38 protein-coding genes and 1 pseudogene are annotated in these 43,478 nt (G+C 71.8%); 21 read left to right on the top strand and 18 right to left on the bottom strand.

The genetic code is table 11. From position 1 onward, the window contains the following. The first annotated feature begins 397 nt into the window (after window positions 1–397). From B9S58_RS31400 to B9S58_RS31390, 3 genes are all read left to right on the top strand, one after another. Complete coding sequence (locus B9S58_RS31400; protein WP_103535315.1) at window positions 398–1,192, top strand: VOC family protein; 795 nt, start codon at window positions 398–400, stop codon at window positions 1,190–1,192. 128 nt (window positions 1,193–1,320) lie between these two features. After that, window positions 1,321–1,575 (top strand): WhiB family transcriptional regulator, encoded by a 255-nt coding sequence (locus B9S58_RS31395; protein ID WP_103535319.1) that lies wholly within the window; start codon window positions 1,321–1,323, stop codon window positions 1,573–1,575. Window positions 1,576–1,721: 146 nt separating this feature from the next. Next, window positions 1,722–2,009 carry a hypothetical protein gene (locus B9S58_RS31390; RefSeq protein ID WP_181009521.1) on the top strand — a complete coding sequence of 96 codons (288 nt, stop codon included), beginning with the start codon at window positions 1,722–1,724 and terminating at the stop codon, window positions 2,007–2,009. Window positions 2,010–2,115: 106 nt separating this feature from the next. Here the strand turns inward: B9S58_RS31390 and B9S58_RS31385 are convergent, their stop codons facing one another. Both B9S58_RS31385 and B9S58_RS31380 read right to left on the bottom strand, forming a co-directional pair. Further along, window positions 2,116–3,090 (bottom strand): acyl-ACP desaturase, encoded by a 975-nt coding sequence (locus tag B9S58_RS31385; RefSeq protein ID WP_103535314.1) that lies wholly within the window; start codon window positions 3,088–3,090, stop codon window positions 2,116–2,118. A gap of 58 nt (window positions 3,091–3,148) precedes the next feature. After that, a pseudogene (locus B9S58_RS31380) lies at window positions 3,149–4,972 on the bottom strand (ATP-binding cassette domain-containing protein); the annotation flags it as partial. A 100-nt stretch (window positions 4,973–5,072) separates the two neighbouring features. On the opposite strand from B9S58_RS31380, the gene B9S58_RS31375 reads away from it, so the two are divergent. After that, window positions 5,073–6,146, top strand: coding sequence for a polyprenyl synthetase family protein (locus B9S58_RS31375; protein WP_103535313.1), 1,074 nt, complete (start codon window positions 5,073–5,075; stop codon window positions 6,144–6,146). A 132-nt stretch (window positions 6,147–6,278) separates the two neighbouring features. Here B9S58_RS31375 and B9S58_RS31370 read toward each other — a convergent pair whose 3' ends face one another. From B9S58_RS31370 to B9S58_RS31360, 3 genes are all read right to left on the bottom strand, one after another. Next, window positions 6,279–6,860, bottom strand: a complete 582-nt coding sequence (locus tag B9S58_RS31370) for a hypothetical protein (RefSeq protein WP_258045155.1) — start codon at window positions 6,858–6,860, stop codon at window positions 6,279–6,281. Window positions 6,861–7,202: 342 nt separating this feature from the next. Continuing rightward, window positions 7,203–8,834, bottom strand: a complete 1,632-nt coding sequence (locus B9S58_RS31365) for an ABC-F family ATP-binding cassette domain-containing protein (protein WP_103535312.1) — start codon at window positions 8,832–8,834, stop codon at window positions 7,203–7,205. Window positions 8,835–9,031: 197 nt separating this feature from the next. Further along, window positions 9,032–9,451 (bottom strand): SsgA family sporulation/cell division regulator, encoded by a 420-nt coding sequence (locus B9S58_RS31360; RefSeq protein WP_103535311.1) that lies wholly within the window; start codon window positions 9,449–9,451, stop codon window positions 9,032–9,034. A 206-nt stretch (window positions 9,452–9,657) separates the two neighbouring features. On the opposite strand from B9S58_RS31360, the gene B9S58_RS31355 reads away from it, so the two are divergent. Further along, on the top strand, window positions 9,658–10,803 hold the full coding sequence (locus B9S58_RS31355) for an oxidoreductase (RefSeq protein WP_181009520.1): 1,146 nt from the start codon (window positions 9,658–9,660) through the stop codon (window positions 10,801–10,803). 52 nt (window positions 10,804–10,855) lie between these two features. Here the strand turns inward: B9S58_RS31355 and B9S58_RS31350 are convergent, their stop codons facing one another. Together B9S58_RS31350 and B9S58_RS31345 are read right to left on the bottom strand one after the other, a co-directional pair. Further along, window positions 10,856–11,725, bottom strand: a complete 870-nt coding sequence (locus tag B9S58_RS31350; RefSeq protein WP_103535310.1) for an alpha/beta fold hydrolase — start codon at window positions 11,723–11,725, stop codon at window positions 10,856–10,858. A gap of 55 nt (window positions 11,726–11,780) precedes the next feature. Then, on the bottom strand, window positions 11,781–12,077 hold the full coding sequence (locus B9S58_RS31345) for a YciI family protein (RefSeq protein WP_103535309.1): 297 nt from the start codon (window positions 12,075–12,077) through the stop codon (window positions 11,781–11,783). 106 nt (window positions 12,078–12,183) lie between these two features. Here B9S58_RS31345 and B9S58_RS31340 point away from each other — a divergent pair, with 106 nt between their 5' ends. The 3 genes from B9S58_RS31340 (at window position 12,184) to mmpA (ending at window position 13,610) form a co-directional block, all read left to right on the top strand. Then, a complete protein-coding gene (locus B9S58_RS31340) occupies window positions 12,184–12,876 on the top strand; it encodes an endonuclease V (protein WP_103535308.1) in 693 nt (230 codons plus the stop codon). Between the two features lie 71 nt (window positions 12,877–12,947). Next, on the top strand, window positions 12,948–13,385 hold the full coding sequence (locus tag B9S58_RS31335; RefSeq protein ID WP_103535307.1) for a glutaredoxin domain-containing protein: 438 nt from the start codon (window positions 12,948–12,950) through the stop codon (window positions 13,383–13,385). Between the two features lie 81 nt (window positions 13,386–13,466). Then, the gene (mmpA, locus tag B9S58_RS38305) at window positions 13,467–13,610 is read left to right on the top strand and encodes a morphogenic membrane protein MmpA (RefSeq protein WP_374935724.1); all 144 of its coding nucleotides are present in this window, start codon (window positions 13,467–13,469) and stop codon (window positions 13,608–13,610) included. 28 nt (window positions 13,611–13,638) lie between these two features. Here the strand turns inward: mmpA and B9S58_RS31330 are convergent, their stop codons facing one another. Beyond that, a complete protein-coding gene (locus tag B9S58_RS31330) occupies window positions 13,639–14,829 on the bottom strand; it encodes a trans-acting enoyl reductase family protein (protein WP_103535306.1) in 1,191 nt (396 codons plus the stop codon). A gap of 208 nt (window positions 14,830–15,037) precedes the next feature. Between B9S58_RS31330 and B9S58_RS31325 the strand changes: the two genes are divergently transcribed. From B9S58_RS31325 to B9S58_RS31310, 4 genes are all read left to right on the top strand, one after another. Beyond that, window positions 15,038–16,183, top strand: coding sequence for a CaiB/BaiF CoA-transferase family protein (locus B9S58_RS31325; protein ID WP_103535305.1), 1,146 nt, complete (start codon window positions 15,038–15,040; stop codon window positions 16,181–16,183). Window positions 16,184–16,192: 9 nt separating this feature from the next. Further along, window positions 16,193–17,335, top strand: a complete 1,143-nt coding sequence (locus tag B9S58_RS31320; RefSeq protein ID WP_103535304.1) for an acyl-CoA dehydrogenase family protein — start codon at window positions 16,193–16,195, stop codon at window positions 17,333–17,335. A gap of 65 nt (window positions 17,336–17,400) precedes the next feature. Next, complete coding sequence (locus B9S58_RS31315; protein WP_103535303.1) at window positions 17,401–18,615, top strand: acetyl-CoA C-acetyltransferase; 1,215 nt, start codon at window positions 17,401–17,403, stop codon at window positions 18,613–18,615. 40 nt (window positions 18,616–18,655) lie between these two features. After that, on the top strand, window positions 18,656–20,827 hold the full coding sequence (locus tag B9S58_RS31310) for a 3-hydroxyacyl-CoA dehydrogenase NAD-binding domain-containing protein (protein ID WP_103535302.1): 2,172 nt from the start codon (window positions 18,656–18,658) through the stop codon (window positions 20,825–20,827). A 36-nt stretch (window positions 20,828–20,863) separates the two neighbouring features. Here B9S58_RS31310 and B9S58_RS31305 read toward each other — a convergent pair whose 3' ends face one another. Then, the gene (locus B9S58_RS31305) at window positions 20,864–21,595 is read right to left on the bottom strand and encodes a MerR family transcriptional regulator (protein ID WP_103535301.1); all 732 of its coding nucleotides are present in this window, start codon (window positions 21,593–21,595) and stop codon (window positions 20,864–20,866) included. Between the two features lie 130 nt (window positions 21,596–21,725). Here B9S58_RS31305 and B9S58_RS31300 point away from each other — a divergent pair, with 130 nt between their 5' ends. The 4 genes from B9S58_RS31300 (at window position 21,726) to B9S58_RS31285 (ending at window position 27,110) form a co-directional block, all read left to right on the top strand. Next, window positions 21,726–22,202: a macro domain-containing protein gene (locus B9S58_RS31300; protein ID WP_103535300.1), complete on the top strand. Its 477-nt coding sequence runs from the start codon at window positions 21,726–21,728 to the stop codon at window positions 22,200–22,202. Window positions 22,203–22,318: 116 nt separating this feature from the next. Then, a complete protein-coding gene (locus tag B9S58_RS31295) occupies window positions 22,319–23,263 on the top strand; it encodes an oxygenase MpaB family protein (protein ID WP_258045154.1) in 945 nt (314 codons plus the stop codon). A gap of 622 nt (window positions 23,264–23,885) precedes the next feature. Then, complete coding sequence (locus B9S58_RS31290) at window positions 23,886–25,271, top strand: M14 family metallocarboxypeptidase (protein ID WP_103535299.1); 1,386 nt, start codon at window positions 23,886–23,888, stop codon at window positions 25,269–25,271. Window positions 25,272–25,343: 72 nt separating this feature from the next. Next, complete coding sequence (locus B9S58_RS31285) at window positions 25,344–27,110, top strand: BCCT family transporter (RefSeq protein WP_103535298.1); 1,767 nt, start codon at window positions 25,344–25,346, stop codon at window positions 27,108–27,110. 129 nt (window positions 27,111–27,239) lie between these two features. Here the strand turns inward: B9S58_RS31285 and B9S58_RS31280 are convergent, their stop codons facing one another. Beyond that, window positions 27,240–28,172 (bottom strand): FAD-dependent oxidoreductase, encoded by a 933-nt coding sequence (locus B9S58_RS31280; RefSeq protein ID WP_103535297.1) that lies wholly within the window; start codon window positions 28,170–28,172, stop codon window positions 27,240–27,242. 108 nt (window positions 28,173–28,280) lie between these two features. Between B9S58_RS31280 and B9S58_RS31275 the strand changes: the two genes are divergently transcribed. Continuing rightward, window positions 28,281–29,918, top strand: coding sequence for an ABC-F family ATP-binding cassette domain-containing protein (locus B9S58_RS31275; RefSeq protein ID WP_103535296.1), 1,638 nt, complete (start codon window positions 28,281–28,283; stop codon window positions 29,916–29,918). Window positions 29,919–29,978: 60 nt separating this feature from the next. On the opposite strand, the gene B9S58_RS31270 is transcribed toward B9S58_RS31275, so the two are convergent. Together B9S58_RS31270 and B9S58_RS31265 are read right to left on the bottom strand one after the other, a co-directional pair. Then, complete coding sequence (locus B9S58_RS31270) at window positions 29,979–32,417, bottom strand: Tex family protein (protein ID WP_103535295.1); 2,439 nt, start codon at window positions 32,415–32,417, stop codon at window positions 29,979–29,981. Between the two features lie 202 nt (window positions 32,418–32,619). Then, a complete protein-coding gene (locus B9S58_RS31265) occupies window positions 32,620–33,489 on the bottom strand; it encodes a hypothetical protein (RefSeq protein ID WP_103535294.1) in 870 nt (289 codons plus the stop codon). Between the two features lie 150 nt (window positions 33,490–33,639). Here B9S58_RS31265 and B9S58_RS31260 point away from each other — a divergent pair, with 150 nt between their 5' ends. Beyond that, the gene (locus tag B9S58_RS31260) at window positions 33,640–34,611 is read left to right on the top strand and encodes a GlxA family transcriptional regulator (protein ID WP_181009519.1); all 972 of its coding nucleotides are present in this window, start codon (window positions 33,640–33,642) and stop codon (window positions 34,609–34,611) included. Between the two features lie 39 nt (window positions 34,612–34,650). Beyond that, on the top strand, window positions 34,651–35,286 hold the full coding sequence (locus B9S58_RS31255; protein WP_103535292.1) for a DJ-1/PfpI family protein: 636 nt from the start codon (window positions 34,651–34,653) through the stop codon (window positions 35,284–35,286). A 42-nt stretch (window positions 35,287–35,328) separates the two neighbouring features. On the opposite strand, the gene B9S58_RS31250 is transcribed toward B9S58_RS31255, so the two are convergent. Then, window positions 35,329–36,093, bottom strand: a complete 765-nt coding sequence (locus B9S58_RS31250; RefSeq protein ID WP_103535291.1) for an enoyl-CoA hydratase/isomerase family protein — start codon at window positions 36,091–36,093, stop codon at window positions 35,329–35,331. A gap of 80 nt (window positions 36,094–36,173) precedes the next feature. Here B9S58_RS31250 and B9S58_RS31245 point away from each other — a divergent pair, with 80 nt between their 5' ends. Both B9S58_RS31245 and B9S58_RS31240 read left to right on the top strand, forming a co-directional pair. Beyond that, window positions 36,174–36,797: an HdeD family acid-resistance protein gene (locus B9S58_RS31245; protein WP_103535290.1), complete on the top strand. Its 624-nt coding sequence runs from the start codon at window positions 36,174–36,176 to the stop codon at window positions 36,795–36,797. A 146-nt stretch (window positions 36,798–36,943) separates the two neighbouring features. Then, window positions 36,944–37,399: an ATP-binding protein gene (locus B9S58_RS31240; protein WP_103535289.1), complete on the top strand. Its 456-nt coding sequence runs from the start codon at window positions 36,944–36,946 to the stop codon at window positions 37,397–37,399. 27 nt (window positions 37,400–37,426) lie between these two features. On the opposite strand, the gene idi is transcribed toward B9S58_RS31240, so the two are convergent. From idi to B9S58_RS31215, 5 genes are all read right to left on the bottom strand, one after another. After that, window positions 37,427–38,020: an isopentenyl-diphosphate Delta-isomerase gene (gene idi, locus B9S58_RS31235; protein WP_103535288.1), complete on the bottom strand. Its 594-nt coding sequence runs from the start codon at window positions 38,018–38,020 to the stop codon at window positions 37,427–37,429. 147 nt (window positions 38,021–38,167) lie between these two features. Further along, window positions 38,168–39,436, bottom strand: coding sequence for a bifunctional class I SAM-dependent methyltransferase/N-acetyltransferase (locus B9S58_RS31230; protein ID WP_103535287.1), 1,269 nt, complete (start codon window positions 39,434–39,436; stop codon window positions 38,168–38,170). A gap of 249 nt (window positions 39,437–39,685) precedes the next feature. After that, window positions 39,686–40,627 carry a cation diffusion facilitator family transporter gene (locus B9S58_RS31225; protein ID WP_103535286.1) on the bottom strand — a complete coding sequence of 314 codons (942 nt, stop codon included), beginning with the start codon at window positions 40,625–40,627 and terminating at the stop codon, window positions 39,686–39,688. A gap of 180 nt (window positions 40,628–40,807) precedes the next feature. After that, window positions 40,808–41,785, bottom strand: coding sequence for a UDP-glucose 4-epimerase GalE (gene galE / locus B9S58_RS31220; protein ID WP_103535285.1), 978 nt, complete (start codon window positions 41,783–41,785; stop codon window positions 40,808–40,810). A gap of 179 nt (window positions 41,786–41,964) precedes the next feature. Beyond that, on the bottom strand, window positions 41,965–43,356 hold the full coding sequence (locus B9S58_RS31215; RefSeq protein ID WP_103531556.1) for an IS1380 family transposase: 1,392 nt from the start codon (window positions 43,354–43,356) through the stop codon (window positions 41,965–41,967). Between the last annotated feature and the right edge of the window lie 122 nt (window positions 43,357–43,478).

The following is a 43,478-nucleotide window of genomic DNA, read 5'->3' as shown; positions in this document are numbered from 1 at the left end:
CCCGCGGGCCGTGCCGCCCGCTGCCCCGCTCTGCGTCATGTGCGTCCCTCTTTTCCTGAGAGGGCGCCTCGCAGCCCCGGACCCCCATCTTCCGGCCTCCCGCCATCGTGCCACGCCCCGCCGACACTCCCGGCTCCGTCGTGGGCTCGTGACAGCAGGGCCCTTGAGGGCAGGGCTCTTCACGGCCGGGCGACGCGCCGGTTCAACGCTTCGCCCCGGCGGGCACGCGATGCCTACCCTGGGCCGCACGGCGAACGCGATCACCGCCGGTGGACCACGCCCCGGCTGGCCCCGCGCGGACTGCGGTTGTCCGTGCCCGGTGCAAGACTCGGAACGAGAGGAATCACCCCGGCAGTACCGACGAGCAACACCACCCGGACCGACTGAGGAGTGCGCCATGATCAGCCCCACCTTCCTTGACGGAGCGCCCAGCTGGGTCGATCTCGGCACTCCCGACCTCGAAGGGGCCACCGCCTTCTACGGGGAGCTGTTCGGATGGGACCTGATCCCCGGCGGCCCCGAGGTCGGCGGTTACGGCATGCTCACCCTCAACGGCCGGTACGTCGGCGGTGTGATGACGGTGTCCGATGAGGAGTCGCCGAGCGCTTGGTCGGTCTCCTTCCAGTCACCCGACGTCGCCGCCACCGCCGCGGCGGTGGAGCGGGCGGGCGGCAGCGCCGCGTTCGAGCCGATGGACGTCCTGGACTTCGGCAGCATGGGCGGATTCACCGACCCGGCCGGAGCGTATTTCGGTGTCTGGCAGCCGAAGGAGCACCCCGGCTTCGGCGTCGTCCAGGAGCCCGGCTCGTTTCTCTGGGCCGAGCTGTACACCCCCGACGTCCCGGCGGCGGCCGCGTTCTTCGGGAGCGTCCTGGGCTGGGGGACCGACGAGCTGAAGGTGGAGGGCACCGACTACACCTACACCACGGTCCACCCGGCCGGCGCCGGCCCGGACGCGTCGTTCGGCGGCCTGGTCCGGATGGGCGACGTCCCGTCCGAGGCCGCCCGCGGCCCCCACTGGCTGCCGTACTTCGACGTGGCCGACGTCGACGCCACGGTGGCCGGGGCGAAGCGGCTCGGCGGCACCGAGACGCTGGTCGCCATGGAGGTGCCCGGCGTCGGCAGGATGGCCAACGTCGCCGATCCGTACGGGGCGGTCTTCGCGGTCATGAGGCCCGAGCCGAGGCAGTAGACGCGAGGCCGGAGACTCCGACGCGGGGCGGCGACCGCGGAGGCTCCGGCGAAGACTCCGGTGCCGCCCCGGCGCGGATTGATGAATCGTTGAGCAGTCGTTTATCGCCACCGGGCACCGTGGGCTCCATGCTGATCAACACCGTGACCGACGACGCGCCCGCCTGGCAGGAGACCGCGTTGTGCGCGCAGGCCGGGCCCGAGTTCTTCTTCCCGGCCCCGGGCAGCTCGACCCGCGAGGCCAAGCAACTGTGCAACGCCTGCGAAGGGCGTCTGGCCTGCCTGGAGTACGCACTCGCCAACGACGAGCGGTTCGGCGTCTGGGGCGGGCTGTCCGAGAAGGAGCGCGGGCGGCTGCGCAGAGACGGGCGCGACCTGGTCTGAAACACCCCCGGTCGCACCCACGCACCGTAAACCCGTGGGGTGTTCGGTCGGGGCCCGGCACAATCGGGCCCAGGGCCCAGGCTCCGCCGCTGTCCTCGTCGCCGGCCTCCTCGACGCGCTCGAACCGCTGCCCCACCCCGGGGCGCATGAGTGAACTGGCGGTGCGGGCAGGCCGGCCGGCTGCCCAGGGATCGCTGCGCGCCGTCCTCGACGAACTGGAGGACGGCGACCCGGAAACCCTGCTGCTCGTCGTCGCACGGCCGGCGGGGACGGGGGACCCGGCCGAGGGCCTGCTCGCCGCCGAACTGACCGTGGCGTACGGGCCGCGCACCGGGTGGGCCGGCCCGTGGCGCACCCAGCCGCGGATGCTGCGCCAGCACTCCTCGGACGATGTACGTGACGTGGTGTGCGCCGAGGCCACCGCCGAGGAGTGATGCCCGGGCGCGTCGGGCCCGGGGGCGGTTCAGGGCGCCGACCGGGGATCAGGGCATGTCGTCCGCGTCATGCCGGGCTCGCGGGGTCCGGGGGCGCCGGGTGGGATCAGGCGCGGCCGCGCGCCGCCATCCGGACCTTGCGGGCGGCGAGCTTCTCGTCGAACTTCGACGCCTCGCTGTCCAGCCCGCCCATGTACAGACCGAGCTCCTCCTGGGCCTTCGCACCCTCCGGGCCGAGCCCGTCGATGTCCATCACCTTCAGGAAGCGCAGCACGGGCTGGATCACGTCGTCGTGGTGGATGCGCATGTTGTAGATCTCGCCGATCGCCATCTGGGCGGCGGCCCGCTCGAAGCCGGGCATGCCGTGTCCGGGCATCCGGAAGTCGACGACGACGTCCCGCACGGCCTGCATGGTCAGGTCCGGGGCCAGCTCGAAGGCGGCGCCCAGGAGGTTGCGGTAGAAGACCATGTGGAGGTTCTCGTCGGTTGCGATCCGGGCCAGCATCCGGTCACAGACCGGGTCGCCGGACTGGTGGCCGGTGTTGCGGTGCGAGACGCGGGTGGCCAGCTCCTGGAAAGCGACGTACGCGACGGAGTGCAGCATCGAGTGCCGGTTGTCCGACTCGAAGCCCTCCGCCATGTGCGCCATGCGGAACTGCTCCAGCTTGTCCGGGTCCACGGCGCGCGAGGTGAGCAGATAGTCGCGCATCACGATGCCGTGGCGGCCCTCCTCGGCGGTCCAGCGGTGCACCCAGGTGCCCCACGCTCCGTCGCGGCCGAACAGCGAGGCGATCTCGTGGTGGTAGCTGGGGAGGTTGTCCTCGGTCAGCAGGTTCACCACGAGGGCGATCTTGCCGATGTCGGTGACCTTGGACTGGTCTGCCGCCCACGCCTCGCCGTCGTCGAAGACGCCGGGGAAGTTGCGCCCGTCGGAGAACGGAACGTACTCGTGCGGCATCCAGTCCTTGGCGACCTTGAGATGGCGGTTGAGTTCCTTCTCCACCACCTCTTCCAGCGCGTACAGCAGCTGGGCGTCGGTCCACGCCTTCGAACTGCCGAGGTGGGGAGAGGTGATCGTCACGGGGAGCTCCTGGGGACGGGAGAATTACCTACGGCTTCGTAGGTTACGTGACCGTAGGTTAAAGCGGCGTTAAGGACAAAGCCAAGCCCGCTCCCGGCAGTGGTCGGTTACACAGGGTCATGTGTCCAGGTGGTGAGGTGTGTGAGGGGCCCTCTCGGGCCTTCCCGGAGCCCCTTTTCGCTACGCTGGAGTCAGTGATTCCCCCCGGATCCCGGCGCAGATACCGCCCGGTGACGGATGTCGGATGCGCGAGCAGACCGGCGGGCGTCCCCTCGAAGACCAGCGCCCCGCCGCCCTTGCCGCCGTCCGGGCCGAGGTCGATCACCCAGTCCGCCCGCTTGACCACATCCAGGTTGTGCTCCACGCAGATCACCGTGCTCCCCGCGTCGACCAGCCGGTCCAGCAGATCCACCAGCGCGCCCGTGTCCGCCAGGTGCAGTCCGGTCGTCGGCTCGTCCAGCACGTACACGCTGGAGGTGCGGTGCAACTGGGTGGCGAGCTTGATCCGCTGACGCTCGCCGCCCGACAGCGAGGAGAGCGGCTGCCCCAGCGTGAGGTAGGTGAGCCCGACCGCGTCAAGGGTGCGCAGCTTCCGCAGCAGCACCGGATCCTCGAACAGCCCGGCCGCCCGCACCGCCGTCATGCCCAGGACGTCCACGATCGACCGGCCCCCGACCCGGTGCTTCAGTACGTCGTCGTGGAAGCGGCGGCCCTCGCACTCCGGGCAGGTCGTGGTGACCGGATCCATGAACGCCAGATCCGTCGAGATCTCCCCGCGCCCCGAGCAACCCGCTCAGGCCCCGGCGGAGTTGAAGCTGAACAGCCCCGCCTCCACGCCGTTCTCCCGGGCGAACACCTTGCGGATGGCGTCCAGCGCGCCGATGTACGAGGCGGGGGTGGAGCGCGACGAGGCCGTGATCGCGCTCTGGTCGATCACCACCGCCTGCGGGTAGGCCGCTGTGAACAACCGCGACACCAGGGTCGACTTCCCGGAACCCGCCACCCCCGTCACCGCGGTCAGCACCCCGGTGGGGAACGACACGTCCAGATCCTTGAGGTTGTGCAGATCGGCTCCGTACACCGGAAGCCGGCCGGTGGGGGAGCGGACGGTCTCCTTGAGCGGGGTGCGGCGGCGCAGCGACCGGCCGGTGAGCGTGTCGGCCTCGCGCAGCCGCTCGAAAGGCCCCTCGAAGACGACGTGACCGCCGTCCGCCCCGGCCCGCGGCCCCATGTCGACGACATGGTCGGCGACGGCCATCACATCCGGATCGTGCTCGACGACCAGCACCGTGTTGCCCTTGTCGCGCAGCCGCACCAGCAGATCGCCCAGCCGTCCGACGTCGCGCGGATGCAGGCCGACGCTGGGCTCGTCGAAGACGAACGTCAGCCCGGTGAGCGAACTGCCCAGATGCCGCACCTTCTTGAGCCGCTGGCCCTCGCCCCCCGACAGGGTCGTGGTCTCCCGGTCCAGGCTCAGATACCCGAGCCCGATGCCGGCCAGCCGCTCCAGCCGTTCCCGGGCGGCGGTGGCGACGGGCCCGCCCACCGGATCGTCGATCCGCTCCAGTACGCCGACGAGTTCGGCGACCTCCATCCGCCCGTAGTCGGCGGGCGAGAGCCCGTCGATCCGGGTGGCGAGCGCCGCCGCGTTGAGCCGTGCCCCGCCGCAGGCCCCGGACATCCGCTCCACGGTGAACCGGGCGGCGGCCTCGCGCCGCTTCTCGGACAGCGAGGCGGTGTCGCGTTTGAGGTGCAGCCGGTCGAAGCGCGTCACGACCCCCTCGAACCGCATGTCGGCCGAGGCGGTCCGCATGTCGACGCGGACCGTGAACCCCGAACCGTGCAGCAGGAGCCGTCGCTCCTCCTCGCCGAACTCGGCCACCCGGTGCACCTCCTGACCCCGACCGCGGACCTCGGGCACCGGCCGTTATCGTCGCACGTCTACCCGGTGTCACCCGATTCCCCAGCAGGAAGCATGTGTCATGACCCAGCGGCAGTTCCTTGAGCGCGTCAGCGGATACGAGCGTTGGTTCAACAGGTTGTTCGAGGAGTACTTCGCCACGCTGGGCACCGCGCTCGACGTGCCGTCGTTCAGCCGGTTCACCCCCGAGTGCCTCGGCCTGCTGCGGGAGTTGTCCTTGCGGGGCGGGAAGCGGATGCGGGTCGTGCTGCTGCACGAAGCGACGCGTCTGGTGACGGACCAGCCCGTCGAGGGTCTGGACGCCGCCGCGCTGAGTATCGAGCTGCTGCAGACCCACGGACTGGTGCACGACGACCTCATCGACGACAGCCCCGTCCGCCGTGGGGGCCCGTCGACCTACTACGCCTACCGCGGGCGGTTCCCCGACCACCCGCAGGCGGCCCTGGGGCTGACGGTGCTCGCGGGTGACCTGGCGCTGGCGCTGTCGCTGCGGGTGCTGTTGGACGCGAAGGTGCCGACCGGTGTGCGGCAGTCCATGGTCGAGGTGCAGACGCGGGCGGCGGCCGACACGTTCGTGGGCCAGATCATCGACCTGGAACGCGACTTCGCCACCGCTCCGGACGAGGAGGTCCTGCACAGCGTGGCCGACCACAAGTCCGCCCGCTACTCGATCCTCGCCCCCCTCCAGCTCGGCCTGCTGGCCGCGGGCGAACAGCCGCAGCTCTTCGAGAAGGAGCTGCGGGAGTACGCGCGGTTGGTGGGGATCTGCGGGCAGATGCGCGATGACTACCTGGACCTGTTCGGGGACGCGGACACCATGGGCAAGCCGACCGGAACCGACCTCCGCGGCGGCAGGCACAGCTACACCGTCCGTGCCCTCCTCGCGGCCGTCGACGACGTCGAGCGGCGCGTGGTGGACACCGCGCTCGGTGACGCGTCCTGCACATCGGAGACGGTTGCCGCCGTCCGTGAGATCGGCGAGCGCCGCGGCGTGGCGGACCGCATGCGGGCGGACATGCGGCGCTACGCGCGGCAGGCGTCCGAGGTGGCCGCCGGCTGGCGTCCGCGGTGGCGGGAGGAGGCGGTGGGCTTCTTCGAACAGCTGCCGCTGTGGAGCGTTGAGCGATCACGGTGACCGGCGACCCCCTGTCAGCGCCGGGGAGGGCGGTGTCGATGCGGAAGCACACGTGGTCGTGCCGCCGAAGACCGTCGTCACGACAGCGAGGGGCTACCAGCGGGACCGGGAGGCGTGAACCACGTCGTCGTCTCACCCCAGGAGCGCGTACACGGGTGCGCCGACCGCCGCGCCGATCAGCATTCCGACGGTGACCTGGCTGATGGTGTGGCAGCGCAGCCGGACACGGGACCAGCCGATCAGCGCCACGGAGGGAGCCAGCACGAGCGTCCAGGGACCGAAGACCGCCATGAGAGCGGCGAGGGCGCCGGAGGCGACAGCCGAGTGCACCGACACCTTCCAGAAGAAGGTGATCGCCAGCAGGGCGAGCAGGACGGAGGCCATCGTCACCACCAGCGCCCTCACCGCTGCGGGAGCGTTCCCCACGTACAGCAGCGTGGTGCCGGCGAGGACCGACGCCATCTCCTCGGGGGCCGCCACGAGTCGGTCCTGCCTGCGCCGCACGTGCCGGTCGCCCCAGTAACGGCGCCGCTCACCGAGGCGAAGGATCAGCGTGGGCAGCACCGCGGTGAACAACGCGGCGAACGCCCCCCAGCCGAGACCGGCCCAGCCGTCGGCGTGCAGGCCCAGCAGCGGGGCCAGGACGAGCATCCAGTTCCGGGGCTCGCCGACGTCGCTGAGCAGCCACGCCCGGCGCGCCTCATCGTGCGGCACCAGCTCCTTGGAGGCCGGCTCGGCTGGTCCGCCGCCGGCAGGGACCGGAACCACCGGTGGAGCGGCCGACGCCTGGTCGGATCGCGACATTCGGTCCCGCCCTCCGAATGGGGTTGTCGCCGAGTGCGGCGTCCAGCAGGCGAACGACGCGCTCACCGGGCCGGTCACGGCACCGGCGGCGGACAGGCCGCGGCCAACGGCGTCCGCACCGCCGCGGGCCGGGAGGGAGTGTACGCGCCGGGTGCCCGCGTACGGGCTGACCAGCGGGTTCCGCGGCACCGGACCGACAGGTCCGAACATGGCGTCGGGGAACCTGCCGACGGGGACAGCCGGTGCGCGGTCTCAGCGGCCCTCGCGCACCGCCTCCGCCGTCGTGTCCCGCAACCCGCCGTCGAGCCGGAGCCAGCGGGTGATCCCGATCGACTCAAGGAACGGCACGTCGTGGCTCGCCACGATCAGCGCCCCCTCGTACGCCTCCAGTGCCTCGGTCAGCTGCCGTACGCTCGCCAGATCGAGGCTGTTCGTCGGCTCGTCGAGCAGCAGCAGCCGGGGCGCCGGGTCGGCCAGCAACAGCGTCGCCAGCGTCGCCCGGAACCTCTCCCCGCCCGACAGGGTCCCCGCCGGGCGGTCCGCCGCGGCCCCCTTGAACAGGAAGTGGGCCAGCCGCGCCCGGACGGCGTTGTCCGTGCTGCCGGGGGCCGACCGCGCCACGTTCCGTGCCACCGACGCCGCGTCGTCCAGCACGTCCAGCCGCTGCGGCAGGAACCCCGTCGCGACCAAGGGACTCACCTCGCCCGAGAGCGGCGTCAGCTGCCCCGCGACCGTCCGGAGCAGCGCCGTCTTGCCTGCCCCGTTCCGCCCGGTCAGCGCGATCCGCTCGGGGCCCCGAACCATCAACTCGCCCCGCAGCGGCGGGCCGTAGGGCGGCACCGGGTCGCGCAGCAGCAGCACCTCGCTGCCCGGGTGGACCAGGGGCACCGGCAGCTCGACCCGGATCTCCTCGTCCTCCCGCACCGCCAGCTCCGCCTCGTCGAGACGCTCCCTGGCCGCGGCCAGCCGCTCCGTGTGCAGGATGCGGTGCTTGCCGGCCGACTCCTGTGCGGAGCGCTTGCGCTGGCCCATCACGACCTTGGGCTCGCGCTTGGTGTCCCACATCTTCTGCCCATAGCGTCTGCGCCGGGCCAACTTCACGTGGGCATCGGCCAGTTCGCGCTTCTGCCGCTGTACGTCCGACTCGGAGGCCCGCACCGTGCGCCGCGCCGCCTCCTGTTCGACGGCGAGCGCCTCCTCGTACGCCGAGAGATTCCCGCCGTACCAGGTGACCGTGCCCTCGCGCAGATCCGCGATCCGGTCCACCCGCTCCAGCAGCTCCCGGTCGTGGCTGACGACGAGCAGCACCCCCGTCCAGGCGTCGACCGCGTCGTACAGCCGCCGACGGGCGTACGCGTCCAGGTTGTTCGTCGGCTCGTCCAGCAGCAGCACCCCGGGCCGGTCCAGCAGCAGCGCGGCCAGCCGCAGCAGGACGCACTCGCCGCCGGACATCTCCCCGATGGTGCGGTCGAGCCCGATGTGCCCGAGGCCGAGCCCGTCCAGGGTGGCGAGGGACCGTTCCTCGATGTCCCAGTCGTCGCCGATCACCGCGAAGTGCTCGGGCCGCACGTCGCCCGACTCGACCGCGTCGAGCGCCGCGCGCCGGTCCGCGATGCCGAGCACCTCGTCGACCCGCAGCGCGGTGTCCAGGACCAGGGTCTGGGGCAGATGGCCGATTTCGCCGCGCATCCTGATCACACCGGACTGCGGGGCGAGTTCACCGGCGATCAAGCGCAACAGGGTTGACTTGCCGCAGCCGTTGAGGCCGATGAGCCCGGTTCGGCCGGGACCGACGGCCAGATCGAGGCCCGTGAAGACCTCACTGCCGTCGGGCCAGGAGAAGGCGAGGGAGGTACAGCTGATGTGGGTGTCGGAAGCAGACATACGGATCTCCCGTGGACGTCGGGAACGACAAGGACGGCTGGAAGCACTGAGATCGCACACGGGCGCTCCGGCCACGGCATGGCGTGGCGGGCGCTGCACGGTGTGCACAGGACCTCAGATCAGCAACGTCCTACTCCGATCGACGACGACAGGGACATCACGAAGGTAGGGCCGGGGCGCGGGCCCGGCAACCGGAATTACGGCAGGGGCCCGCCGAGCAGGTCGCTCAGACTCCGGTCCAGGTCCAGATACCGGTGCTCGTCCCCGACCGGGACCAGCTCCTGTGCCCGCTGGAGGAAGCGCCGCAGCTCATCGGTGTGCACATGGACCATGGCGATGCCCTCGGGGGCGTGGAACTCCAGCACGGTCCGCTCGTACCCGAACGGCCGTACGCGCACGTCTCCCTGCCCGGTGGGGGAGTCCACCCCGGTGGTCAGCAGCTCGCGGGAGAACTCCCAGGACACCTCGGTGCCCTCCAGGGTCGCCGGGGCCGGGAACGCCATGCGTACGGCGAAGGGGTACTGACGGTCGTAACTCAGAGTGGCAGGCAGGGTCTCCATCCGCGGTGCGGACGCGACCATGCGGGCCTGCACGGACTGCTCGATAACGCTGGACAAGACCTGCTCCCTCTCCCGGCCGGGTGAACGGTTCCCGGCATTGGAGTAGACGACGGAACTCCTCGTTTCGTGCACCGGCGCGCGGCGTGAGCTGCGTCACCGGCTTCTGGCGGTCCCGTCCGGACCTCCGCGCACCCAGCTCTCCTGCCCGGTCGGCTGCGACGCACCCTGGACGGGCCGGAACCCGTGGGCTAGCTTCCAGCGCCATGAAGGCCATGGGGAACACGGGACGGCTGATGGCACTGGTGACCGGCGGCGCGGCTCTGGCCGCCGTACTGGTCGCACCGGGCGCACACGCGGCGCCGGCGGAGATCCGGGCCGGGGCGCCGGGCGAAGCGGCCGGGGGCGCCGAGCCCGGGGAGGCGACGGGCCGCGGACTCCTGCCCGGCTGGCAGCTCACCGACACCGGCGCCGACGTCCGCTTCCGGGGACTCGCCGCGGTCAGCCGCACCACCGCCTGGGTCGCCGGGTCGAAGGGCACGGTCCTGCGTACCGGCGACGGCGGCCGTACCTGGCGGAACGTGTCACCGCCGGGCGCCGCCGGACTGGAACTCCGGGACATCGAGGCGTTCGACGGCCGCCGGGCCGTCGCCCTGGCGATCGGCGAGGGCGAGGCCTCCCGGGTGCTGCGCACCGACGACGGCGGAGCGACCTGGACCGAGTCCTTCCGCAACACCGACCCCCGCGCCTTCTTCAACTGCCTGACGTTCTTCGACAGCAGGCACGGCCTCGCGGCGGGTGACCCGGTGGACGGGAAGTTCCGGGTCCTGTCGACGGCGGACGGCGGCCGTTCCTGGCGGGTCCTGCCCGACGCCGGGATGCCTGCGGCCCTGCCCGGCGAGGCGGGCTTCGCCGCGAGCGGCCAGTGCCTGGTCGGCTCCGGCTCCAAGGACGTCTGGCTGACCACCGGGGGAGCGGCGACCGCCCGCGTCCTGCACTCCCGGGACCGGGGCCTGACCTGGACGGCGAGCGCGTCGACCCTCCCGGCGGGCGACCCGGCCCGCGGGGTCTTCGCCGTAGCCTTCCGCGACCGGGGACACGGCATCGCCGTCGGCGGGGACTACCGCCCCGACCAGGCCTCCCCGAAGGCCGCAGCCGTCACCGGGGACGGCGGCCGGACCTGGCGGGCGTCCGCCACCCCGCCGCCGGCCTACCGCTCCGGCGTCGCCTGGCTGCCCCACAGCCGCTCCGCCGCCCTGGCCGTCGGCCCGACGGGCACCGACCTCACGCTGGACGGCGGGCGCACCTGGCGCACGGTCGACTCCGGTTCGTACGACACCGTCGACTGCACACCCGACCTGGGATGCTGGGCGGCGGGCGAGAAGGGGCGGGTGGCCCGGCTGGGCCGGTAGCGGGCGTCCGGGCGGACGCCGCGGCCGGACGCCCCCACCCCGGCACCGAGCCCTACGGGGCGCCGTCGAGCACCTCCCGCAGCCGCCGCCCGAACTCGTCCGGTTTCCCCGGATAGCCGAACTCCCCGTCGAGGAAGCCGCCGTGATGGCTCGGGAACACCGTCACCCGCTGCCCGAGCAGCTCGGCGGTCGCGACGGACGTACGCCCGGTCTGCACGTTCCGGGACTCCTCGCCCACGGCGATCACCACCCGGGTGCCAGCTTCGGCGATGGCGTCGACGTCCGGCCGGTAGTCGCTGATCGCCCAGGACCGGTCGGACAGCAGCGGGTCGTCGCGCGTGCCGTCGTCCTCGGTGGGCATGCCGAACGCGGCGGGATCGGGCTCGGGCAGGGCGAAGTACGCGTCGGTGAACTCGCCCTCCCACGAGGTCATGGCCACGAACACGGCCATCCCGGCGCCCCAGCCCCGCTTCTCGTACGCGTCCCGGACCCCGGCCCGCGCCCGGACGGCCGCCGGGCCGTCCGGGATGAGCGTGGTGAGCGGCGGTTCGTGCGCGACGAGGGTGGTCACGTCACTGGGGTGGCGCGCCACGAGGGCGAGCGCGGTGACCGCCCCGCCACTGCTGGCGAACATCTCGACCGGCCCGGCTCCGAGCGCCTTGATGACGGCGTGCAGATCTTCGGCCTGGGTCTCCGGTGTGTGGTCGGTCCGCTCGTCCTTACGGGTGCTGCGGCCGAGCCCCCGCGGGTCGCAGGTGACAACGGTCCGCTCGGGAAAGTGAGCCGCGAGTGCGACGAACCCGGAGGCGTCCATCGGGTGCCCGATCATGAACAACGGCGGCCGGCCGTCGCCGGTCGGCAGGGGCCCGCGAACGTCGTGGACGAGGTCGGCGCCCGCTGTGTCGAGTGTGTGCGTCTTCATACCCGTGCAGACCGGCCCCGTCCCGGAAACTCATCGGTCGCAGGACATCCGCCCGCTACGGCAACCGCTGCCGGTACGGAGCGAGTCCGGGCGCCGTCCTGGTGGCGATGAACTCGGTGATCCGGTACGCGCACACACCGTGCTCGGCGAAGGGATCGGCCGCCGCGACCTTCTCGACCGTCGCCCGGTCCTCCCCGACGGCCAGGATCACTCCGCCGTCCCGGGGGCTCTTGCGGCCCGAGGCGATGAAGACGCCCGCCGCGTACTGCTCGTCGAGCCAGGCGATGTGTTCCCCCATCAGCGCGTCGACGCGCTCGACCGGAGCCGTGTAGGTCAATTCGAGTACGAACATGATCGTCAGGCTACGGGATTCCGGGCGCCGCTCCGGAGCCTCGTGGCGGGCGGCCTACGGCGCACCGCGTAACGGGCACGGGTCCGGCACGCATAAGCTTCCGGACATGACGACCTCCCCCACCCCCGCCCATGAAACCCCTGCTGACGAAGCCGAGGGCCGGGCGATCCAGGACCGGCTGCGCGGCCGGGTGATCCTGGACGAGGCGGGGCCGGAGCCCGGAACCGGGCTGGTCACCGGGGTGGACGTGGCGTACGACGATGTGAAGGACGTCGTCGTCGCGGCGGCCGTGGTGCTGGACGCCGTGACCCTGGAGACGGTCGACGAGGCCACCGCCGTCGGCCGGATCACCTTCCCGTACGTCCCCGGGCTGCTGGCCTTCCGGGAGATCCCGACGGCGCTGGAGGCCCTGGAGCAGCTGAGCGTCGACCCGGGCCTGGTCATCTGCGACGGCTACGGTCTGGCGCATCCGCGCCGCTTCGGACTCGCCAGCCACCTGGGCGTGCTCACCGGGCTCCCGGTGATCGGCGTCGGAAAGAACCCGTTCACGTTCACCTACGAGGCCCCCGGACCCCGGCGTGGCGACTTCTCCCCGCTGCTGGACGGCGAAGAGGTGGTCGGCCGGGCGCTGCGCACCCAGGAGAACACCAACCCGGTGTTCGTCTCGGTCGGCCACCGCATCAGCCTTGACAACGCCTGCGCCCACACCCTCCGCCTCGCCGTCCGCTACCGCCAGCCGGAGAGCACCCGCAGGGCGGACGCGCTGTGCCGGCAGACCCTGCGGGAAGCGACTGCCTGACGCGGTCCGGGCGCCTCGGGGCGGACGGCCCGCCTCGACGAGCGGGGCCGCGCGGGATAGCGTGCGTCGCCATGACGCGTGTGTGGAGGCTGCCCGTCCTGTTGGCGCTCAGCGGCGCGGTCGTCGCGACGGGGCTCACCCTCAAGGGCGACCCCGTCATGGCGGCCGTGCTCCTGGTGCTGTTCGTGCTGTTCGCCGGGGTGAACTCGCCCCTGATCTTCCCGAGGCCGGTCCCCGCCGCCGAGGCCCGGCGCCGCAGCGCGGCCGACGGCCGCCCGGTCGTCTACTGGCGGCCGGGCTGCACGTACTGCCTGCGGCTCCGCCTCCGCCTGGGCCGCGACGCCTCCCGGCTGCACTGGGTCGACATCTGGCGCGATCCGGCGGGAGCGGCCGTGGTGCGGGCGGCCAACGGCGGCGACGAGACCGTGCCGACCGTCGTCGTGGCGGACCGGCCGCACACCAACCCGGACCCCGCGTGGGTACGCGAACAGCTCCCGCCCGCCGCCTGAAGGTCCCGGGCGTGGAACAGCCCTGCAACTGAGTACCCGTACGGTTGGCGTATGTCTGCCCGGCTGGGCAGGCTGAAACGCATGAACACCTCTCGTACGGCTGTCCGCACCGCGCCCCTCGACCCCGCCCAGCGCCGCGCGGTGCTCGGCGCCGTCCTCGGCGGCGGCGTCGGGCTCGTCTGGCTGGGCGCGATGCTCTACACGCTGGCCGACTGGATCTTCTAGACCTCCTGGGCCATCCCCGGGGCGTCGGCTACCGCACCGCCGCCACCCGGAACCGCAGCCCCGCCGCCGTCAGCCGTTCCAGGAGCGCGTCGCCCATGGCCACCGCCGAGGTGACCTGCCCGGAGGTCTCCGGCAGCTCGTCCAGGGCCAGGCACACCGCCGACTCGGCGAGAATCTTCGCCGTCTCGCCGTAGCCCGGGTCGCCGCCGGACACCTCGGTGAAGACGCGCCGCCCGCCGCCCTCGCCGACGAAGCGGATGGTGAACCAGCTCCGCTCGCGGCGCTCCTCGTCCGGCCCCCGACCCGGTTCGTAACGCCCCATCAGCCACTCCCGTACGCCCTCCATCTGTGCGGCGGCCACCAGCGCGCCGATCGCCACCGGGGCGCCGAGGGCCATCGGCAGGGTCTTGACCGAGGCGAAGTGCCGGTAGCGGAAGTCGGGGCCGTACCGCTCCAGGGCCCGTGCGGAGCGGCCCACGATCGTCGGGTCCACCGTCGGCAGCGGCAGCGCCCACGTGCCGGTGGCTCCGCTGAAGTGCGGGTGGCCCGCAGGGGTGCGGACGCGGCGGCCCGCCAGGCGCGGCTCGTGCAGTCGGCGCTCCCGGGCGGCGGCCAGCATCTGCGGGCCCCGGCCCATCGCGGTCAGCGCCGAGGCGAAGGTTCCGCCGGAGAACACCGCGTCGGTACGGACGAAGCCGTCGACGGTCAGGGGCACGTCCTCGGGCAGCTGCTTGACGGTGAAGTACGCCCCCAGATCGTGGGGGACGGAGTCGAAGCCGCAGGCGTGCACGATGCGCGCCCCCGTCTCGCGGGCCCGTGCGTCGTGCTCCAGATACGTCCGGTCGATGAACTCCGCCTCGCCCGTGAGGTCCGCGTAGTCCGTCCCGGCCTCCGCGCACGCGGCGACGAGCTTCTCGCCGTAACGGATGTACGGCCCCACCGTCGTGGCCACCACCCGGGTGGAGGCGGCCAGTTCGGCCAGTGCCTCCGCGTCGTCCGCGTCGGTCTCCAGCAGCGGCAGATCCGCGCAGCGGGGTGCGATCGCGGTGAGCCGTTCGCGCAGCCCCTCCAACTTGGCCCGGTTGCGTCCGGCCAGCGCCCAGCGCAGGCCGGCGGGGGCGTGGGCCGCCAGGTACTCGGCCGTGAGCGTCCCCACGAAGCCGGTGGCACCGAAGAGGACGACATCCAAAGGGCGTGTCGCGTCGTTCTGCCTGTTCACGAGTACCTCCGCTGCGAGCCGGGTGCCGACGTGGCAGGCAGAGGGTAGCGGAGAGCGCCGTGGCGGCGCCCGGCCGGGCGGCCGGATACGAGAGGATCGGGTGGAAGAACTAAGCGCTTGCTCGGCCCGAGGGGTTGTGCGGAGCCGGGCGCGTTCTTAGCATCATTGATGTTACATCGGTTGTGTCACACCCCTGGGGGGCTCACAGATGGCGAAAGGCCCAAGGCCCGGACACGGTCCGCTGACCGGTGTCCGTGTCGTCGAGCTGGCGGGCATCGGCCCCGGACCGTTCGCCGCGATGCTGTTGGCGGACCTCGGGGCCGACGTCGTACGCGTCGACCGACCGGGCGGCGCGGGGCTCGGCATCGATCCCGCGTACGACCTCACCAACCGCAACAAGCGCTCCGTCCTCCTGGACCTCAAGAGCGACGAGGGACCGGCCCGCGTCCTGGACCTCGTCGAACGCGCCGACATCCTGGTCGAGGGCTACCGCCCCGGCGTCGCCGAACGCCTCGGTGTCGGGCCCGACACCTGCCTCACCCGCAACCCGAAGCTCGTCTACGGCCGGATGACCGGCTGGGGCCAGAACGGGCCGCTCGCCGACCGCGCCGGGCACGACATCGCCTACCTCGCGCTCACCGGCACCCTGTCCATGATCGGCAAGCCGGACGAACCGCCGACCGTCCCCGCCAACCTGGTCGGCGACTACGCGGGCGGCTCGCTCTACCTCGTCGTCGGCGTCCTCGCAGCCCTCCAGCACGCACGCGCCCACGGTGAGGGGCAGGTCGTCGACGCCGCCATCGTGGACGGAGCCGCCCACCTCGCCACGATGATCCACGGCATGCTGGCCGCCGGGAGCTGGCAGGACCGGCGCGGCGCGAATCTACTCGACGGCGGCTGCCCGTTCTACGGCACCTACGCCACGTCCGACGGCGGCCACATGGCGGTCGGCCCGCTGGAGGGGCGGTTCTACGCGGAGTTCATCGGCCTGCTCGGCCTCGCGGACGCCTTCCCCGACCGGTGGGACCTCGCCCGCTGGGACGAGTTGCGCGCCGCCGTGACCGAGCGGTTCCTGACCCGTACGCGCGCCGAGTGGACCGAGGTCTTCGACGGCACCGACGCCTGCGTGGCCCCCGTGCTCTCGCTCACCGAAGCGCCGCACCACCCGCACCTCGCCGCCCGCTCCACCTTCGTCGAGCACAGCGGTCTCACCCAGCCCGCCCCCGCACCGCGCTTCTCCGGCACCCCCGTATCCGTACGCTGCGGGCCGGCGCGGCCCGGCGCCGACACGGCCGCCGTCGCCGCCGACTGGGACGTACCGGCACTGCGGCCCGACTCGACCGACACCCCCTAGGAGCCCCCGTTGCAACGGCAGATCTTCACCGAGGAGCACGACGCGTTCCGCGAGACCGTCCGGGCCTTCCTGGCCAAGGAGGTCCTTCCGTACTACGAGCAGTGGGAGCAGGACGGCATCGTCTCCCGCGAGGCCTGGCTGGCCGCCGGGCGCGCGGGGCTGCTGGGCCTCGCCGTCCCGGAGGTGTACGGCGGCGGCGGCAGCGACGACTTCCGCTACAGCGCCGTCCTCGCCGAGGAGTTCACCCGGGCCGGGGCCGCCGGCCTCGCGATCGGCCTGCACAACGACATCATCGGCCCCTACCTCACCGGGCTTGCCACCGACGAGCAGAAACGGCGCTGGCTCCCCGGTTTCTGCTCCGGCGAGACCATCACCGCGATCGCGATGACCGAGCCGGGCGCGGGCTCCGACCTCCAGGGCATCCGCACCACCGCCGAGGACAAGGGCGACCACTGGCTGCTCAACGGCTCCAAGACCTTCATCTCCAACGGGATTCTGGCCGACCTGGTCGTCGTCGTCGCGAAGACCACCCCGGAGGGCGGGGCCAAGGGCCTCTCGCTGATCGTCGTCGAACGCGGCGCGGCAGGCTTCGAGCGGGGTCGCAACCTCGACAAGATCGGCCAGAAGTCCCAGGACACCGCCGAGTTGTTCTTCAACGACGTCCGCGTCCCCAAGGAGAACCTCCTCGGCGAACTCGACGGCGCGTTCCTCCACCTGATGACCAACCTGGCCCAGGAGCGCATGGGTATAGCGGTCGCCGGGATCGCCGCCGCCGAACACCTGCTGGAGATCACCACCCAGTACGTCAAGGAGCGTGAGGCCTTCGGACGCCCGCTCTCCAAGCTCCAGCACATCCGCTTCGAGATCGCCGAGATGGCCACCGAATGCGCCGTCACCCGGAGCTTCCTCGACCGGTGCATCGTCGACCACTCCGACGGCGTCCTGGACGCCGTCCACGCCTCCATGGCCAAGTGGTGGGCCACCGAACTGCAGAAGCGGGTCGCCGACCGCTGCCTGCAACTCCACGGAGGATACGGCTACATGAGCGAGTACAAAGTGGCCAAGGCATTCACCGACGGCCGCATCCAGACCATCTACGGCGGCACGACCGAGATCATGAAGGAGATCATCGGTCGCTCGCTGCTCGCCTGAGCCCCGGGACCGACACGACACCTCCTGGCCCCGGGCCGACAACCCACCCTCGAAAGGCAGCTGTCTTGAGTACCGAAGCATTCGTCTACGACGCGATCCGCACCCCGCGCGGCCGCGGCAAGGCCAACGGAGCCCTGCACGGGACCAAGCCGATCGACCTGGTCGTCGGACTCATCCACGAGATCCGGGGCCGCTTCCCGGACCTCGACCCGGCCGCGATCGACGACATCGTCCTCGGCGTGGTCAGCCCGCTCGGCGACCAGGGCTCCGACATCGCCCGCATCGCCGCCATCGCGGCGGGCCTGCCCGACTCCGTCGCCGGGGTCCAGGAGAACCGCTTCTGTGCCTCGGGCCTGGAAGCGGTCAACCTGGCGGCCGCCAAGGTCCGTTCGGGCTGGGAGGACCTCGTCCTTGCCGGTGGCGTCGAGTCGATGTCCCGGGTGCCGATGGGCTCCGACGGCGGGGCCTGGGCGATGGACCCGATGACCAGCTTCGAGACCGGCTTCGCCCCGCAGGGCATCGGCGCCGACCTCATCGCCACCATCGAGGGCTTCAGTCGCCGCGACGTCGACGAGTACGCGGCCCTCTCCCAGGAGCGCGCCGCCGCCGCCTGGAAGGACGGCCGCTTCGCCCGCTCCGTCGTCCCCGTCAAGGACCGCAACGGACTGCTCGTCCTCGACCACGACGAACACCTGCGCCCCGGCACCACCGCCGACTCCCTCGCCGGACTCAAGCCCTCCTTCGCGGGCATCGGAGAGATGGGCGGCTTCGACGCGGTGGCGCTGCAGAAGTACCACTGGGTCGAGAAGATCGACCACGTCCACCACGCGGGCAACTCCTCCGGCATCGTGGACGGCGCGGCCCTTGTCGCCATCGGCTCGAAGGAGGTCGGCGAGCGCTACGGACTCACCCCGCGCGCCCGGATCGTCTCCGCCGCCGTCTCCGGCTCCGAGCCCACCATCATGCTCACCGGCCCCGCGCCCGCCACCCGCAAGGCGCTCGCCAAGGCCGGTCTGACCATCGACGACATCGACCTCGTCGAGATCAACGAAGCCTTCGCCGGAGTCGTCCTGCGCTTCGTCAAGGACATGGGCCTGTCCCTGGACAAGGTCAACGTCAACGGCGGCGCCATCGCGCTCGGTCACCCCCTCGGTGCGACCGGCGCGATGATCCTCGGCACCGTCATCGACGAACTGGAGCGCCGCGACCAGCAGTTCGGCCTGGTCACCCTCTGTGTCGGCGGCGGCATGGGTGTCGCCACCGTCGTCGAACGCATCTGACCTGTCCCCGGCCCCACCTGCTTACGGAGAAGACACCGACATGACCGAGAGCACGACCATCCGCTGGGAACAGGACGAGACCGGCGTCGTCACCCTCGTCCTCGACGACCCCGACCAGTCGGCCAACACGATGAACCAGGCCTTCAAGGACTCCATCGCGGCCATCGCGGAGCGCGCCGAGGCCGAGAAGGACACGATCCGCGGCATCATCTACACCTCCGCCAAGAAGACCTTCTTCGCCGGCGGCGACCTCAAGGACATGATCAAGGTCGGCCCGGAGAACGCCCGTGCCGCGTTCGACACCGGCAACGCGATCAAGCGCTCGCTCCGCCGGATCGAGACCCTCGGCAAGCCCGTCGTCGCCGCCATCAACGGCGCGGCCCTCGGCGGCGGTTACGAGATCGCGCTCGCCTCCCACCACCGCGTCGCCCTCGACGCGCCCGGCTCCCGCATCGGCCTGCCCGAGGTCACTCTCGGCCTGCTCCCGGCCGGTGGCGGCGTCACCCGGACCGTACGGCTCATGGGCATCGCCGACGCGCTGCTCAAGGTGCTGCTCCAGGGCACGCAGTACACCCCGCAGCGGGCACTGGAGAACGGCCTGGTCCACGAAGTCGCGGCCACCCGCGAGGAGATGATCGAGAAGGCCCGAGCCTTCATCGACACCCACCCGGAGTCCCAGCAGCCCTGGGACGTCAAGGGTTACAAGATCCCCGGCGGCACCCCGTCCAGCCCGCGCCTCGCCGCCAACCTGCCCGCCTTCCCGGCCAACCTGAAGAAGCAGCTCGCGGGCGCGCCCATGCCGGCGCCGCGCAACATCCTGGCGGCGGCCGTCGAGGGCTCCCAGGTCGACTTCGAGACCGCCCTGACCATCGAGGCCCGGTACTTCACCGAGCTGGTGACCGGCCAGGTCGCCAAGAACATGATCCAGGCGTTCTTCTTCGACCTCCAGGCCGTCAACTCCGGTGCCAGCCGCCCCAAGAACATCCCCGAGCGCCCCGTCCGCAAGGTCGCCGTCCTCGGCGCCGGGATGATGGGCGCCGGCATCGCCTACTCCTGCGCCAAGGCCGGCATCGAGGTCGTCCTCAAGGACGTCTCCACCGAGGCGGCCGCCAAGGGCAAGGCGTACAGCGAGAAGCTGCTCGCCAAGGCGCTCTCCCGGGGCCGTACGACCGAGGCGAAGCGCGATGAACTGCTGGCCCGGATCACGCCGACCGGCGACGCCGCCGACCTCGCGGGCTGCGATGCGGTGATCGAGGCCGTCTTCGAGGACACCGCCCTCAAGCACAAGGTGTTCCAGGAGATCCAGGACGTCATCGAGCCGGACGCGCTGCTCTGCTCCAACACCTCCACCCTCCCGATCACGGTCCTCGCCGAAGGCGTCTCGCGCCCCGTCGACTTCATCGGGCTGCACTTCTTCTCGCCCGTCGACAAGATGCCCCTCGTCGAGATCATCAAGGGCGAGCGGACCGGCGACGAGGCGCTCGCCCGCGCCTTCGACCTGGTGCGCCGGATCAAGAAGACGCCTGTCGTCGTCAACGACTCGCGTGGCTTCTTCACCTCGCGCGTCATCGGCCAGTTCATCAACGAGGGCGTCGCCATGGTCGGCGAGGGCGTCGAGCCCGCTTCGATCGAGCAGGCCGCCGCGCAGTCCGGCTACCCGGCCAAGGTGCTCTCCCTGATGGACGAGCTGACCCTGACCCTGCCGCGCAAGATCCGCAACGAGACCAGGCGCGCGGTGGAGGAGGCCGGCGGCACCTGGCCCGGACACCCCTCGGACGCGGTCATCGACCGCATGGTCGACGAGTTCGGCCGCCCCGGGCGCAGCGGCGGCGCGGGCTTCTACGACTACGACGAGGACGGCAGGCGCGCCGGCCTGTGGCCGGGCCTGCGCGAGCACTTCGCGAAGCCCGACGTGGACGTGCCCTTCGAGGACATGAAGGAGCGGATGCTCTTCTCCGAGGCCCTGGACAGCGTCCGCTGCCTGGAGGAGAACGTCCTCATCTCCGTCGCCGACGCCAACATCGGCTCCATCATGGGCATCGGCTTCCCGCCGTGGACCGGTGGCGTCCTCCAGTACATCAACGGGTACGAGGGTGGCCTGCCCGGCTTCGTGGCCCGCGCCCGGGAACTCGCCGAGCGCTACGGCGACCGCTTCCTGCCGCCCGCGCTGCTGGTGGAGAAGGCGGAGAAGGGCGAGACCTTCCACGACTGAGGCGCCGACCGGTGCTGTCGCGGGCCGCGTTCACCCTCACTCGGCGGTGAACGCGGCCCGCAGCTCCTCCTTCAGTGACCGTTGAAACGCCGTCACCAGCGCCTGCACCACGATCGGTTGCATATCGGCGGACAGCGACTTCATCGCGGCCACATGCTCCGGGTCGCCCTCGCGCTCCCGGTAGGGGTTCCACACCTCGTCCCGGAACAGCCGGGTCATCTCCTGGGCGGCCGAGCGGGTGTGCTCCAGCAGAACGGTCCGCGCCGCCAGGATCGTCTCGTGCGCGATCGGCACGTCCAGCAGCTCCACCCCGAGCCGCAACAGCCCCGGATCCACCCGGTACGCCCCGCCGTCCTCCTGGGGCCGGACCAGCACCCCCATCGCCGCCAGCCGCTCCACATCCGCCTCCGACAGCGCACGCCCGGCCCGCCGCTCCAGCTCGGCCCGGGAGGAGTCCTCGGTCCTGTCCGGCGCCCAGGACGCGACGAGCGCCCGGTGGATCGCCAGATCGTGGGCGCTCAGATCGGGCGGCAGCTGCTCCAGATACCGTTCGATCGCGGCCAGCGTCATGCCCTGCTGCTGGAGCTCCTCGATCAGCGCGAGCCGCGAGAGGTGGTCCGGCCCGTAGTGTCCGACCCGCCGGGGTCCGATGACCGGGGGCGGCAACAGGCCTCGGGTGCTGTAGAACCGCACGGTGCGCACGGTGACCCCGGCGCGCGCCGCCAGCTCGTCCACCGTGAGCGTCGGCCCGTCGGTCCCCGTCGCCATCTCTGCTCCCCGCGGTCTAATCCTCATGTCGGACAGTGCTGGTGTCTCACCACTACTGTGAAAGTGTCTGCCACCGGGGCCGCGCCGTCCACCCCGGACTGTTGTCAGTGGCGGCCCGTACGGTGAGGTCATGTCGGAGATCATCCGTGTACGGGGGGACGCCACCGCCCCACAGGGCAAGGGCGTCAAGCTGATCGTCCACGTCTGCAACGACCTGGGCGGCTGGGGCAAGGGCTTCGTCCTGGCCCTCTCCCGCCGCTGGCCGGAGCCCGAGGCCGCCTACCGCCGCTGGCACCGCGAGCGGGCGGGCAACGACATCGCCCTCGGCGCGGCGCAGTTCGTGCGGGTGGAGCCCTGTCTCTGGGTGGCCAACATGGTCGGCCAGCGGGGCATGCGCACCGGCAGCAAGGGAGTGCCCGTGCGGTACGAGGCCATTGACGCGGCACTCGGCACGGTGGCCGTTCGGGCGGGCGAGCTCGGGGCATCGGTCCATATGCCCCGGATCGGTTGCGGGCTCGCGGGCGGCAAGTGGTCCAGGATCGAGCCGCTGATCGAGCGGCGCCTGATATCCGCCGGCCTACCGGTGACGGTGTACGACCACGACTGACCGGGTCACCGGCGGCCCCGGACCCCGCCCCCACGGTCCTCCCGCACCCGAGGGATCATGGAGGAGTAGGGGACGGGCAGCGCACGGCAGGCCCGCCGGGACCGCGGGAGCACCGGATGAGCAGCGTGGACGGCACGGAAGCGCGTCCTGCGGGTGGTGCAGGGCAGCCCGCGCCGGACGGTGCCGGTGAGCTGACACCGGACCGTCGCCGCGACCCCGAGCCGCCCCCGCCCGGCGGCGTGCTCTGGAGCCTGTCCGGCGACATCCGCGCCCTGCTGATGCTGCCTGCCGCCCTCACCCTCCAGGTCGCTCACCCGGCCGTCGGCGCCGGAGTCGACGAGCACTCCGTCTTCCGCACGGACCCGTGGGGGCGCGGCGAACGTTCGCTGCGTTCGCTCCAGCTCTGGGTCTACGGCGGCGCGGAGGCCGCAGAGGAGGGCCGTCGGCTGCGTGTGCTGCACCGCACCATCCAGGGGACCGACACCCGTGGCCGCCGGTACCACGCCCTGACGCCCGCCAACTACGCCTGGGTGCACGCCACCGGCTTCCCCGTCTACCAGCACGCGGCCCGCTATCTCATCCGGCCCATGAGCCCCGTCCAGGAGCGGGCCCTGTACGCGGAGTGGCTCCAGGTCGGCCGGATCCTCGGCATCCACGACCGGGACATGCCCCAGACCATCGAGGAGTTCTGGCCGTACTGGGAGAAGATGCTCGCCGGGGAGATCGAGGCGACCACCGTGGTGCGTGAACTGGTCGACGTCGGCCAGCCCGTACCTCCGCCGGACCGGGGTCCGTGGCCGCTCCGGCTGATGCTGCGGGCGCTGTGGCCGGTGCTGCTGCCGCCGCTGGCCCGCTTTCGGCGGTTCGTCACCATCGGACTCATGCCGCCCGATGCCCGCGCGGCCGTCGGACTGCCGTGGAGCGCCAGCCAGGAGAAGCGGCTGCGCCGGATGTGCGCGGTGCTGCGGGTCGTCGTCCCCGTCCTCCCCGAGCGGCTGCGCTATCTGCCCCGGGCACGGGCGGCCCGCGCCGCCCGGCGTACGGCTGCGTCCAACGGCTGATCCGGCCCGTGCCCACTGGCGTACGGCCGTGCGAAAGCACCGGTGGACCGTCGGAGCAGCGCAACTCCCGCCGGTCCGACGACCCCGGTGTCCATGCGTACGGCTGTCAACGCTGCTCGTGGCCGCCGTTGCCCCGGCCGGCGGGAGCCGCGTGACCGGCGCGGTCACCGGTCGTGCGCGGTGTTCGTCGTCGCGATCTTCACGTTCGGTACGTCCCCGCCCAACTCCCTGCTGCAGGCGTTCAGGACCGGCGGACCGTCAGCCGTCCTGTCCGTCGTGATGCCGGCCCTTGTCGATGGCGAGCGTCGCCGGACAGGCCGTCTGCGGCTTGTCGGAGCGCCAGTTGAATCGGGCCCAGCCGATCTTCGTGCTCGGTGACCGCGGTACCCCATCGCTGATCGCCCGGGTGCCGCCCGGTGCTTCGGCCGCAGGTCGTACTCCTGCCGCACGACCGCCGTTCCGTCGTCACGGACGGCCGGGCGGACGGCGGTACGAACGACAGTACGAAAGGAAGTGATCGACCCCTGTCGCACAGGAGTTGACCGGGGTAACGTCCGCACATCGCCGACAGGCCGACGGGCATCACGATGTCCGCTCCACACGCCCCGGGAGGTAGCCGCTGATGAGCCCTCGCGTCGCTCGCGCACTCCGCATGCTCAGCCCGCACCCGTGGCTCGCGCCGGTCGAGGGCCCGGCCCGGACGGAGTCCGCGCCCCGGGGCCGCGGAGCCAGGGCGACGCGCCGAACGGCCATGGCGGCGACGCTCGCCGCGCTGGCCCTCCCGTTCGCCATCGCTCCCGCCGAGGCGGCGCACCGCCCGCCGCGCACCGGGTTCGAGACGAGCGAGGGGGCCCGCTGGACCGGCGAGGCGGAGGAGCGGTCCTTCCTCGCCGCGGTGGACCGGGGGAGCGACCGGGTCTCGGTGGACCGCGTCGGTACGACCGGTCAGGGCCGCCCGCTGCGGCTCGCGCGCGTCGGTCAGGAGCGCCCCGGAGCCACCACGGTGCTCCTGGTCTGCAGCCAGCACGGGGACGAGCCCGCCGGGCGCGAGGCCTGTCTGACCACGATCCGCGACCTGGCGTTCGCCCAGGACCGGGCGACCCGCGCCTTCCTGGCCCGGACGACCCTGCTGGTGCTGCCCACGGCCAACCCCGACGGACGCGCCGCCGGCACCCGTGGCAACGCCGACGGGGTCGACGTCAACCGTGACCACATCGCCCTGGAGACCGCCGAGGCGCGGGCCGTCGCCGCCGTCGTACGCGACGAACGGCCCCAGGTGATCTACGACTTGCACGAGTACGATGCGACACCGCCGTACTACGACAAGGATCTGTTCGCCCTGTGGCCTCGCAACCTCAACGTCGACGACCGGGTGGACGACGTCTCGCGCACCCTCTCCGAGCGGTATGTCCGCCCCGCCGCGACGGCGAGCGGCTACAGCAGCGGCCACTACGGCATCTGGACCGACCCGGTCACCGGTGAGCCCGTCAAGCAGGTCGCCGGCGACGGCCAGGAACGCATCCTGCGCAACACCTCCGGCCTCAAGCACGCCGTCGGCCTGCTGATCGAGTCCCGGGTCGACGCGCTGAGCGACGCGGAGAAGGCGGATCCGGCGCTCAACCACCGGCGCAGGGTCCACTCCCAGCGGACCGCGCTCGGCGGTCTCTTCCGCTTCACCGACGAGCAGCGCGCCCGGTTCATGACGGCCACCGCCCTCTCGCGCCTGACCGGCCTCGCCGACCGGGGGCCCATCTACCTCGGCGGCGCCGACAACGACCCGGCCGAGCCCGCCGAGATCCTCGCCGATCCGCTGTGCGGCTACCGGCTGGACGCGGCCCGGTACGCGGCGGTGAAGGACCGGCTGGCCCTGCACGGCATCCGGTCTCGGCCGGACGCGGGTGGCGCATATGTGCCCTTGCGTCAACCTGCCCGGAACCTGATCCCCCTCCTCCTCGATCAACGAGCGACATATCACCTAACAAACGGTCAAGCTGATACCGCTTGTTGATCCTTCGAGATCTCAGGCAGGTGTGGTACTGCCTACAGAGAGCGTTTTCAGACTCGGTGAAAGGTGCTATTCGTGTCCCAGGACGACCAGACAACGGACGGGCGGGAAGGGCTGTCGGTCACGGCGGACCTTCCCCCCGATCCGGTCAGTACCAGGGCTCCGACCACCGACCGGGTGGTGTTCGGCGTCACGGCGGTCCTCACGCTCGCCTTCGTCGTCTGGGGTGCGACCGCCACCGACTCCCTGGAGAGCGTGTCCGCCAGGCTGCTCAAGGGGCTGGTCCACAACGGTGGCTGGGCCTTCATACTGGCCGCGTCGGCCTTCGTCATCTTCGCCCTGTGGCTGGCCGTCAGCCGGTACGGCAAGATCAGCCTCGGCCAGGAGGGTGAGAAGCCGGAGTTCCGGACCATCTCCTGGATCGCGATGATGTTCAGCGCCGGTATGGGCATCGGGCTGATGTTCTGGGGCGTGGCCGAACCCCTCGCCCATTTCCGTACCCCGCCGCCGGGCACCGACCCCGCCGACTCGGCCGAGGCCATGCAGACGGCGATGGCGACCACGCTCTTCCACTGGACGCTGCACCCCTGGGCCATCTACGCGGTGGTCGGGCTCGCCATCGCCTACAGCGCCTACCGGATGCGCAGGCGGCAGACGATCAGCGCGGTCTTCGAGCCGCTGATCGGCAAGCGCCACGCGTACGGCGGCGTCGGCCGCGTCATCGACATCCTGGCCATCTTCGCCACCCTGTTCGGCTCGGCGGCCTCTCTGGGCCTCGGCGCGCTCCAGATCGGCAGCGGCATCCAGGAACTGGACTGGCTGGAGAAGGCCGGCACCGGACTTCTCGTCGCCATCATCGCCGTCCTGACCGTCGGCTTCGTCGCCTCCGCGGTCTCCGGAGTCGAGAAGGGCATCCAGTGGCTGTCCAACATCAACATGGTGCTGGCCCTGTTTCTCGTCCTGTTCGTCTTCATCGCCGGTCCCACCATCTTCGTGCTCGACCTGGTGCCCACGTCCCTCGGCGCCTACATCACCGACCTGGGGCAGCTCGCCGGACGCACCGAGGCGACCGGCGGCGGTGAAGTGGCCACCTGGCTCGGCGGCTGGACGGTCTTCTACTGGGCCTGGTGGATCTCCTGGACGCCCTTCGTCGGCATGTTCATCGCCAGGATCAGCCGCGGCCGGACGATCCGTCAGTTCGTCGGCGGCGTCATCCTGGTGCCCAGCACGGTCAGCCTGATCTGGTTCGCCGTCTTCGGCGGCTCGGCCATGAAGCTGGACGAGGCCGGGAAGCTCACCGGTGCCGACACCCCGGAGGCGCAGCTGTTCGGCGTCCTCCAGGAGTTCCCGATCGCCACCCTGACGAGCCTCCTCGTGATGATCCTGGTCGGCATCTTCTTCGTCTCCGGCGCGGACGCCGCCTCGATCGTCATGGGCACCCTCTCGCAGAAGGGCGTCCTCGAACCGACCAAGTGGGTCGTCATCTTCTGGGGGGTCGTGACCGGGGCCGTGGCCGCGATCATGCTGCTCATCGGCGAGGGCGAGGAGAACGCGCTCCAAGGGCTCCAGAACCTCACCATCCTGGTGGCCGCCCCGTTCACCATCGTGATGATCGGCATGTGCGTGGCTCTGATGCGGGACCTGCGCAAGGACCCGCAGATCGTCCGGCAGGAGTTCGGCGTGGAGGCGGTCGAGTCCGCGGTGATCGAGGGGCACGCCAAGTACGACGGCGACTTCGAGATCCGCATCGGCCCCGGGACCGCGACGATCACGGACGAGCGCCACAAGCCCGACGCCACCGGGCCGGGCTCCACGGCCACGGAGAAGCGCCCCTCCGACTGACCGCGGAACCGCGGAGCAGCCCGCGGAATCGCAGATCCACTCCGGAGCCCGCGACCGTCGACCGGTCGCGGGCTCCGGCTTTCGTGTCCCGCGCACCATCCGGCCGGACCTGCTCCCGGCCGGCCCCGGTCAGCCCACCAGCGCCGCCGCCGCCCGCGCGCACCCCCAGGCCACGGTCACACCCGCGCCGCCGTGCCCGTAGTTGTGCACCAGAAGGCCGCCGCCCGGAAGCGCCTCCGCCTCGATCCGCACGCCGGCCTCCCGCGCCGGCCGCAGCCCCACCCGGTGCCCGAGCACCCGGGCGCCCGCGATCTCCGGGCGGATCCGCGCACAACGCGCCACGATCTCCCGCGCCGTGTCCGGGTCGGGCTCCGTGCGCGGATCGTCCGCCTCGGCCGTACCGCCCAGCACCAGGCGTCCCGGCTGCGGGAAGAAGTACGTCGTCGCGGCCGACGCCGGATCCGCCTCGGTGTACCACTCCTCGATCCCCGGGTTCTCCACCGCGACCAGCTGCCCCCGCACCGGCCGCATTCCGGCGTCGGGCACCAGCTCGCGCGCCCCGAGACCCGTGCAGTTCACCACCACCGGGCTCCGCCCCGCCGCCTCGCCGAACCCCGTCACCGTCCGCCGCTCCACCGCACCGCCCGCCGCCACCAGCCGCCGCCCCAGCCACGCGAGGTGGACGGGCATGTCCAGCAGCGGCAGTGTCACCCGCAGCCCTTCGGGCGCCTCCACCGCGCCCTTCAGCCCAGCCGCCCAGCCGCCCAGCGCCGCGAACCGCTCACCGGCGTGCAGCCCCGCCACCCGCCGTACTCCGGTCTCCTGCGGGGCGCCCGCCAGCTCCTCGTAGACCGCCAGCGTCTCCAGCGACCAGTCGCCCACCCGCTCCGCCGGCTCGATCCGGTACGGCCACCACAGGGCCCCCGCCACCGCCGACGTCGTCGCCCCGGCCGGATCGCGCGACCAGATCCGCACCCGCAGCCCGCGCTCCGCCAGGGTCACGGCAGTGGTGAGACCGACGACCCCGCCGCCCACCACGATCACATCCGCCATCACGGTCACTCCTGTCGCATCGGTGCACCCGGTCGCTGCGTGGACGCTAACGGAAGCCGGAGGCCAGGGGCACAGGGCACCGGGCATGGAGCGGCGGCGATTAGGATCGGCACCCTGATGACTGCCACTCTCGTCGCCAAGGACCTCGCCGCCGGACACGGCGACCGCACGCTCTTCGCCGGGCTCGACCTCGTCGTCGCCCCCGGTGACGTGATCGGTCTCGTCGGAGTCAACGGCGCCGGCAAATCCTCCCTGCTCCGCCTCCTCGCCGGGCTCGACCGCCCGGAGGAGGGCGAGCTGCGGCTCTCCCCGCCCACCGCCACCGTCGGCCACCTCCCACAGGAGCCCGAGCGCCGCGACGGTGAGACGGTGGCCGCGTTCCTGGCCCGCCGCACCGGCGTCGCCGACGCCCAGCGCACCATGGACGAGGCCACCGAGGCCCTGGTCGCGGGCGCCCCGGGCGCGGACGACGCGTACTCCGAGTCCCTGGAGCGCTGGCTCGCCCTCGGCGGCGCGGACCTGGAGGAGCGGGCCGAGCAGGTCGCCGCCGAGCTCGGCCTGGCCGTGGGCCTCGACCGGCCCATGACCGCGCTCTCCGGCGGACAGGCGGCCCGCGCCGGACTCGCCTCGCTGCTCCTCTCCCGCTACGACGTCTTCCTGCTCGACGAGCCCACCAACGACCTCGACCTCGACGGCTTGGAGCGGCTGGAGCGCTTCGTGTCCGGTCTGCGCGCGGGCACCGTCGTCATCAGCCACGACCGCGAGTTCCTGATGCGCACGGTGACCAAGGTCCTGGAGCTGGACCTCGCCCAGCAGCAGATCAACCTGTACGGCGGTGGCTACGCGGCCTACCTGGAGGAGCGGGAGACCGCCCGCAGGCACGCCCGGGAGGGCTTCGAGGAGTACGCCGACAAGAAGGCGTCCCTCGAAGCGCGTGGCCATATGCAGCGCTCCTGGATGGACAAGGGCGTCAAGAACGCCCGCCGCAAGGCCACCGACGGCGACAAGCTCGGCCGCAACGCCCGCAGCGAGGCCAGCGAGAAGCAGGCCGCGAAGGCGCGGCAGACCCAGCGCATGATCGAGCGTCTCGACGTCGTCGAGGAGCCGCGCAAGGAGTGGGAGCTGCGCATGGAGATCGCCTCCGCCCCGCGCTCCGGATCCGTCGTCGCGACCCTGCGCGACGCCCGGGTGGTACGCGGCGACTTCTCCTTCGGCCCCGCCTCGCTCCAGATCGACTGGGCGGACCGGGTCGCCATCACCGGCGCCAACGGCGCCGGCAAGTCCACTCTGCTGGCCGCCCTGTTGGAGCGGCTGCCGCTGGACTCCGGGAACGCCACGCTGGGTTCGGGCGTCGTCGTCGGCGAGGTGGACCAGGCCCGCAAGCTGTTCCTCGGCGCGCAGTCGCTGCTGGACGCGTTCTGCGCGGCCGTGCCCGACACGGAACCGGCCGAAGTCCGCACCCTGCTCGCCAAGTTCGGCCTCCGCGCCGACCATGTGACGCGTCCCGCGACCAGCCTGTCCCCCGGGGAGCGCACCCGTGCGGCCCTCGCCCTGCTCCAGGGCCGGGGCGTCAACCTCCTGGTGCTCGACGAGCCGACGAACCACCTCGACCTGCCCGCCATCGAGCAGCTGGAAGCGGCCCTGGAGACGTACACGGGCACCCTGCTGCTGGTCACGCACGACCGGCGGATGCTGGAGGCGGTCCGTACGACCCGCCGCGTCGAAGTGGCGGACGGCCAGGTCAAGGAAGTCTGAGCGGAGTTACGGAGGAGGTGGGGGCGGGCCGCACGCGGCGACCCACCCCACCCGCTCCTTTCAGCGCCCCCGGCCGCCCTGCTTCGGGTCGGTCAGCCCGGCCCGCCGCAGCGCATCCGCCATCGCGCTGTTCGCCGGAGCTCCCTGGCCCTGCCGGGACGCACCGCCGCCACCACCGCGCCGGTCCCTGCCGCCGCCGCCCGGCCGGCCCTGGCCGCCACCGGACGACTGTCCCTGGCTCTGGCCCCGGCGCTGCTTCGGGGGACGGCCGCCGCGCTCGCCGCGGCCCTGCTGCCCGCCGCCACCGCCGCCCGCGCCAGGCTCGTCGTCCAGCCGCAGAGTCAGCGAGATCCGCTTGCGCGGGGCGTCGACGTCCATGACCTTGACCCTCACGATGTCCCCGGGCTTCACGACATCACGCGGGTCCTTCACGAACGTCTTCGACAGTGCCGAGACATGCACCAGACCGTCCTGATGGACGCCGATGTCGACGAACGCGCCGAATGCGGCGACGTTGGTCACGACGCCCTCCAGCACCATGCCGGGCTCCAGGTCGCCGAGCTTCTCGACGCCCTCCTTGAAGGTCGCCGTGCGGAACGCCGGACGCGGGTCGCGCCCCGGCTTCTCCAGCTCCTTGAGGATGTCCGTCACGGTCGGCAGCCCGAACGTGTCGTCCACGAAGTCCGCCGCGCGCAGGGCGCGCAGGGCCTCCGCGTTGCCGATCAGCGAGGCGACCTCGCCACCCGCCGTCCTCCCCATCCGTCGCACCACCGGATAGGCCTCGGGGTGCACGCTGGAGCCGTCCAGCGGGTCGTCGCCGCCCCGGATCCGCAGGAAGCCCGCGCACTGCTCGTACGCCTTCGGGCCGAGCCGCGCCACGTCCTTGAGTGCCTTGCGGGACCGGAAGGGGCCGTTGGCGTCGCGGTGCGCGACGATGTTCTCGGCGAGTCCGGAGCTGACCCCCGAGACCCGTGAAAGCAGCGGTGCGGACGCGGTGTTGACGTCCACGCCGACGCCGTTCACACAGTCCTCGACGACCGCGTCCAGTGAACGGGACAGCTTCACCTCGGACAGGTCGTGCTGGTACTGGCCGACGCCGATGGACTTCGGGTCGATCTTCACCAGCTCGGCCAGCGGGTCCTGGAGCCGCCGCGCGATGGAGACGGCACCGCGCAACGACACGTCCATGTCGGGCAGTTCCTGCGAGGCGAACGCGGAGGCGGAGTACACCGAGGCGCCCGCCTCCGAGACCATCACCTTGGTGAGCTTCAACTCCGGGTGCTTGTCGATCAGTTCACCGGCGAGCTTGTCCGTCTCCCGGGATGCCGTGCCGTTGCCGATCGCGACCAGGTCGACCGCGTGCTCCTTCGCGAGGTGCGCGAGCTTCGCCAGCGCCTGGTCCCACTTGTTCGCGGGTACGTGCGGGTGGATCACATCGGTGGCCACCACCTTGCCGGTGGCGTCGACGACCGCGACCTTCACCCCCGTACGGAAACCGGGGTCCAGGCCCAGGGTGGCCCGCGTGCCGGCCGGGGCGGCGAGCAGCAGATCGCGCAGGTTCGAGGCGAAGACCCGTACCGCCTCGTCCTCCGCCGCCGTGCGCAGCCGCAGCCGAAGGTCGATGCCGAGGTGCACCTGGATCCGGGTCCGCCACGCCCAACGCACGGTGTCGCCCAGCCACTTGTCGCCCGGCCGGCCCCGGTCGGAGATCTCGAAGCGACGCGCGATCATGTTCTCGTACGTGGACGGGCCCGGCCGCTCGGCGGCTTCCGGCTCCTCCGGCTCCAGGGCAAGGTCGAGGACGTTCTCCTTCTCGCCGCGCAGCATCGCGAGCACCCGGTGCGAGGGCAGTGCGGTGAACGGCTCGGCGAAGTCGAAGTAGTCGGCGAACTTCGCACCCGCCTCCTCCTGGTCGTCGCGCACCTTCGCCGCCAGTCGGCCGCGCGTCCACATGCGCTCGCGCAGCTCGCCGGTCAGGTCGGCGTCCTCGGAGAAACGCTCGGTGAGGATCGACCGGGCGCCGTCCAGAGCGGCGGCCGCGTCCGCGACGCCCTTCTCGCCGTCCACGAACGCGGCGGCCGCCGCGAGCGGATCGACCGACCGGTCGCCGAGCAGACCGTCCGCCAGCGGTTCAAGACCCGCCTCCCGGGCGATCTGCGCCTTCGTCCGCCGCTTCGGCTTGAACGGCAGATAGATGTCCTCCAGGCGCGCCTTGGTCTCGGCGGCCCTGATGCTCGCCTCCAGAGCCGCGTCGAGCTTGCCCTGTTGGGTCACGGATTCCAGGATCGACGTACGCCGCTCCTCCAGCTCCCGCAGATAGCGCAGCCGTTCCTCCAGCGTGCGCAACTGCGCATCGTCGAGGGATTCGGTCGCCTCCTTGCGGTAGCGCGCGATGAACGGCACGGTCGATCCGCCGTCGAGCAGCTCGACGGCGGCCCTGACCTGTCGCTCACGTACGCCGAGCTCCTCGGCGATCCTGCCTTCGATGGACGTCGTCACGGTTTTCCCGACTCGCCTTCTCGTACTGGCTGTGCTGGCCGTGCTCGTGTCGCGATGAGCACGTTCTTGCTTGCCGGGGGGCATCCCCCCTGGCCTGCATTGTGCCGCGTGGCCGGGGGCCGTGTCGCGTGACCTCGACGAACACGCCGGAGCCCCGGCATCGCGTGCGAGGGCTCCGGACGGCGTCAGGGTCTGCCGCGGGTCAGCCCCGGCCGGTCGCCGAGGCCGGGAACGCACCTGCGGCGGCGGCCGTGAACAGGAAGCCGCGTCCCAGCTCGGTGAGCCGCTCCACGCCCTCCGCGCCCAGGTGTTCGTACGGGGCGGTGTCCATGCGGTCCGTCGCCTCCTCGACCTCCGCCCGCAGCGCCGTGCCGGCCTCGGTCAGCGCCAACTCCTCGCCGGCGGCCAGCAGCCCGCGCTTCCGCAGCCGGCCGGAGGCCGCCTCCCAGTCGGTGCGGCGCCAGCCCCGGGAGGACAGGATCCAGCGGATCGCCATGCCCTTGCCGGTCGCCGTGTGGCTGACGAGCGATTCGAGCGGGTCCAGGCCGGCCGCGAGCAGGGCGGCGAGATGCGCGTCGCCCCGGTGCTCACGCAGCAGGGTCGCCGCGTGCCAGAACGCCAGGTGCGGCTCCTCGGGCACCGGAAGATCCGCGTGCGCGGCGTACAGCGGGCGGGCGTGCGGGGTGCAGGCCTCGGTGGCGCGCAGCGCGAGCCGGGCCGCCTCCGCCATCTCGTCGGAGGCGATGATCTCCTCGCCGAGCAGCCGCCGCAGCGTCGAGTCCGCCGCCCGCATCCGGGCCCCGAGGACCACGTCGGGGGACGCGGTCTCCCAGACGGCGGGCACATGTCGGGCCACCAGCACCGGGTTGAAGTTGTAGAAGGTGGCGCCGACGGTCCCCGCCCCCACCGCACCGAGCGCGGCCGCCCGGGTCGCGAAATAGGCGGCGCTCTGGTCCTCGATGCCGATCTTTGCCATCTCCGTACCCAGGTCGGGGGAGAAGAAGAGACACGAGTGCAGCGGGTTGACGGCGTTGTGGCAGCGGCGCTCCGCGCGGGCCGGAAGAGTACTCATACAGGCACGTTACCGACTGGTCGGTACGACGCGTAACCCCGGGGAGAAGGGACGATTCTCCCCGGGTGGACCGATGGCAGGTCCACAGGAGGCCGATGGCAGGAAAGGAGGGCTACTCGTCATTGCGGCCATCGCCGTCCGCCACCCAGGATGGCGGACGTGAAGCAGCGAACCGTGCTCGTCGTCCTTTTCGACGGAGTCCAGAGCCTCGACGTGAGCGGCCCGATGGAGGTCTTCGCGGGCGCCTCCCGGTCGGCCGGGGTCTCCTACGATCTGCGGACCGCCTCGCTCGACGGCCGCCCCGTCCGGTCCACCTGCGGCCTGACCCTGGTGCCCGACAGCGGCCTGGCCGACGCACCCGTACCGCACACGCTGCTGGTGCCCGGCGGACACGGCACCCGCGGCTCCCACCCGGAGCTGACCGACTGGCTGCGGGAGCACGCGCCGCGGGCGGAGCGGCTCGTCTCCGTGTGCACCGGGGCGCTGCTGCTGGCCCGGGCGGGCCTGCTGGACGGACACCGGGTCACCACCCACTGGAACCACTGCGAGCAGCTGGCCCGCGACTACCCGGCCGTCCGCGTCGACCCCGAACCGATCTTCGTACGGGACGGGAGGCTGGCCACATCGGCGGGCGTCACCGCGGGCATCGACCTGGCCCTCGCGCTCGTCGAGGAGGACCACGGGCGGGACCTCGCACTGAACATCGCCCGGCACCTCGTGGTGTTCCTGCGCCGCCCCGGCAACCAGGCCCAGTTCAGCGCCCAGCTCAGCGCCCAGACCGCACAGCGCGAACCGCTGCGCGAGATCCAGCACTGGATCACCCAGCACCCCGACGCCGACCTCGGGGTCGACGCCCTCGCGGCCCGCGCCCGGCTCTCGCCCCGGCACTTCGCCCGCGCGTTCCGCGCGGAGACCGGAACGACCCCGGGGCGGTACGTCGAGCGCGTCCGCCTGGAGCACGCCCGCCGGCTCCTGGAGGACACCGCCGACGGCGTCGAGCGGATCGCCCGCGCCAGCGGCTACGGCACCCCGGAGGCCATGCGCCGCGCCTTCGTGAAGACCCTCGCGACGGCGCCGGCCGAATACCGCCGCCGCTTCCGCACCCCCGCGGCCGGCACCTGAACCGCACCACCCGACCGACCGAACCGAGAGGCAGCTCCCGTGCAGATCGCCATCCTGCTCTTCGACCGTTTCACCGCCCTGGACGCGGTGGGCCCCTACGAGATCCTCAGCCGTGCGCCCGGCGCCGAGACCGTGTTCGTCGCCGAACGGACCGGCCCCGTCCGCAACGACAGCGGGAGCCTCGCGCTCGTCGCGGAGAAGACGCTCGCCGAGGTGCCGTCGCCCGATCTGGTGATCGTGCCGGGCGGCCCCGGCCAGGGCGACCAGATGGAGAACGAGGCCCTGCTCGGCTGGCTGCGCGCGGTCGACGTCACCAGCACGTGGACCACCTCGGTCTGCACCGGGTCGCTGCTGCTGGCGGCGGCCGGACTCCTCAAGGGACGGCGGGCCACCTCGCACTGGCTGGCGCTGCAGGCGCTGAAGGAGTTCGGCGTCGAGCCCAGCGGGGAGCGCGTCGTGCTCGACGGCAAGTACGTCACCGCCGCCGGGGTCTCCTCCGGCATCGACATGGGGCTGACCCTGCTCGGCCGGATCGCGGGCGACGACGTGGCACGCTCGGTGCAGCTGCTCACGGAGTACGACCCGCAGCCGCCCTACGACTGCGGTTCGCCGGAGAAGGCCCCGGCGGCCCTGGTCGAGGAGTGGCGGGCCAAGAGCCGTCACGCTGTTCACTAGGGGGTGCACCCCATCACTCAGTAGGGCCCGGGGTACGCCTCCTCACCCGGTAGGTCCGGTGGTGTACGTGAACCGGGGCGCGCGCCGCTCCAGGAAGGCGGTGACGCCCTCCGCCGTGTCACCGCTTCCCCGTGCCTCACCGGTCCAGTACGCGTCCCGGTCCGTCCGGCCCGCGGCGAACTCCTTCGCCGCGGCCTGGGTGAGCAGGGACCGGGACGCCAGGACCCGTACGTACTCCTCGACCCGCTTGCCCAGGCCGCCCGCGGGCAGCACCTCGTCGGCCAGGCCGGTGCGCAGCGCCCGTTCCGTGTCGATCAGCTCGCCGGAGAACAGCAGGTGCTTGGCCGTGCCCGGCCCGACGAGGGCGACGAGCCGCCGGGTGGAGGAGGCGGGGTAGACGATGCCCAGCTTGGCCGGGGTGACTCCGAAGGAGGCCCCCTCCTCCGCGAACCGCAGATCGCAGGCGGCCGCGAGCTGGCTGCCGCCGCCCACGCAGTAGCCGCGCACCGCGGCCAGCGTCGGCCGGGGGAACGCGGCGAGCGCCTCCTCGGCCGCCACCGCCAGACCCTGGGCGGTGTCCGCGCCCTCCCGTAGTGTGGAGATGTCTGCCCCGGCGCAGAAGGTGTCCCCGGCCCCGGTCAGCACCAGTACGCGGACCGCCGGGTCGGCCGCCAGCCGCTCCAGCAGCTCCGGCAGGCTCCGCCACATCGCGGCGGTCATCGCGTTGCGTTTGGCGGGGTTCGTGATCATGACGGTGGCGACGCCGCGCTCGACGGACGGGATCAGGCGGGGTTCCGTACGGTCCATGGGCCGGATGCTATCCGGGAGGTTCGAACCTATGATCAAGAAGGGGTCGCGAAGCGGGCACGCACCGTAAGGAGCTGTCGATGAACGAACCCACCGCCGAGGGCCGGAAGCTGAGCCGGAGTTTCGGCTGGCTCGCGCTGCTCGGCACGCTGCTGGTGATCGCGGGCGTCATCGGCCTCGTCCACACCGGCGTCGCCACTCTCACCTCGATGCTGCTCTTCGGCTGGCTGCTGCTCGTCGGTGGTCTGGTCGGGCTGCTGCACGCGATCGAGTCGCGCGGCACGAACTACTTCTGGCTGGGCGTCGTGGTCGCGGCCCTCAACCTCGCCGCGGGCGTCGTCGTCATCAAGCACCCCGAGGGCACGGCCGAGGCGCTGACCATGTTCGCCGCCCTGCTCTTCCTGACCGGTGGGGTCTTCCGGCTGGTCGGCAGTGTCGTGGTGCGCGGCCCACAGATGGGCTGGACGCTGTTCCAGGGAGCCTTCGGCCTGCTGCTGGGGCTGCTGGTGCTGTTCGACTGGCCGCACAGCAGTCTGTATGTTCTGGGCTGCTTCTTCTCGCTGGCCCTGTTGTTCGACGGGCTCGGCCTGATCGCCATCGGCGTCGGCGGCCGGCGCATCGTCAGCATGGTCTCGGAGCGGCTCGATGAAACTGCCCCGACCCCGGACGAGCCGATCACGTCACCAGAAGAAGAACAGAAGTAGTCCCCGGGCTGGCAAAGATGTGCGTGTTTGGTCGAATAGCGCCGATACCTGGCTACTTCCGATCAGTGGCACGGTCCTGACCAAGCCATTCCCAACACTCTTTACTCGACGGTCAGTGCAGTGCGAGTGAGAGCTGGTGCCGGACGATGGAGAGCCTCGGGAGTGCCCCCGCCGACCCCGTGTCGTACGAGGGAGTGTGGCGCTTCACCGCCCCCGCGGTGGACGCGTCCGTGCCCAGCGCCCGGCACGCCGTACGCGATCTCCTCGGCCGGCAGGGAGTGCCGATCGAGGACGACACCCTCCAGGGGCTCCTGCTGATCGTCTCGGAACTGGTCACCAACGCCGTCAAGCACGCGGCGCTCCTCTCGCCCGAGCTGGCCGTCGAGGTGGCCATCGGCGCCGACTGGGTCAGAGTCTCGGTCGAGGACAACCACCCCTACCGCCCCACCGCCCTGGAGACGGACTACGCGCAGACCGGCGGCCGGGGGCTGCTGCTGGTCAAGGTCATCACCGCGGAGGCGGGCGGCACCTGCGACGTCGAGCACACCGCGAGCGGCGGGAAGATCATCTGGGCGGCGCTGCCGTTGAAGACGCAGCTCTGACCGCCCCGTACGCGACCGGGCGGAGGGTCACCAGCCCGCCGAGGGCCCCGTCAGCTCGCGGATCGCCGGCCGTGCCGCGTCCAGCACCGTCATGAACCATGCCGAGAACGGTGCCCGCGCGTGCCGCTCCGCCAGCTCCGCCGCCGTCACGAAGGCCGTCTCCCCGACCTCCTCGGGGTCCGGCTTCAGCGCCTCCTGCGCCATTCCCACGAACAGGTGGTTGAACTCCTGCTCCACCAGACCCGACGCGGGGTCCGGGTGGTTGTAGCGGACCGTGCCCGCCTCGGCCAGCAGCGACGGCGAGAGCCCCAGCTCCTCGTGCGTACGCCGGGCGGCGGCCGCGAACGGGGCCTCGCCGGGATACGGGTGTCCGCAGCAGGTGTTCGACCAGACGCCGGGAGAGTGGTACTTGCCGAGCGCCCGGCGCTGGAGCAGGAGCCGGCCCTGCTCGTCGAAGAGGAACACGGAGAACGCGCGGTGCAGCTGCCCGGGGGCCTGGTGGGCCGCCAGCTTCTCCGCGGTGCCGATGGTGGTGCCGTTCTCGTCGACCAGTTCGAGCATGATCGCTTCTGCGGTGCCGTTCGACGAGCTGTGCGTCGCGGTGGCTGGTGTGGTCGGCATACCCATCCTTCGCTTTGGTCCCCGGCCTCGTGCGCCGGGCACCTGGAGTCCGGTCAAGTCTGCCGTACAAAAGCCGCTTGTCCGCACTTCGGGTCCGGGCATGTCCGCCCCGCCGCGGCCCCCGAGCGCGGCGGGACGGACGGGCCGTCAGACCCCGAAGGCCGCCGGATAGCGGATCATGCCCGCCGGAACCGGGACGGAATCGTCCAGTACCAGGGCCATCATCGCCTCGTCCGGCACCTCGAAACCTGGCCGGATTCCGTAGCGTGAGGCCGGCAGGAAACCGAAGCGCGGGTAGTACTCGGGATGACCGAGCACCAGCACCAGCGCCTCACCACGCACCCGGGCGGCGTCCAGCACCGCCCGCACCACGGCCCGCCCCGCACCCTGCCGCTGGTACGCGGGAGTGGTGGCCACCGGGGCCAGCGCGAGAGCCGGGGCATCGCCGACCCGGCAGCGGGTCAGCAGCGCGTACGCAGCGAGCGACCCGTCCGGCGCCTCGGCGACGTGGCTGAGCTCCGGCAGCCAGGCCTCGGCGTCGGCCCGCAGGGCGTCCACGAGGTCAGCCTCGTCCCGGGTCGGGAACGCGGCCGCGTTGACCGCATGCACAGCCGTACGGTCCGCCGGTGTCTCCGGACGGGTGGTCCACCGCGGATCGGCCGGGCGCAGCACATACCCGGCGTAGCCGTACTCCGTGCCGTGCTCCCGCCGTCCGGCCAGCTCCTCGCGGGTGGCCGCGAGCGCCCACTCCATAGCTGGAGCGCCCGGGGCGGTGCTCCCGACCCGTTCGGCGAGCGGTACGTAGTACTCGTCCCAGTCGCTTTCGGGCTGGACCAGCACGGCGCCGACCGTGCAGCCCGCGGCGACGGCCGCCGCGGTGGTCTCCGGCAGAGTGCGCAGGGGACCGTTGCGGTCCCAGAAGCCGCGCGCCCCGGCCGACGGCGCGTCCGTGGTCCAGACGCACTCGGAGATCATCATCACGCCGCCCGGGGCCAGCAGCCGCTGCCAGTCGCGGACGGCGGTGTCGAACCCGATGCAGTACGCCGACCCCTCGGCCCAGATCAGGTCGAAGGACCCTTCGGGGAACGCGGGGCCGGTGAGGTCGCCCATGTCGGCCCGGACGGTACGGACGCGGTCGTCGAGGCCACGGGCCCCGGCCGCCTCGCGCAGCTCGTCCAGGAACGGCTGGTGCAGGTCGACCGCGGTCACCTCGGCGCCCGCCTCGGCGGCGAGCAGGAGAGCGGCCCGGCCCGGACCGCAGCCCAGGTCGAGGACGCGCGGACGGTCGGGCAGTGGACCGGCGAGAGCGAGCAGCCGGCGCGTGGTCGCGTCGGAGCCGGGGCTCTGCCGGGGAAGGCGGTGGTGCAGGGTGAAGAACGCCTCGGTGCGCGAGGCGTCGTCAGTGTGGTCGGTCAACGTGGGAACCCTTGGGTGTGAGGGCTCCGACCTGATCCGGAGAAAAGGGACCTAGCCGGAAACCCGGGAGATGAGGGAGGACCGATTGCTGCGCCGGGAAGGCGTCGTCGCGAACGTCATCAACCTCAGCTCCTCTCGAAAGGGGTCCCGGTGACACCGGGTTCCGCTCCACCACGAGACTCGAACGTCTCAGCGAAACCACCATAGCACCGCCTCGGCGGCGCTCAGGGGCGCGCGACTCGGCGGCTCTCAGTGGCAGAGTCGCGCCTCGTGCTCCGCGTGACCGCTCGGCTCCAGCTGGAAGGTGCAGTGCTCCACGTCGAAGTGGTCCCCGAGGCAGCCCTGCAGCTCGTGCAGCACCTTCTCGTGCCCTATCGAGTCGAGCATCTCCTGGCGCACCACCACATGCGCCGAGAGCACCGGCATCCCCGAGGTGATCGTCCAGGCGTGCAGGTCATGGACGTCCAGGACCCCGGGCAGCGCCGTGATGTGGGCCCGTACCTCCGCCATGTCCACGCCCTTGGGCGCCGCCTCCAGGAGTACGTTCAGGGTCTCCCGCAGCAGTTTCACCGTCCGGGGGACGATCATCAGGCCGATCACCAGGGAGGCGATCGGGTCGGCGGGCTGCCAGCCGGTCGCCATGATGACGCCCGCCGAGATGATCACGGCGAGCGAGCCCAGGGTGTCGGCCAGCACCTCCAGATAGGCGCCCCGCACGTTCAGGCTCTCCTGCTGTCCCCGCGTCAGCAGCGAGAGAGAGACGATGTTGGCCACCAGGCCGACGGCGGCGAACGCGATGGCGAGGCCGCCCTTCGTCTCGGCCGGGGTGATGAACCGCTCGACCGCCTCGAAGACCAGATAGCCGCCGACCCCCAGCAGCAGCAGACAGTTCGCGAGCGCCGCCAGGATCTCCGCACGGGCGAAGCCGAAGGTGCGGTTCGGGCCGGCCGGACGGTTGGCGAAGTGGATGGCGAGTAGCGCCATCCCGAGCCCCAGGGCGTCGGTGGCCATGTGGGCGGCGTCCGCGATCAGGGCCAGCGAGTCGGAGAGCACCCCGCCGACGATCTCCATGACCATCACGCTCAGCGTGATCCCCAGGGCGACCCGGAGCCTGCCCCGGTACGCGGCGGCGGCCGTGCCGGTCGGCGGCGGCCCGCCGTGTGTATGCCCGTGATCGTGGCCAGCCCCCATGCGAAACTCCTCCAGGTCCGTGCGACAGCGCCGGTGCGAAACCGCCCGACGTGGTCAGTGAACTACGGGTGGGGGGTATGAGGCAACACGGCACTGAACACCGTTGTCATCTGCCCTGACCTGCGGAAACGTCCCGCAGGTCAGGGCGCTGACACGATCACCGACGCCACCCGCAACCGATCACGAACGGGCCTCGGGGTGACGCAGGCACCAGCCCTCCCAGGCCGACTCCACCATCTCGCGCACGCTCCGCCGCGCCGTCCAGCCCAGCTCCTCGGTGATCCGCGCGGCCGAGGCCACCGCCCTCGGCCCGTCACCGGCCCGGCGCGGCTCGACCACCGGCTTCAGGTCGTGGCCCGTCACCTCGCAGATCACCTCGGCCATCTCCCGTACGGAGACCCCCTCGCCCCGGCCGACGTTCAGCGTCAGGTCGCCGGCGCCCGCCTCGTCCAGCCGCCGTGCCACGGCGAGATGTGCCTCCGCCAGGTCGGCGACATGGATGTAGTCACGGATGCAGGTGCCGTCCGGCGTCGGGTAGTCGTCGCCGAAGATCCGCGGGGCCTCGCCGCGCGTCAGCCGCTCGAACATCATCGGCACGATGTTGAAGACCCCGGTGTCCGCGAGCTCCGGCGCGGCGGCGCCCGCCACGTTGAAGTACCGCAGGCAGGCGGTCGAGATCCCGTGGGCGTTCCCGGTGGCCCGCACCAGCCACTCCCCGGCGAGCTTGGTCTCGCCGTACGGGTTGATCGGGAGGCAGGGCGTCTCCTCCGTGATGAGGTCCACGTCCGGTACGCCGTAGACGGCGGCCGAGGACGAGAACAGGAAGCGCCGCACCCCGGCCGCGACCACGGCCTCCAGCAGCACGCCCAGCCCGGTGATGTTCTCCCGGTAGTACAGCAGCGGCTTCTCCACGGACTCGCCGACCTGCTTCTTCGCCGCGAGATGCACCACACCGCTCACCGCGTGGTCGGCCAGTGTCCGGTCCAGCAGCTCCCGGTCGGAGGCAGAGCCCTCCACCAGCGTGACGGTGTCCGGCAGCCGGTCCACGATGCCGCTGGAGCGGTCGTCGAGAACCACCACCCGCTCACCCGCCGCCACCAAGGCCCGCGCCACGTGTGCCCCGATGTATCCCGCCCCGCCTGTGATCAGCCATGTCATGACCGTCAGCCTAAGCCTTGATCCACCGAAGTGGTTTGAGTGTGATCTTCTGATCGGTTTCTGGGCCGGTTCGGGTCGGTGGCTGGGTATGGGCAGGTTGTATCCGCTGGTTTGCCCAGCTTTTCCACGGTGTGGTTCCGGTCGGGCCCTTGCGGGCGGGTGGACGGGGGCTGTTCGTGTCAGCCGGGTGGCCCGTGGGCGGTGTCGAGCAGGTGTGTCCAGGCGTGCTGCCAGGGCCAGTTGCGTGGCAGGTGCAGGGTGATGCGCCGTGCTGAGCGGGCGATCCGGGCCGGAACGTGGACGAGGTGGGTGCGGATCGTGGTGGTGGTGGCCCTGGCGTGGAACGTGGAGGCCAGCGCGCCGGCGGCCCGCAGCAGGTTGTAGGTCATCGCCCACAGCGTGAGCCAGGCGGCGTTGGCGTTGAAGTTTCCGGACGGAAGGTGGGCCAGAGCCCCGGCTTTGCTGTCGGCGATGACCTGCTCGATGACGGCGTGGTGACGGTGTTCCTGCTCGGCCTGGAGCGTCGGGGCGGGCTGGTCGGTGAAGAACGGGTGGTAGCGCCAGACGGGAAACAACTCGCCCTGTTCGCCCACAACGGCGGGTTTGGCCAGGTCACGGACCCGGCGCACGATCAGCCGGGCGGTGACCCGTTCGCTCTTCTTGCGGCCGGTGAACGCGGTGTAGGCGGGTATCTCGGCGACTTCGGCGTTGGAGATGAGTTCGCCGGTCTCCGGGTCGGGCACCGCGGTGGGGTAGGTGATCTGCTGCCATGCCCCGTCGGGAATGCCCAGGACGGCCCGTTTGATGGAGGGGTTCATCCCGCAGGTGATCGAAAAGCGGGCTCCGGCCCGGCGGCAGGCGGCGATCACCCCGCCGTTGTAGAACTGCGAGTCCGCTCGCAGGATCCGGGTGCCGGTGCAGCCCGCCTCGGCGGCGGTGGCGAGTGCCTCGCTGACGAATTTCGGGGCTCCACGGGAATCGGCTGCCTTGCCGCGGCGCATCCGTACTGCGGCGATCACCGGGCGCGACTGTGGGGTGCAGATCGTGGCGAGCAGGGGGTGCATGGTGCGGATGCCCTTGAACCGGCCGTACTCGGCGCCCTGCTTGGCCCGGCCGTAGACCCGTTTGTGGGTGGAGTCGACGTCGATGAACGCCGTCGTGCCGGAGCCGGGCAGCAGGGGGGTGTGGGCGGCCAGACCGGCGAGGAACCTGCGGTGGACGGCGTGGAGTTGGAGTGCGTGGCCGTGGGTGAACGCGCGGAGGAACGTGCCCAGCGTGGACGGCGCGCGGATCCCCCGGAACAGGGCCGGCATCGCACCGTGCCGCAGCACGTGGAGGTCGTCGATACTGTCCGCCCCCGCCGCCATGCCGGCCACGATGCTGCTGACCTTGGCACCCGCCGCGGCCCCCGCGCCGTTCGCTGTCCCGGTCAGCCTCACCTTCTGGGCCACCAGACGCGAAAGACCACACCGCTCGGCCAGCCGCATCACCGGAACCAGCCCGGCCAGCGCGACCAGATTCGGATCATCGAACGCAGCGGAGACCGCCGCCGGCGTATGGGAAACTTGCATCTCGGAAGTGCCTTGCCGATCGTGCGTGCTGGAAGCCTGAAGAACTCCCATCATCACAGGTCACAAGGCACTTCCTCGTTTCCGGAAGAGTCATCCACAGACATCACGTCGGTGGATCAAGG

Origin of the sequence: Streptomyces sp. SM11 (genome assembly GCF_002910905.1) — a bacterium.
GTDB lineage: Bacteria > Actinomycetota > Actinomycetes > Streptomycetales > Streptomycetaceae > Streptomyces.
This window is presented reverse-complemented; position numbering and strand designations above follow the sequence as displayed.

Bases quoted from the DNA above. Each gene is read 5' to 3' on its own strand.
- B9S58_RS31250 (WP_103535291.1), bottom strand. From the start codon at position 36,093: ATGGACCGTACGGAACCCCGCCTGATCCCGTCCGTCGAGCGCGGCGTC.
- B9S58_RS31225 (WP_103535286.1), bottom strand. From the start codon at position 40,627: ATGGGGGCTGGCCACGATCACGGGCATACACACGGCGGGCCGCCGCCG.
- B9S58_RS31350 (WP_103535310.1), bottom strand. From the start codon at position 11,725: ATGAAGACGCACACACTCGACACAGCGGGCGCCGACCTCGTCCACGAC.
- galE (WP_103535285.1), bottom strand. From the start codon at position 41,785: ATGACATGGCTGATCACAGGCGGGGCGGGATACATCGGGGCACACGTG.
- idi (WP_103535288.1), bottom strand. From the start codon at position 38,020: ATGCCGACCACACCAGCCACCGCGACGCACAGCTCGTCGAACGGCACC.
- B9S58_RS31345 (WP_103535309.1), bottom strand. From the start codon at position 12,077: ATGTTCGTACTCGAATTGACCTACACGGCTCCGGTCGAGCGCGTCGAC.
- B9S58_RS31300 (WP_103535300.1), top strand. From the start codon at position 21,726: ATGTCGGAGATCATCCGTGTACGGGGGGACGCCACCGCCCCACAGGGC.
- B9S58_RS31260 (WP_181009519.1), top strand. From the start codon at position 33,640: ATGGCGGACGTGAAGCAGCGAACCGTGCTCGTCGTCCTTTTCGACGGA.
- B9S58_RS31395 (WP_103535319.1), top strand. From the start codon at position 1,321: ATGCTGATCAACACCGTGACCGACGACGCGCCCGCCTGGCAGGAGACC.
- B9S58_RS31215 (WP_103531556.1), bottom strand. From the start codon at position 43,356: ATGCAAGTTTCCCATACGCCGGCGGCGGTCTCCGCTGCGTTCGATGAT.
- B9S58_RS31245 (WP_103535290.1), top strand. From the start codon at position 36,174: ATGAACGAACCCACCGCCGAGGGCCGGAAGCTGAGCCGGAGTTTCGGC.
- B9S58_RS31295 (WP_258045154.1), top strand. From the start codon at position 22,319: ATGAGCAGCGTGGACGGCACGGAAGCGCGTCCTGCGGGTGGTGCAGGG.
- B9S58_RS31375 (WP_103535313.1), top strand. From the start codon at position 5,073: ATGACCCAGCGGCAGTTCCTTGAGCGCGTCAGCGGATACGAGCGTTGG.
- B9S58_RS31390 (WP_181009521.1), top strand. From the start codon at position 1,722: ATGAGTGAACTGGCGGTGCGGGCAGGCCGGCCGGCTGCCCAGGGATCG.
- B9S58_RS31355 (WP_181009520.1), top strand. From the start codon at position 9,658: ATGAAGGCCATGGGGAACACGGGACGGCTGATGGCACTGGTGACCGGC.
- B9S58_RS31400 (WP_103535315.1), top strand. From the start codon at position 398: ATGATCAGCCCCACCTTCCTTGACGGAGCGCCCAGCTGGGTCGATCTC.
- B9S58_RS31335 (WP_103535307.1), top strand. From the start codon at position 12,948: ATGACGCGTGTGTGGAGGCTGCCCGTCCTGTTGGCGCTCAGCGGCGCG.
- B9S58_RS31305 (WP_103535301.1), bottom strand. From the start codon at position 21,595: ATGGCGACGGGGACCGACGGGCCGACGCTCACGGTGGACGAGCTGGCG.
- B9S58_RS31265 (WP_103535294.1), bottom strand. From the start codon at position 33,489: ATGAGTACTCTTCCGGCCCGCGCGGAGCGCCGCTGCCACAACGCCGTC.
- B9S58_RS31340 (WP_103535308.1), top strand. From the start codon at position 12,184: ATGACGACCTCCCCCACCCCCGCCCATGAAACCCCTGCTGACGAAGCC.
- B9S58_RS31310 (WP_103535302.1), top strand. From the start codon at position 18,656: ATGACCGAGAGCACGACCATCCGCTGGGAACAGGACGAGACCGGCGTC.
- B9S58_RS31365 (WP_103535312.1), bottom strand. From the start codon at position 8,834: ATGTCTGCTTCCGACACCCACATCAGCTGTACCTCCCTCGCCTTCTCC.
- B9S58_RS31290 (WP_103535299.1), top strand. From the start codon at position 23,886: ATGAGCCCTCGCGTCGCTCGCGCACTCCGCATGCTCAGCCCGCACCCG.
- B9S58_RS31240 (WP_103535289.1), top strand. From the start codon at position 36,944: ATGGAGAGCCTCGGGAGTGCCCCCGCCGACCCCGTGTCGTACGAGGGA.
- B9S58_RS31325 (WP_103535305.1), top strand. From the start codon at position 15,038: ATGGCGAAAGGCCCAAGGCCCGGACACGGTCCGCTGACCGGTGTCCGT.
- mmpA (WP_374935724.1), top strand. From the start codon at position 13,467: ATGAACACCTCTCGTACGGCTGTCCGCACCGCGCCCCTCGACCCCGCC.
- B9S58_RS31275 (WP_103535296.1), top strand. From the start codon at position 28,281: ATGACTGCCACTCTCGTCGCCAAGGACCTCGCCGCCGGACACGGCGAC.